General features: G+C 37.0%; 51 protein-coding genes, 1 tRNA gene and 2 pseudogenes (1 of these 54 running past the window's edge). 35 read left to right on the top strand and 19 right to left on the bottom strand.

Annotated features, from left to right (window positions below):
• The 4 genes and pseudogenes from arsJ to H6G44_RS20280 form a co-directional block, all read right to left on the bottom strand.
• Positions 1-1,205 carry the 5' portion of an organoarsenical effux MFS transporter ArsJ gene (gene arsJ, locus H6G44_RS10190; RefSeq protein WP_190386480.1) on the bottom strand. 58 nt of this gene lie to the left of the window's left edge, so the window shows 1,205 of its 1,263 coding nt (coding positions 1-1,205); the start codon lies at positions 1,203-1,205; its stop codon lies off the left edge, out of view.
• Between the two features lie 102 nt (positions 1,206-1,307).
• The gene (locus H6G44_RS10185) at positions 1,308-2,324 is read right to left on the bottom strand and encodes an ArsJ-associated glyceraldehyde-3-phosphate dehydrogenase (protein WP_190386481.1); all 1,017 of its coding nucleotides are present in this window, start codon (positions 2,322-2,324) and stop codon (positions 1,308-1,310) included.
• Positions 2,325-2,339: 15 nt separating this feature from the next.
• Positions 2,340-3,398, bottom strand: coding sequence for a PstS family phosphate ABC transporter substrate-binding protein (locus H6G44_RS10180; RefSeq protein WP_190386482.1), 1,059 nt, complete (start codon positions 3,396-3,398; stop codon positions 2,340-2,342).
• A gap of 282 nt (positions 3,399-3,680) precedes the next feature.
• Positions 3,681-3,860 (bottom strand): annotated as a pseudogene (locus tag H6G44_RS20280) (GTP-binding protein); the annotation flags it as partial.
• A gap of 314 nt (positions 3,861-4,174) precedes the next feature.
• On the opposite strand from H6G44_RS20280, the gene H6G44_RS10175 reads away from it, so the two are divergent.
• The 18 genes from H6G44_RS10175 to H6G44_RS10085 all read left to right on the top strand — a co-directional run bounded on the left by H6G44_RS10175 (position 4,175) and on the right by H6G44_RS10085 (position 24,071).
• A complete protein-coding gene (locus H6G44_RS10175) occupies positions 4,175-4,471 on the top strand; it encodes a hypothetical protein (protein ID WP_190386483.1) in 297 nt (98 codons plus the stop codon).
• Between the two features lie 302 nt (positions 4,472-4,773).
• On the top strand, positions 4,774-6,489 hold the full coding sequence (menD, locus tag H6G44_RS10170; RefSeq protein ID WP_190386484.1) for a 2-succinyl-5-enolpyruvyl-6-hydroxy-3-cyclohexene-1-carboxylic-acid synthase: 1,716 nt from the start codon (positions 4,774-4,776) through the stop codon (positions 6,487-6,489).
• Between the two features lie 185 nt (positions 6,490-6,674).
• Positions 6,675-8,255 (top strand): phosphoglycerate dehydrogenase, encoded by a 1,581-nt coding sequence (gene serA, locus H6G44_RS10165; RefSeq protein WP_190386485.1) that lies wholly within the window; start codon positions 6,675-6,677, stop codon positions 8,253-8,255.
• Positions 8,256-8,747: 492 nt separating this feature from the next.
• The gene (gene prmA / locus H6G44_RS10160; RefSeq protein WP_190386486.1) at positions 8,748-9,668 is read left to right on the top strand and encodes a 50S ribosomal protein L11 methyltransferase; all 921 of its coding nucleotides are present in this window, start codon (positions 8,748-8,750) and stop codon (positions 9,666-9,668) included.
• A 400-nt stretch (positions 9,669-10,068) separates the two neighbouring features.
• Positions 10,069-10,233, top strand: a complete 165-nt coding sequence (locus H6G44_RS10150) for a hypothetical protein (RefSeq protein WP_190386487.1) — start codon at positions 10,069-10,071, stop codon at positions 10,231-10,233.
• Positions 10,234-10,268: 35 nt separating this feature from the next.
• On the top strand, positions 10,269-11,630 hold the full coding sequence (locus H6G44_RS10145; RefSeq protein WP_190386488.1) for a helix-hairpin-helix domain-containing protein: 1,362 nt from the start codon (positions 10,269-10,271) through the stop codon (positions 11,628-11,630).
• A gap of 458 nt (positions 11,631-12,088) precedes the next feature.
• Positions 12,089-12,640: a methylmalonic aciduria and homocystinuria type D protein gene (locus H6G44_RS10140; protein WP_190386489.1), complete on the top strand. Its 552-nt coding sequence runs from the start codon at positions 12,089-12,091 to the stop codon at positions 12,638-12,640.
• A 153-nt stretch (positions 12,641-12,793) separates the two neighbouring features.
• The gene (locus H6G44_RS10135; protein ID WP_190386490.1) at positions 12,794-13,117 is read left to right on the top strand and encodes a phasin family protein; all 324 of its coding nucleotides are present in this window, start codon (positions 12,794-12,796) and stop codon (positions 13,115-13,117) included.
• Between the two features lie 78 nt (positions 13,118-13,195).
• Entirely contained in the window at positions 13,196-13,717 is a 522-nt protein-coding gene (locus H6G44_RS10130; protein WP_242031710.1) for an FKBP-type peptidyl-prolyl cis-trans isomerase, read from the top strand.
• A 100-nt stretch (positions 13,718-13,817) separates the two neighbouring features.
• Positions 13,818-14,825, top strand: coding sequence for a glycosyltransferase (locus H6G44_RS10125; RefSeq protein ID WP_190386491.1), 1,008 nt, complete (start codon positions 13,818-13,820; stop codon positions 14,823-14,825).
• Positions 14,826-14,833: 8 nt separating this feature from the next.
• Entirely contained in the window at positions 14,834-15,871 is a 1,038-nt protein-coding gene (rfbB, locus tag H6G44_RS10120; protein ID WP_190484312.1) for a dTDP-glucose 4,6-dehydratase, read from the top strand.
• A gap of 410 nt (positions 15,872-16,281) precedes the next feature.
• The gene (locus H6G44_RS10115; RefSeq protein WP_190386493.1) at positions 16,282-17,670 is read left to right on the top strand and encodes a GUN4 domain-containing protein; all 1,389 of its coding nucleotides are present in this window, start codon (positions 16,282-16,284) and stop codon (positions 17,668-17,670) included.
• Positions 17,671-17,847: 177 nt separating this feature from the next.
• On the top strand, positions 17,848-18,480 hold the full coding sequence (locus H6G44_RS10110; protein WP_190386494.1) for a hypothetical protein: 633 nt from the start codon (positions 17,848-17,850) through the stop codon (positions 18,478-18,480).
• Positions 18,481-19,000: 520 nt separating this feature from the next.
• The gene (locus H6G44_RS10105; RefSeq protein WP_190386525.1) at positions 19,001-20,053 is read left to right on the top strand and encodes a permease; all 1,053 of its coding nucleotides are present in this window, start codon (positions 19,001-19,003) and stop codon (positions 20,051-20,053) included.
• A gap of 207 nt (positions 20,054-20,260) precedes the next feature.
• The gene (locus H6G44_RS10100; protein ID WP_190386495.1) at positions 20,261-21,028 is read left to right on the top strand and encodes a TIGR03943 family putative permease subunit; all 768 of its coding nucleotides are present in this window, start codon (positions 20,261-20,263) and stop codon (positions 21,026-21,028) included.
• A 57-nt stretch (positions 21,029-21,085) separates the two neighbouring features.
• Positions 21,086-22,585 (top strand): Ig-like domain-containing protein, encoded by a 1,500-nt coding sequence (locus H6G44_RS10095; RefSeq protein WP_190386496.1) that lies wholly within the window; start codon positions 21,086-21,088, stop codon positions 22,583-22,585.
• Between the two features lie 115 nt (positions 22,586-22,700).
• The gene (locus H6G44_RS10090) at positions 22,701-22,871 is read left to right on the top strand and encodes a hypothetical protein (protein WP_190595365.1); all 171 of its coding nucleotides are present in this window, start codon (positions 22,701-22,703) and stop codon (positions 22,869-22,871) included.
• Between the two features lie 135 nt (positions 22,872-23,006).
• Positions 23,007-24,071, top strand: a complete 1,065-nt coding sequence (locus tag H6G44_RS10085; RefSeq protein WP_190595364.1) for a hypothetical protein — start codon at positions 23,007-23,009, stop codon at positions 24,069-24,071.
• Between the two features lie 333 nt (positions 24,072-24,404).
• Here H6G44_RS10085 and H6G44_RS10080 read toward each other — a convergent pair whose 3' ends face one another.
• From H6G44_RS10080 to H6G44_RS10055, 6 genes are all read right to left on the bottom strand, one after another.
• On the bottom strand, positions 24,405-25,490 hold the full coding sequence (locus H6G44_RS10080; RefSeq protein ID WP_190386498.1) for a tetratricopeptide repeat protein: 1,086 nt from the start codon (positions 25,488-25,490) through the stop codon (positions 24,405-24,407).
• A gap of 41 nt (positions 25,491-25,531) precedes the next feature.
• Positions 25,532-28,132 carry a serine protease gene (locus H6G44_RS10075; protein ID WP_190386499.1) on the bottom strand — a complete coding sequence of 867 codons (2,601 nt, stop codon included), beginning with the start codon at positions 28,130-28,132 and terminating at the stop codon, positions 25,532-25,534.
• Positions 28,133-28,300: 168 nt separating this feature from the next.
• Positions 28,301-28,831 (bottom strand): COP23 domain-containing protein, encoded by a 531-nt coding sequence (locus tag H6G44_RS10070; RefSeq protein ID WP_168651470.1) that lies wholly within the window; start codon positions 28,829-28,831, stop codon positions 28,301-28,303.
• A gap of 117 nt (positions 28,832-28,948) precedes the next feature.
• Positions 28,949-29,674: a S1C family serine protease gene (locus tag H6G44_RS10065; RefSeq protein ID WP_190386500.1), complete on the bottom strand. Its 726-nt coding sequence runs from the start codon at positions 29,672-29,674 to the stop codon at positions 28,949-28,951.
• Between the two features lie 383 nt (positions 29,675-30,057).
• A complete protein-coding gene (locus tag H6G44_RS10060) occupies positions 30,058-31,785 on the bottom strand; it encodes a succinate dehydrogenase/fumarate reductase flavoprotein subunit (protein ID WP_190386501.1) in 1,728 nt (575 codons plus the stop codon).
• A gap of 72 nt (positions 31,786-31,857) precedes the next feature.
• On the bottom strand, positions 31,858-32,172 hold the full coding sequence (locus H6G44_RS10055; RefSeq protein ID WP_190386502.1) for a hypothetical protein: 315 nt from the start codon (positions 32,170-32,172) through the stop codon (positions 31,858-31,860).
• A gap of 260 nt (positions 32,173-32,432) precedes the next feature.
• Here H6G44_RS10055 and H6G44_RS10050 point away from each other — a divergent pair, with 260 nt between their 5' ends.
• The 5 genes and pseudogenes from H6G44_RS10050 to H6G44_RS10030 all read left to right on the top strand — a co-directional run bounded on the left by H6G44_RS10050 (position 32,433) and on the right by H6G44_RS10030 (position 38,439).
• Positions 32,433-32,933: a hypothetical protein gene (locus H6G44_RS10050; protein ID WP_190386503.1), complete on the top strand. Its 501-nt coding sequence runs from the start codon at positions 32,433-32,435 to the stop codon at positions 32,931-32,933.
• A 299-nt stretch (positions 32,934-33,232) separates the two neighbouring features.
• Positions 33,233-34,564 (top strand): folate/biopterin family MFS transporter, encoded by a 1,332-nt coding sequence (locus tag H6G44_RS10045; protein WP_190386504.1) that lies wholly within the window; start codon positions 33,233-33,235, stop codon positions 34,562-34,564.
• Positions 34,565-34,588: 24 nt separating this feature from the next.
• On the top strand, positions 34,589-36,055 hold the full coding sequence (locus H6G44_RS10040; protein ID WP_190386505.1) for a carotenoid oxygenase family protein: 1,467 nt from the start codon (positions 34,589-34,591) through the stop codon (positions 36,053-36,055).
• Between the two features lie 301 nt (positions 36,056-36,356).
• Entirely contained in the window at positions 36,357-37,646 is a 1,290-nt protein-coding gene (locus tag H6G44_RS10035) for a Glu/Leu/Phe/Val family dehydrogenase (RefSeq protein WP_190386526.1), read from the top strand.
• Between the two features lie 289 nt (positions 37,647-37,935).
• Positions 37,936-38,439, top strand: a pseudogene (locus H6G44_RS10030) (sterol desaturase family protein).
• A 153-nt stretch (positions 38,440-38,592) separates the two neighbouring features.
• Here H6G44_RS10030 and H6G44_RS10025 read toward each other — a convergent pair.
• A tRNA-His gene (locus H6G44_RS10025) sits at positions 38,593-38,665 on the bottom strand.
• 125 nt (positions 38,666-38,790) lie between these two features.
• On the opposite strand from H6G44_RS10025, the gene H6G44_RS10020 reads away from it, so the two are divergent.
• Both H6G44_RS10020 and H6G44_RS10015 read left to right on the top strand, forming a co-directional pair.
• Positions 38,791-39,171: a DUF4359 domain-containing protein gene (locus H6G44_RS10020; protein ID WP_190386506.1), complete on the top strand. Its 381-nt coding sequence runs from the start codon at positions 38,791-38,793 to the stop codon at positions 39,169-39,171.
• 861 nt (positions 39,172-40,032) lie between these two features.
• Positions 40,033-41,148 (top strand): hypothetical protein, encoded by a 1,116-nt coding sequence (locus H6G44_RS10015; RefSeq protein WP_190386507.1) that lies wholly within the window; start codon positions 40,033-40,035, stop codon positions 41,146-41,148.
• Positions 41,149-41,307: 159 nt separating this feature from the next.
• On the opposite strand, the gene H6G44_RS20275 is transcribed toward H6G44_RS10015, so the two are convergent.
• Positions 41,308-41,502: a hypothetical protein gene (locus H6G44_RS20275; protein WP_242034452.1), complete on the bottom strand. Its 195-nt coding sequence runs from the start codon at positions 41,500-41,502 to the stop codon at positions 41,308-41,310.
• Positions 41,503-41,553: 51 nt separating this feature from the next.
• Between H6G44_RS20275 and H6G44_RS20270 the strand changes: the two genes are divergently transcribed.
• Both H6G44_RS20270 and H6G44_RS10005 read left to right on the top strand, forming a co-directional pair.
• The gene (locus H6G44_RS20270) at positions 41,554-41,817 is read left to right on the top strand and encodes a LysM peptidoglycan-binding domain-containing protein (RefSeq protein ID WP_313885303.1); all 264 of its coding nucleotides are present in this window, start codon (positions 41,554-41,556) and stop codon (positions 41,815-41,817) included.
• A gap of 112 nt (positions 41,818-41,929) precedes the next feature.
• Positions 41,930-42,079, top strand: coding sequence for a nicotinate phosphoribosyltransferase (locus H6G44_RS10005; protein ID WP_190386508.1), 150 nt, complete (start codon positions 41,930-41,932; stop codon positions 42,077-42,079).
• Positions 42,080-42,322: 243 nt separating this feature from the next.
• Here the strand turns inward: H6G44_RS10005 and H6G44_RS10000 are convergent, their stop codons facing one another.
• Together H6G44_RS10000 and H6G44_RS09995 are read right to left on the bottom strand one after the other, a co-directional pair.
• Positions 42,323-43,279, bottom strand: coding sequence for a PrsW family intramembrane metalloprotease (locus H6G44_RS10000; RefSeq protein ID WP_190386509.1), 957 nt, complete (start codon positions 43,277-43,279; stop codon positions 42,323-42,325).
• Positions 43,272-44,192 (bottom strand): class I SAM-dependent methyltransferase, encoded by a 921-nt coding sequence (locus H6G44_RS09995; protein ID WP_190386510.1) that lies wholly within the window; start codon positions 44,190-44,192, stop codon positions 43,272-43,274. Before H6G44_RS09995 ends, H6G44_RS10000 begins: the two co-directional genes overlap by 8 nt.
• Before the next feature lie 54 nt (positions 44,193-44,246).
• Here H6G44_RS09995 and H6G44_RS09990 point away from each other — a divergent pair, with 54 nt between their 5' ends.
• Complete coding sequence (locus tag H6G44_RS09990; protein ID WP_190386511.1) at positions 44,247-45,668, top strand: aldehyde dehydrogenase family protein; 1,422 nt, start codon at positions 44,247-44,249, stop codon at positions 45,666-45,668.
• 144 nt (positions 45,669-45,812) lie between these two features.
• On the opposite strand, the gene H6G44_RS09985 is transcribed toward H6G44_RS09990, so the two are convergent.
• From H6G44_RS09985 to H6G44_RS09970, 4 genes are all read right to left on the bottom strand, one after another.
• On the bottom strand, positions 45,813-46,304 hold the full coding sequence (locus tag H6G44_RS09985) for a GNAT family N-acetyltransferase (RefSeq protein ID WP_190386512.1): 492 nt from the start codon (positions 46,302-46,304) through the stop codon (positions 45,813-45,815).
• Positions 46,305-46,386: 82 nt separating this feature from the next.
• Positions 46,387-47,106: a class I SAM-dependent methyltransferase gene (locus H6G44_RS09980; RefSeq protein WP_190386513.1), complete on the bottom strand. Its 720-nt coding sequence runs from the start codon at positions 47,104-47,106 to the stop codon at positions 46,387-46,389.
• Between the two features lie 119 nt (positions 47,107-47,225).
• Entirely contained in the window at positions 47,226-48,869 is a 1,644-nt protein-coding gene (locus tag H6G44_RS09975; RefSeq protein WP_190386514.1) for a dipeptide ABC transporter ATP-binding protein, read from the bottom strand.
• A gap of 236 nt (positions 48,870-49,105) precedes the next feature.
• Positions 49,106-50,242, bottom strand: coding sequence for a cob(I)yrinic acid a,c-diamide adenosyltransferase (locus H6G44_RS09970; RefSeq protein WP_190386515.1), 1,137 nt, complete (start codon positions 50,240-50,242; stop codon positions 49,106-49,108).
• A 268-nt stretch (positions 50,243-50,510) separates the two neighbouring features.
• On the opposite strand from H6G44_RS09970, the gene fraC reads away from it, so the two are divergent.
• From fraC to H6G44_RS09945, 5 genes are all read left to right on the top strand, one after another.
• Positions 50,511-51,047 (top strand): filament integrity protein FraC, encoded by a 537-nt coding sequence (gene fraC / locus H6G44_RS09965; RefSeq protein ID WP_190386516.1) that lies wholly within the window; start codon positions 50,511-50,513, stop codon positions 51,045-51,047.
• Between the two features lie 29 nt (positions 51,048-51,076).
• A complete protein-coding gene (gene fraD, locus H6G44_RS09960) occupies positions 51,077-52,087 on the top strand; it encodes a septal junction protein FraD (RefSeq protein WP_190386517.1) in 1,011 nt (336 codons plus the stop codon).
• 20 nt (positions 52,088-52,107) lie between these two features.
• Entirely contained in the window at positions 52,108-52,887 is a 780-nt protein-coding gene (locus tag H6G44_RS09955; RefSeq protein ID WP_190386518.1) for an ABC transporter permease, read from the top strand.
• Positions 52,888-53,175: 288 nt separating this feature from the next.
• The gene (gene purN, locus H6G44_RS09950; RefSeq protein WP_190386519.1) at positions 53,176-53,826 is read left to right on the top strand and encodes a phosphoribosylglycinamide formyltransferase; all 651 of its coding nucleotides are present in this window, start codon (positions 53,176-53,178) and stop codon (positions 53,824-53,826) included.
• A gap of 79 nt (positions 53,827-53,905) precedes the next feature.
• Positions 53,906-55,348 (top strand): phosphoglucomutase/phosphomannomutase family protein, encoded by a 1,443-nt coding sequence (locus tag H6G44_RS09945; RefSeq protein ID WP_190386520.1) that lies wholly within the window; start codon positions 53,906-53,908, stop codon positions 55,346-55,348.
• Between the two features lie 85 nt (positions 55,349-55,433).
• Here the strand turns inward: H6G44_RS09945 and H6G44_RS09940 are convergent, their stop codons facing one another.
• Positions 55,434-56,618, bottom strand: coding sequence for a helix-turn-helix transcriptional regulator (locus tag H6G44_RS09940; protein WP_190386521.1), 1,185 nt, complete (start codon positions 56,616-56,618; stop codon positions 55,434-55,436).
• Between the two features lie 207 nt (positions 56,619-56,825).
• Between H6G44_RS09940 and csx18 the strand changes: the two genes are divergently transcribed.
• Together csx18 and H6G44_RS09930 are read left to right on the top strand one after the other, a co-directional pair.
• Positions 56,826-57,101, top strand: a complete 276-nt coding sequence (gene csx18 / locus H6G44_RS09935; RefSeq protein ID WP_190386522.1) for a CRISPR-associated protein Csx18 — start codon at positions 56,826-56,828, stop codon at positions 57,099-57,101.
• A 148-nt stretch (positions 57,102-57,249) separates the two neighbouring features.
• Positions 57,250-57,642 carry a CRISPR-associated endonuclease Cas1 gene (locus tag H6G44_RS09930; RefSeq protein WP_242031713.1) on the top strand — a complete coding sequence of 131 codons (393 nt, stop codon included), beginning with the start codon at positions 57,250-57,252 and terminating at the stop codon, positions 57,640-57,642.
• Positions 57,643-57,671 lie beyond the last annotated feature (29 nt).

Raw genomic sequence — 57,671 nt, 5'->3', positions numbered from 1 at the left:
TTCAGAGAAACTAAACCTGCTGCGAATACGAAAAACATTGATGTCCACAGACAACCAACTAAGCCAAATATTTGATAAACCAAACCGGATAAAACTGTACCCACAAGACGACCACCGGAGTTTGCCATATAGTAAAAACCCACATTTAAAGCGACCTTATCATCATCAGTAAATGCTAAAACCAGATAGGAATGGACAGCGGAATTGAAAGCAAATACCACACCAAAAACGAGAAGTCCAGCAATAATTACGATATTAGCAGGTAAACCTAATTGTAATGCCAGAGCGATCGCACCGGGAACAGCCGTTAATGTAAATGTCCAGAATCGAATAGTTTGAGATTGAGGTGGACGACCAGAACCAAATCGCCGCATGAGTGTTGGTGCTAAAAATTGAATAATCCCATAACCAATCACCCAACAAGCTAAAAATCCCCCTACCTGATAAAAAGACCAGCCCAAAGTCCCACGTAAAAACACTGGTAAAGCCACAACAAACCATACATCTCTAGATCCAAATAAAAAGAATCGCGCCGCCGAGAGAATATTTATTTCCGCGCTTTTAGAGAAAAGTTGGCTAAATTTAACCTTTTTCTTGATTTTACCCATGCCTTTGGGCAGCATTAACCCAGAAAACATAATTAAAGCCAGTCCCCCAGCCATAATCCACAGGGAATTAATAAAACCCACAGAACTGAGAAGGGCGCCACCAAGAAAGAATCCCACTCCTTTTAAAGCATTCTTAGAACCCGTTAGTACAGCCACCCACTTAAACAAAGAAGATTGAGCATCTTGAGGCACAACCAAGCGAATGGCGCTTTTAGAACTCATCTTGGTTAAGTCCTTAGCAATTCCCGAAAATGCCTGTGCAACCATCACATAAAGGACTGAAAGCCACTGCGCCCACCCTGGATTCAGAAAAGACAGCATAATTAAAGAAAACACCTGTAATCCAATCCCAGTATAAAGAGTTACTTTTAACCCAAACTGAGAACCAATCCAACCGCCGAGAAAGTTTGTAACAATTCCAAATACCTCGTAAAACAGGAACAGAGAGGCAATTTGAATAGGTGTATAACCAATTTTATTAAAATAGAGCAAAACCAACATTCGCAAAGCCCCATCAGTCAAAGTGAAGCCCCAGTATGCCAGTGTCACCAGAATATAATTCTTGAAATTAGAATTAGAAGCAGTAGTAGAAGCCATGATTAAAAATTCAAAATTGTAAATACAAACTAAAAACCCTCATTCTCTCTGCGTGCAAAAATCTTTATGGGGTAGGACCGAAAACCCACCCCTAGAAAACCATTATTTCTGCAAACTTAAAGCCACCTTTCGCGCTAATTCAGTCATGCGGTTAACATAACCCCATTCATTGTCATACCAAGCCAATATTTTCACCTGAGTTTCGTTGATAACCATTGTCGAAAGGGCATCAATAATTGCAGAACGAGGATCATCTTTATAATCAATAGAAACTAAAGGACGTTCTTCATAACCCAAAATTCCTATTAATGGTTTTTGTGCAGATGCAGTTTTTAATAAATTATTAACTTCGGCTATTGTGGTCGAACGTTCAACTTCAAATACACAATCTGTGAGAGAAGCATTTAACAAAGGTACACGCACAGCTAAACCATTTAATTTACCATTCAATTCTGGATAAATTAACCCAATAGCTGTGGCTGAACCTGTGCTAGTGGGAATTAATGACATACTTGTAGCCCTAGCCCGACGCAAATCTTTATGAGGTGCATCTACAATAGTTTGCGTATTAGTATTATCGTGAATTGTGGTAATTACTCCATGTTTAATTCCCAAGCCTTCATGAATTACTTTTACTACTGGGGCTAAACAATTAGTAGTACAAGAAGCTGCTGTTAATAAATGATGTTTTTCAGGTTCATAAAGATGATCATTCACTCCCATGACAATATTTAAAGCCTCTTCTTTAACAGGTGCAGCAACAATCACTTTTTGCACACCTCTTTTAAAATAAGGGTCAAGGGTAGCAGGTGTTCTAAACTTACCAGAACATTCCAAAACTATATCAACACCAAGGTCTTCCCAAGGAACTTCACCCGGTTGGGAATGTTCAGTAAAACTTAGGTATTTACCATCAATAATAACCTGGTTTTCTCCAGATTCTACTTCTGGTGTCCAACGCCCATGTACAGAATCAAATTTGAGTAAATGTGCTGCTGCTTTTGTTCCACCTTTGGTTTCATTAATGTGGACAAATTCTATTTCTGGCCAATTCCAAGCAGCACGAATGGATAATCTTCCCATGCGCCCAAATCCATTAATTCCTACTCTAATTTTCATGATTTTTATTAATCCTTAAAATTGCTTTTGTTTGCGTAATAATTGCCCAAGGGTGAGGTTAAATTCTGATTTACCACCAAATACTGTTCCGACTTTACCTTTGTACAAGTGAACATAATCAAGTTTGTAAGCTTCCTCTGATAAAGGAACATAGCCCACAGAATTAGCTGTTTTTGCGGCGTTTTTAATGTAGAAATCGGCAAAGTTATAAACCACAGTTTTATTTTTACTAGACCAAAGATTGACATATATAAATAAAGGTCGAGAAAGTGGTTGATATTTAGCTTTTTCTACTGTTTCTGGTGATGGTAAAATAGCACCTTTGCCACTATTAACTGCTACGACTTTTAACTTATCTCTGTTTTCTGCGTAGTAAGCATAACCAAAGTACCCTAAAGCTTCGGGATCTTTACTGATACCTGCCACTAAAACTTCATCATCTTCAGTAGCTATGTAATCTTTGCGACTGGATCTGGCTTTACCAACAATTGCTTCGGTAAAATAGTCAAAAGTCCCAGACTTATCACCAGCGCCGTATAATTTGATTGGACGGTCTGGCCAAGAAGCGCGTATTTGATTCCATTTTGTAATTTTTCCTTCAGCACTGGGTTTCCAGATTTTTTTTAATTCAGCTATTGTGATATCATTTGCCCAGGTGTTCTGGAGGTTAACAGCGATAGTTAAGGCATCAAAAGCTATGGGTAATTCCATATAGCTTATGCCATTTTTTTTACAATCTGCCATCTCCGACTGGTTAATTGGCCGCGAAGCATTATTGATGTCTATTTGGCCTTGACAAAATTTTTCAAAACCACCGCTAGTACCGGAAATACTGACTTTGACTTGATTATTATTTTTGTGGTCGGCTTGATATGCTTTGACTACAGCCTGGGTAATGGGGTATACGGTACTAGAACCATCTACTTTTATGAGTGTGTCATTGGTAGAGTTAGTAACTTTTGTCGCCTCAGTTGGTTTCTGAATATTATCGGCAAAATTTGAAGCAGTTTTACAACTGGTTGTTAATACTAATATTCCGAGGGTTAGGACTAATTTTTTTGCTTTTTTATTCACTGATTTCACCTGTATAATTAGTGGGCAGACTATTGTTCCTATGTAAATCTTGATATGTCAATACTTACTCTACCATCAGATATAAAAATTAACAAGAAAAATTGATGTATTGTTAAAGAAAAGTAGCACTAGTTACCCATACTCACAAAAAATTAAGTATGAGGAGTGGGTAATACAGGTTAAGTCCGGTATAACTATAGCAATACTACCCCAATCGTGAGAAAATACGCAGACAAAAATCCTTGTTTTATAAGCATTTGAGCCTTGTTGAACTCTCACGTATCATTTAGGATTGCTATATATTTTTTTTCTGAGTCTAACTTTAATCAGCAATTCATCTTTAATTCGGTTTAAAATCGAAGTCTCATCTAAAGTTGAGAGGATTTGACCAACTACTGCTTTTGGTCCATCTGGTCCCCAATTTGCACCATTTGCTAAATAAGCTTTAGTGACTTGTCCAATAAGTAATCAGACAAAATTAATTACATAGTTTTCTCCAAATTCTCTGAGGATTTTTTAGTTTAATTTTTGTTAAGTAATTAGAAAATTGTATCCAGACCATTTATAGTCGTAAGTATGAAACAAACAGTAAACACATAGACATCTTTTCTAGCAATTTAATAAATCTAGCACTTGCAGGCAGAATAAATAACGACTGTAGTCCCTGTTTGTAAGGCATAAAGAGTATAGAATAAAGGTAAAAATTCTGTTAGATTAAGATGATAAAGTATAAGCTTTATGTGTAAAATGTAAATGATCGTATTAGAGCTTACGTGATGTTTGACAATTTTACAATAGAAAAAAATCCGCTGGATAGTTCTTCTCTATTCCGTAACGCTAAAGATAGTGCAGTAATTGATGCCAATGAGTTGACTGATTTACGGACTATTGTTAGTAATGCAACTCTCTTTACCATGCAAGATTATGCTCGGGTTCTCTCGGACTATGTGGTTAATGGGAATGCTGTAAATCAGTGGTGGACAGGAGGAGGAACTACCCGGACTAGTTTAGGTAATCTGTATACGGGTAGCAGTGTATCCAAATGGAGAAACTTGTGGGTAAATGGTTCTTAGGAACTGACCGCTCTAATCTACGGACTGAGGGGATATTGCTAATCAGGGCAGTGGCTCTTATACTGGTACTAAGACTTATGGAGCGGTGAGTGGGTCTTTATTCTAGAATGGTATTGGTGCTGTATATCATATACTCAAATATCTATTCTCATTGGCGGATTTTATTAAATAATTTGCTGTACAGATGAATACTTTATCTGTACCGATTTTGTTCTGATAAGTAGGTTAGTGTTAAAAATTGTTGTTACAGCAAGATTGGCACGAATTCCTGTTAAATGAATACAGTCCATAATCTCTCGTCAATGCAGCTTACTTTTAATAATCTTAATCAAATTTGGTCCTATGTATTCACCGAAACCCTCAAACGCTTGGGTTTAAATTGTGCTGTCATTTGTCCTGGTTCTCGTTCTACACCCTTAACTGTGGCTTTTGTCCAACAAATACCCGTTATTGAAGTTATTCCCATTTTAGATGAACGTTCAGCGGCTTTTTTTGCTTTGGGACAAGCAAAAGCAACGGGAAAACCTGTGGTATTAGTTTGTACTTCTGGAACTGCGGGAGCAAATTTTTATCCAGCGGTAATTGAAGCTAGGGAAAGTCGCGTACCTTTATTAATATTAACCACCGACAGACCAGCAGAATTGCGAAATTGTCATTCTGGCCAAACTATTGACCAAGTAAAATTATACGGTAATTATCCCAATTGGCAAACGGAATTAGCTACACCCTCCCTAGATATGGGAATGTTAAGTTATCTCAGACAAACGGTAATTCACGCTTGGGAATGTTGTCAATTTCCCAATTCTGGCGCAGTACATCTAAATATACCCTTTCGTGACCCTCTCGCGCCCATTCCCGATGGTACAGATTTTACTTTAGATGTGGAAGATTTTTTTGGGGGTATAGTTTCCACCCCGTTACCAATTACCAATTACCAATTACCAATTACCAATTACCAAAAAGGCATTATTATTGCTGGTGTAGCTCAAGGACAAAACCCTGATCAGTATTGTAGAGCGATCGCTAATCTTTGTCAAACTCTTCAATGGCCTGTTTTAGCTGAAGGACTTTCTCCTGTCAGAAATTATGCAAATTTAAATCCCTATTTAATTTCTACCTATGATCTTATTCTCAGAAATCAGCAACTTGCCAAAGAATTAACCCCAGAAATAGTAATTCAAATTGGAGAAATGCCCACAAGTAAAGAATTACGTAATTGGTTAATTATTACTAATCCTCAACGTTGGCTTATTGATAAATGTGATCAAAATTTAGATCCAATACATGGAAAAACTACACATTTAAGAATATCAATAACAGAACTTGAAAATTTAAAATTTAAAAATTTAGAAGAAAATAAATATTTACAAAAATGGTGTAAAGTCGAAAAACAAGTTAGAACAAATATTGATGATTATTTTACAAATCTAAATGAATTAATTGAGAGTAAAGTCCCTTGGTTAATTTCCCAAATTCTGCCACCAGAAACACCAATTTTTATTGCTAATAGTATGCCAGTAAGAGATGTAGAATTTTTCTGGAAACCCAATAATTTAAGAATTAAACCTTATTTTAATCGGGGTGCAAATGGTATTGATGGTACACTTTCTACTGCTTTAGGAATAGCACATCATCAGCAAAGTAGTGTAATGTTAACAGGAGATTTATCTTTATTACATGATACCAATGGATTTTTAATCAGTAATAAATTTAGCGGACATCTGACAATTATCCTTATTAATAATAATGGGGGAGGAATTTTTGAAATGTTACCTATTTCTCAATTTAATCCACCTTTTGAAGAGTTTTTTGCTACTCCCCAAAATATTGATTTTTCCCAATTATGCGCTACTTATAATGTAGAATATCATTTAATTAGTGCTTGGGAAGAATTGCAAAATTATTTAAAGCAATTACCAAAAACAGGAATTAGGGTTTTGGAGGTAAGGACAAATAGAAAAAGAGATGTAATCTGGAGAAAGGAAAATTTAGTAAAGTTTGCTAACTATGATTTTTAAATGTCAAAATTTAACAAGATATTATGGAAGTTAAAATGAATAATCAAACGCAGATAAACGCAGATAAACGCAGATGCACAAGTGCTAATTTAATAGATTTCGTGATTCTGGGCTGCTTTACATGAAAATTGGTATAAACTAAAAATTCTTGTAGATCAAAATTTGTTAACTAAAATCAAGTTATTATGTCTAAGGTTCTTGTCTCCGATCCAATTGATCAGGTAGGGATTGATATTCTTTCTCAAGTGGCCACGGTTGATGTCAAAACTAGCTTGAAGCCAGAGGAACTCAAAGCTATCATTGGTGAATATGACGCGCTAATGATACGTTCAGGAACTCGCGTTACTCAGGAAATTATAGAAGCTGGCACAAAATTAAAAATTATTGGCCGTGCCGGTGTGGGGGTGGATAATGTTGATGTTGCCACAGCTACTCGCAAAGGAATAGTTGTTGTTAATTCCCCAGAGGGTAATACTATCGCTGCTGCTGAACACGCTTTAGCCATGATGTTATCCTTATCTCGTCATATTCCCGATGCTAACGCTTCTATAAAACGTGGTGAATGGGATAGGAAAAGTTATGTTGGTTCGGAAGTATACAAAAAAACCCTCGGCGTTATTGGTTTAGGAAAAATTGGTTCTCATGTTGCTAGTGTCGCTAAAGCTATGGGAATGAAACTCCTAGCTTATGACCCATTTATCTCTACAGAAAGGGCTGAACAACTAGGTTGTCAATTGGTGGAGTTAAATTTATTATTCCAGCAAGCTGATTATATCACTTTGCACATTCCCAAAACTGCGGAAACTGCCAATTTAATCAACGCTAAAACTTTGGCCTTAATGAAACCCACTACCAGGATTATTAACTGCGCCCGTGGTGGTATTATTGATGAAGCGGCTTTAGCTGTAGCAATAAGAGATGGTGTAATTGCTGGGGCTGCGTTAGATGTATTTGATTCCGAACCATTGGGCGACTCCGAATTGCGATCGCTGGAAAAAGGTATAATTCTCACACCTCACCTCGGTGCTTCTACCGCTGAGGCTCAGGTTAACGTAGCCATAGACGTGGCTGAACAAATTCGAGATGTGTTATTAGGACTACCTGCCCGTTCCGCTGTGAATATTCCTGGACTAGGACCTGATATCCTAGAAGAACTCAAGCCCTACATGGAATTAGCGGAAACCTTGGGGAATTTAGTTGGTCAACTCACCGGCGGTAGAGTCGAAACACTTAATGTTACACTACAAGGAGACCTGGCAACTAATAAAAGTCAACCTTTAGTGATAGCTGCCCTAAAAGGACTACTTTATCAAGCTCTGCGGGAACGAGTGAATTATGTCAACGCCACTATAGAAGCTAAAGAACGCGGTATTCGAGTTATTGAAACACGGGACGCTTCTGCACGGGATTATGCTGGTTCATTACATCTGGAGGCCACAGGGACTTTAGGTACACACTCTGTTACAGGGGCTTTGTTGGGTGACAGGGAAATTCACTTAACAGATGTTGACGGTTTTCCCATTAACGTTCCCCCCAACAAATATATGCTATTTACCCTTCACCGCGATATGCCGGGTATTATTGGTAAACTTGGTTCTCTACTCGGCAGTTTTAATGTTAATATTGCTAGTATGCAGGTAGGTCGGAAAATCGTTCGTGGTGATGCTGTTATGGCTTTGAGCATTGATGATCCTTTGCCCGATGGAATTTTAACGGAAATTAAAAAAGTAGATGGCATTCGGGACGCTTATACCGTCACACTTTAGTTCTAGACTGTGATTTTTGTGATTGATTTGATGAAAATCGTTAAGTGTCTTTAACTAAAGGTCAATAACTCAGGACTAAAGCCACTGAGCTTGTAGGAGAGTTGAATCATAACACTCTTGTGGTGCGGGCATCTTGCCCGCTAGATATGTACCTCATAACACCGGGAATTGCTGTATCTTGTTAATAATATTGCTTCGGGTAAAACATCTTAACTGTCTTGAGCAAGGAGACTAAACAGGTTTGCTAGTTCCTGGGATTATATCCATTTAAAAACTAGCTTAATTCTCACGGTGGTTAAAATCACTTCTGTTGCTTCTCTTTTAAAGACTAAAACTGCTGATTTTTTCACTTAACGGATATCGTGATCAATGATCTTTGATAATCATCACAATCATAGTTTAATTTAATATTTAATATAAATACAAATTATCCTGATCATAAAAAATCATAATTTGTTTTGAATCTGTTACCAATCTAAAATCTAAAACTATATGACAAACACTTGGTGGGAACTCAATATTTTATCTGAACCAGACTTAGAAGATACTATATTTTGGCGGTTAGAAAAATTTGGCTGTCGTGGTACATCAGTAGAAATCAAGGGTAATGTTTCCTTAGTCAAAGCTTATTTACCGAGCTTTAAAGTAGACTTACTAGATTTATCTGCCTTATCCCTATGGCTACGTCAAGATGCCCTCTGTGTAGGACTCCCCGCACCAACCCTAAATTGGGGTTTAATCAACGAAGAAGACTGGTCTAGTAGCTGGAAACAACACTGGAAACCTGAAGAAATAGGCGATCGCTTTCTGATTAATCCCGCTTGGTTACCTCTACCCCAATCCTCTGATCGGTTAGTAATTCGTCTTGATCCAGGTGTAGCCTTTGGTACGGGTAATCATGCCACGACTCAACTATGTTTAGAATCCCTAGAAATGCGCTTTGCTGAAGTTCCCCAATCTTTCACGGTTACGAAAGAAAAAGGAGAACCGTTAATCATTGCTGATATTGGTTGTGGTTCCGGTATTCTAGGCATTGGAGCTATATTACTAGGTGCTGGTAAAGTCTATGCTGTTGATAACGACCCTTTAGCTGTCAGATCCACTTTTAGTAATCGAAACCTGAATGATATTCGTCCAGATTCTTTAGTTCCTCTTGAAGGTAGTGTAGACATGATAAAGAAAATAATTAGTCAACCAGTGGATGGTATTGTTTGCAATATTTTAGCTGATGTAATTATTGAACTAATGCCAGAAATGACCGCCATTACTAAATCTAGCAGTTGGGGTATATTTAGTGGTATTTTATTAGAACAATCCAAAGGTGTTATTGATGCTTTAGAACAGAATGGTTGGATTGTTGCTACTCTTTGGAAAAGAAAAGAATGGTGTTGTTTAAATGTCCGTCGTCGTTAAGAGGGTGTTTGAAAAGTTTTGAGGGGTAAGATTTTCTGCTAATCGTCTCACGATGGACCAGATCATGGCAAGGTAAATAAAAGTCTCTGATATTTCCGGTAATAACTCATAATCTCTGACCAATTGACGACACTCCATCAGCCCGCCGAAAGTGCATTCTAAGACGAAGACAAACCCCTTAGTTTGCTCTGGTCGCAGCACCCCTGCACAATCCAAAAACAAATGTCTATGACCCAGCTCATCAAGGCTGGACTATTAAACCCACCATCAGTCCAGTCGTCAAGCGAGAAACCTGTTAGGTTAGAGAAATCCGTCATGTCAAGATAGGAGATTGTGCCTCAGCAATAATTACTCCTGAATAACTTGTAAAATTTAAACAGCCAAAAATTCCTCCATGCTCATGAACGAACAACCCCAAACCAAAAAAGACAATTTACGAGAAAACACTAATGTGGAAATAAGTCAAGAAACAAAACCAGAAAAAGTTTTATGTCCCCATTGTCAACGCACCGCCACAAATGGTATTAAATGTAAAGGTATTTGTGTGGCTGACAATAACTATTAAATTCTAAATAAACAAATTGAGAAAAACTAAATAATATGGTTAAAATAGTTTCTCGTACTTATGTAGGTCAAGCCAATGTTTATGATATTGGTGTAGAAAATGATCATAATTTTGTGATTAAAAATGGTTTTATCGCTTCCAATTGTTTCAATAAATCTCACTCCACTGCTTACGCTTATGTCACCTATCAAACATCATATTTAAAAGCAAATTATCCATTGGAATATATGTCCGCACTGTTAACTGCTAACAGTGGTGATACTGACAAAATACGGAAATATCTTGATAATTGCTCTAATATGGGTATTGTTATTGATCCACCTGATGTTAATCGCTCTGGTTTAGATTTTACACCCATAGATGACAAAATTTTATTCGGATTTTCAGCGGTGCGAAATGTGGGACAAAATGCGATCGCTTCTATTTTAGAAGCAAGAGAAGAATCAGGAGAATTAATCCCATTTAAATCACTCGCGGATTTTTGCAGTCGTGTTGATTTACGTACTATGAACCGACGCACTTTAGAATCATTAATTAACTGCGGTGCTTTTGATAAAATTCAACCTAATCGCAACCAATTAATTCATGATTCCGAATTAGTTTATGAGTGGGCTCAATCCCGTGCTAGAGATAAAGCTAGTGGACAGGGAAACATCTTTGATCTATTAGGAGGTGGATTTGCAGGTAATAATAATCAATCTCAAAATCATGGTTTTGAATCTGCACCAAAAGCTCCTCCAGTGAATGATTTACCACCTCAAGAAAAACTCCGCATGGAAAAAGAATTATTAGGATTTTACCTTTCAGATCATCCTCTTAAATCTATTAGACAATCATCCTCAGTCCTTGCACCCATCAACCTCGCACAATTGGGAGAACAAAAAGATGATTCTATTCTTTGTGCAGTGATAATGTTAAATAATGTCAAAAAAGTTGTCACCAAAAAAGGTGACTCTATGGCAATTTTGCAAGTTGAAGATCTATCTACTACCTCGGAAGTTGTTGTTTTTCCAAAAACCTATGAACGCATTAGTCACCTACTTCAAATTGATGCTAGATTGATTATTTGGGGTAAAGTAGATCGTCGTGATGATCAAACTCAATTTATCCTAGAAGATGCTGAAACTGTAGAAACAGTAAAAATGATTTTAGTGGAACTAAGTCCACAACAAGCAGGGACCATTGAAGAACAACATCGTCTAAATACAATTCTCAAAGCACAAGCAGGAGATAAAGATAAATCAAGAATACCTGTGATTGGTATTGTTCAATCTGGAAATTACCGGGAAATTGTCCGCTTTGGAAGACAGTTTTGGGTACAAGATTCGACAACAACAGTCCAAGCATTACAAAATGGCAAATTTCACGCTAAGATCAAACAACTAACCAGCAGTTAACCTATTATATATTACCTAGGTAGACCCGCAGTTTCTTTGTTAGAGATTATAGTATGAGTTACTATAGTTCTGTTCTTCAGATTCATTTATTAATGAATTTAAATTCTCTGTGACTGGGCGCGTTAATCTAATTCATTAGAATTCCGATTTTCCCTTTTGCTAACGCAATTATTATGAATCTATAATTAAGAACAAACTACATTTAAGTAATATCAGGAATATCAGGGAATATATCTGGGATAATTTGCAAAACCGAGAGGATGACCAACAAAATCCCCACAATACTTTAAAATAGCAGAAAATCCTAATTAATGTCCGATTTTCATCAGCTACATACAGCAATAAATAATTGTCCTCATCTAAATTATTTGCAAAATTAGATGATTTATTTGTAGATTTAAGAGTTATTATTTTTAGCAAAGATAAAATTAAAAACTTTCATAAACCGAATTAATGTAGTGTATTATCCCCAAACTTGTATTTCCGCTCCTAGCTGTCCTATTCATTTAATTGGCAAAACAGGACAAGCTATAGAGATTTCTATTCATACTCCCAGTCCATATATCTGTGCCAATTGCGAACAGATCTTACCAGATTGGAAACAGCAGCAGTTTTTGTGGGTGGTGATTATCTTGCAGCAATCACAATATCCTCTAGAAGAAATGACCACCGAAACTGAAAAAGAAAAAGAAAAACTACGGGAAAAATTTATGCGTTTTGGTTGCGATGTAGCATTTAATTTGCGCGATCGCGGATATTTAACAGACCTGATAGATCCCCGTACAGGTTATCCATTATTATCTCATTCCGGGTTAGTTCCCCATGATGATACAGCCGTAGCCCAGGCATTACTTAAGTATCCCGCAATTGAAAATAAATGCCATGTTCTTGTGCACCCTCAATGGGGAACTGCTGTTTATCCCAGTGTCATGCTTTCGGAAGCACCTCCAGAGATAATTGAGTTGGTAACAAAAGCGATCGCACCCATGCACGGATGGATAGAGGTATAAAAAAGACAAAGAAAAATATATTGACAATAACAACGGACAACTGACAACTAACAACTGACAACTAACAACTGACAAATTGCTGAATTTGCCAAAATAAATGTGTAGGCTAGAATTGCGAAGCTTTTAGTTAGCAACAAATCAGAGGAAAGAAGTATGAATAGTAACAATTGGTTGCAACAACTAATGATGTTGGGTATTGGCACAACTTCTTTAGTTGCAGACAAACTCAAAGAAGTGAGTGATGAACTGGTAAAAGATGGTAAACTCAATCCTGAGCAAGCTAAGGCAGTCATGGATGATCTTGTAAATCAGTTGCAGTCAGAACAAGGCAATTGGGACGAGCAAATGCAGCGACAAATGCGAAACATGATGCAGGATTTGGGAGTAGCCCGTCAGTCAGAAGTAGACGAATTACGGGGGAGAATAGACCGTTTAGAGCGTCAAGTTCGGGATTTAGAAAATAAACTGTGGCGCTAAAAGGTCATTTCTGATTTAAACTAATTTGTGTTCCATCAGGAATCTGATCACCAGTAATTAAAACAGAGAGAGTTGATTTTGAAAGGAATTTTTCTCAGCGTGGTGTTAATGCTGGTATGTGTTGGCGTTTTAGTATTTACTCAAATTAGCGGTCAAAAAAATACTGCAATAAGTAATCAATCGCCCCAAACACAACCAACCACCACTGTCACTCAAGAAAACAATACGCCAATAAAGAGCAATACTATGTCTGAAGCAAATGCTGTTACTACCTCCTCTGGATTAAAATATGTTGAAATAATAGAGGGAACAGGTGCAACTCCCCAAGCTGGACAAACCGTTGAAGTTCACTACATCGGGACATTACAAGATGGGACTAAATTTGATAGTTCACGCGATCGCAATACACCCTTCACATTTAAAATTGCTACAGGACAAGTAATTAAAGGTTGGGACGAAGGAGTAATCACCATGAAAGTAGGTGGCCGTCGTCAACTAATTATTCCCTCAGAACTAGGTTATGGTGCCCGTGGTGCTGGTGGGGTTATTCCTCCAAATGCTACTTTAATTTTTGACGTAGAACTGTTAGGCGTTAAATAGTAATTGGGAATTGGGGATGAGGTGATTGGGAAAATTAGTTAGCACAAGGTGCAGCCCCAGCGCCCTGATTTATCAAGTTAAAATTTACATATTTAGTATCATGAAAAAGCTGTACTTTTTAGTCCCAGGAACAGATGGTAAATTTGCTTGTGGTGGTCTTTGGGCAGAGTTGAAAACAGTTGCTTTAGCGCAACAGATTTGTGATACTCAAGTAGTTACTTATCGTCAACGGGAAGCAGATAAATTATTTTTAGATGATTTATTAAAAGAAAAAAAATCAGATTTAGATAATATTATCTTTGTGATTAGTTGGGGATTTGATATTGGCAAACTAGCATCTAAATTGCAAAAATATCATCTAATTTATCATGCTCACAGTGCAGGTTATAAGATTAATTTACCTGCTAATATTCCTATAATTACAGTTAGCAAAAATACCTTAGGTTATTGGGGACAAAAATCACCACATTCTCCAATTTATTACCTACCAAATCAAATTAGCGAAGAATTTACTAATTTACATCAAAATCGAGATATTGATGTTTTAGTGCAAACGCGGAAGTCTTCAGAGTATTTAATTAAATCCTTAATTCCAGCATTAGCAAAAAAGTGTAAAGTGTTGGTTATTGATAGTTATGTAGAAAATTTACCAGCTTTATTTAACCGTGCTAAAGTTTACCTTTATGATTCAGCAGAATACTGGAAATTACAAGGAGTCAGCGAAGGATTTGGTTTACAACCAATGGAAGCATTAGCTTGTGGTTGTCAAGTTTTTTCTAGTGTTAATGGGGGATTATCAGATTATTTAGATCCAGGATTTAATTGTCATAAAATCGCTGGTTATGCTTTAGAATATGATGTGGAAAGAATTTTGAAAGTTCTAGAGTCTTCTCCCATACTGACCTTATCAGAAAATGTCCTAATAGAGTATAGAACCGAGAATATTATTCACCGATTAGGATTAATTTTAGCAGAAATAAATGATTTCTTTGATCATCAAAATCATTACTCAACTAAAATTCCCGATTTTACAAAAATCCGGTTAGCAAAATTGTTAATACAAAGAATCTTTGCTAAAATTAAAAATAAATATTTACATTTTAATTAGGATATCTCATGAATAGACGATTATTAGTGACAGGGGGTGCTGGGTTTATTGGTGCGAATTTCGTCCACCATTGGTGTCAAGCTTATCCCAATGATAGATTAGTAGTATTAGATGCTCTTACCTATGCTGGAAATCGCCATAATTTAGCCTCAGTTGAAACCAGAGAGAATTTCCGATTTGTGCAAGGGGATATATGCGATCGCTCTTTAGTTGATAAAATACTTTTAGAAGAAAATATAGATACTATAGCCCATTTTGCTGCCGAATCTCACGTTGATCGTTCAATCACTGAACCCGCTGCATTTGTGCAAACTAATGTAGTGGGAACTTTTACACTTTTAGAAGCTTTTCGTCAACATTGGAACACAAAAACACAACCTAGTAATTATTTATTTCTTCATGTTTCTACAGATGAAGTTTATGGTAGTCTCACCCCAAATGAACCAGCATTTTCAGAAACTACAGCTTATAGTCCTAATAGTCCCTATTCAGCCTCAAAAGCCGGAAGTGATCATTTAGTTCGAGCTTATTATCATACTTACAAATTACCGACAATTATCACTAATTGCTCCAATAATTATGGTGCTTTTCAATTTCCAGAAAAGCTAATTCCACTGATATGTATTAACATTTTAACAGGTAAAGAATTACCTATTTATGGTGATGGGAAAAATGTCAGAGATTGGCTATATGTAATTGATCACTGTCGGGCTTTAGATGTAGTAATACATCAAGGAAAACCAGGAGAAAATTATAATATTGGTGGTAATAACGAAGTTGAAAATATTAGTTTGGTAAAAAATTTATGTGAAATCATGAATGAATTAGTCCCAGATTTACCAATATATCCAGCAGAAAAATTAATTACTTTTGTCAAGGATAGACCTGGACATGATCGAAGATATGCTATTAATGCCAATAAGTTAAAAACAGAACTTGCTTGGACACCATCCGTAACAATTACTGAAGGGTTACGTTTAACTGTAGAATGGTATCTCCATAATCATGATTGGTGGAAACCTTTGCTTGCTATAAGAAATTCCTAATTACAGTGTTTTCCGCACTGATGAGGTACAAAATTAAATCATGAAACTCTATGTGGTGCGGGCATCTTGCCCGCCAAGTATTTACCTCATAACAACGGGAAGTGCTGTATAAATTTAATACCTTAATGAGTACAAAATTAAATCATGAAACTCTATGTGGTGCGGGCATCTTGCCCGCCAAGTATTTACCTCATAACAACGGGAAGTGCTGTATAAATTTAATACCTTGATATTGATAAATTGATAAATTACTACCTAATCCTCCCATTTATCCAAGAACCTATGAGCTTGTACTAGACCACGGTTGTAAAGTAAAGTGTAGACAGAGAGTGAATTCCCTGTCTAAACCTATTGATTCTAGCAACCAAGTGTGATACCATAGTACACAAGTAAGTTATCTATGTGTGAATATGAATCTACCTAACCAAATACTGAAAAATAATTCTTCTATTTTCTCAGTTATGGTGTCCATATTTGTATTTCTTGTGACATCAATACCCGCACAAGCCGGAAAAATTGAGGACACCATCGAACAAACTACAGTGCAAATTAATAGTCTAGGTAATGGATCTCCCGGAGGCTCAGGTGTAATTATTGATAAGCGAGGAAAAATTTACACCGTTTTAACAGCTAATCATGTTGTCTGTGAGGCCATAGAGGGACGCAAACCAGTTACCTGCGCCACAGATGTTACTTACACAATTCGTACTCACAATGGCAAAGATTATCCCATTAAAGACCGTCAAATATTACAGAAAAATCCAAAAGACCCAGATTTAGCCATAGTTACCTTTGAAGCCCAGGAAAATTATCCTATCGCTCCTTTAGGAAATTCTAATGATGTAAAAAGGTTGGCGGAAATTACAATTGCCGGATTTCCCACTATTTTTGGCAATAAAGGCAAAGATAGAACATATACCGTCACACCCGGTAAAGTAGTCACTTTCAATGATAAAGGAGTTAACGGTTACAGCTTAGTGTACAATGCTACTACTTATATTGGTAATAGTGGTGGTCCTGTATTTGATAGTTATGGTAGAGTTGTCGGTATTCACGGACTAGCAGATGCAGGTGGTGGGGATGACAATACCTCCCAGTCAGAAACAAGAGGAAAAAGAAAACTACCTATACCAGTGACAAATCCGGGAACTGAACAACAGAGAACAAGAGAAAAAGTAACCCCAACAAAGGGAAAAACTGGACAACAGGAAACGGGAACATCTACAGAGCAAAAAACAGGATTTAATGCAGCAATTCCCATTAATATCTTTTACTCTCTCACCGGTCGGAAACCCCCTACCGGGTCTCCTATTCTGCCAAAAGAAGAAAAACAAAAATTAGCAACCAGAGGTAATACTGTAGATTTCTCTTTTGCTGCCAAATTGGAAAAATTATTATCTAAAGGTGATTGGAAAGGGGCTGATGAAGAAACAAAATCTCTAATGTTGGAGATTAGCCAAGCTTCTGGATCACTTAATGATAAGGCAATTTCCCGATTATCTTGCGGAAATTTAATCGCCATTAATCAACTTTGGGAAAATCAAAGCCAAGGTCGCTTTGGTTTTTCTGCACAAACACAAAAATGGAAGAGTTTATTTGGCAATAAATTTGAGCCAAATAATGAGAATTTTGACAATTTTGCCAATGATTTAGGCTGGCTTTATCGAGGTAGATATTTGTCCAAGGATCAGCTTAAATACTCCTTAGATGCGCCCAAAGGATACTTCCCTAGAGCATTTTTAGATGGACCTGTTTGGGGGAATTTTATTGCCCGTTTGGATAGTTGTAATATAAAATAAGTGTATACCTATAGAAATCTTACCTATAGATTGCCGTGGGTATATATGTCTATAAATTCAGCGAATTTTGCTTCCATTTCAAAAATTGAACTTAACAATTAAAGTTGATATCCTTTCTTAACGGAAGCTTATTGACTAAATAGTCTACAAATTCTTGACTCTATAAGAGGTGAAAAAATGTCAAAAAGAGTTTGCTCTATATCCTATTTGATCAAGATTATTGCATTGTCCACTCCATTAGTATTCATCCAATCCTTGCCAAGTTGGGGACAATCTGCTCCTAATGCACCTGAGATTGGTTTTGAAGTTCAGGGAAAATCAGAACTTAATCAAATAGTTTTGCCCTTGTATAAGTATGTAGGTGAATGTCCTAGCCCTGGTATTTATATAGGCACCACTAAAGCCTGGTTCACATCCTCAAGCGAACCACCAAAAAAGGGCAGAAGAGTAATTATCAGAAATATTTCCCGGGGAATGTCTCCCGACAATTTTCCACATACTAATCGGGATTATAGCAAAGGCAGATCCTCGGAGTTCACTAAAATAACTACTGGGACTGAGCATAGGGATAGTGCATTTGTTGTGAGGCCAAATTACAAAAATGAATTTGAATACGAGATTAGACAAGATAATTCAGTAGTTGAGAGGGGACAATTTTCAGCAAACGTTCAAAGAAGTTCCAATGTGTTAGAAATTCCTAGAGAAAAAGAGGAGGTTGATAAAGGATACTGTGCAGAAAAAGGCGGTTTTTTGGGTTTATCTTGTAAAAAATGGGTATCTAATAACGTCAAAGAGTGCCCAAAAGACTAAGTTTATATTGAACTAATCGGGGATAACGGAATCAACCTAAAACCCTCTTGTAGAGATGTTCCATGGAACGTCTCTATGTTTCTTTGCGGATATGTCTAATAAATTATGGCTCTTGAGTGTATCCTAAGCAAAATCTGAACACAAAAATCTCATAAAGCTAGTTATGTATCAGAAATCAGCCTTGTGTTTGAATATTATAGCAAAATCTTCAATATTCCCCTGTTTCCTGTTCCTTTCTCTCTACTTCTCGGTTTAGTATAACAAGTAGCCAAGAGCCTAAATTATTGAGCGGTTCTAAGTTGTAAATTTACTATTGAAAGGGAAAAGACAAGGAATTTTTTCACAAATTCTTGGGGACTGCTATAATTTCCTCATTATAATGGGGTTTAATTTTGGCAGCTTAATCAATGATCCCCATAAGGATTTAGTATAGATTGGTGTTAGCCATATTCCAGCTACGCTATCAAAGATGATAACACAAAACCCTAAAACTTAGAACCGCTGTTGACTGCAACGCATGATGAATCAACTGAATAATGGTTTTACAATATTTCTCAGTCTGTTAGTTGAGGCGATGCCTTTTTTACTACTGGGTGTATTTTTCTCCAGCGCGCTATTATCCTTTGTCAATGAAAGTAAATTAGTCAAGGTTATGCCTAAAAATCCCCTGTTGGGGGCTTTATTTGGCAGCTTGATGGGGCTTTTTTTCCCAGTCTGTGAATGCGGTAATGTGCCAGTGGCAAGACGGTTATTGATGCAGGGAGTGCCCACACCAGTAGCAATTGGCTTTTTATTAGCAGCCCCGACCATTAACCCCATTGTCATTTGGTCAACTTGGACGGCATTCCGCGATCAACCAGAGATTGTAGTGTTAAGAGTGGTATTTTCTCTAGCCATTGCTACCATTATTGGTGTGATCTTCAGTTTCCAACCAGACTTGATTCCCTTTCTGCAACCAGCGATCGCTCGTTATCTTAAATTTAACCCTCCCACCGCACCAAAAATAACCGCTAAAGCAAGACAATCTCAACTACAACCCCAAATCAGTGAGCTTGGGTTATTGCAATCAGGAACATATATTTTGGGCGGGACAACGGGAGCATCAAAACGCATAGATAATAATTATGGTGAAGCTGCTGTAATTCCTAACTTTAGTAAACCCTTGCCAGAGAAACTCCGTTCCTTGCTAGATAATATTGTGCAAGAATTGCGGGAATTAGGAGGAGTAATGGTACTAGGAAGCGCGATAGCCGCCGCTATTCAAGTATTAGCCCCCCGTGAACTGATTATTGGTCTTGGGGCAGGACCTGTTAGCTCTATTTTGGCTATGTTAGTATTAGCAGGGGTCGTATCAATATGTTCTACGGTTGATTCGTTTTTTGCCCTATCTTTTGCCTCTACCTTTACCAGCGGTTCATTATTAGCTTTTTTAGTATTTGGACCAATGATTGATATTAAAAGCATTGGCTTGATGTTATCAATTTTCAAGCCAAAAGCCCTCATCTATCTGTTTATCTTAGCTGGACAATTGACACTTTTATTCACCTTATTTCTGAATTTGCAGGTGATTTGATGTACTTGCTGTAGCATTTGTACTGAAATGCGGTCTGGACTTCCTTGGACTCTATTACACCGACAATTCTCTTTTAGGGGCAAATGTGGGGTCTGAGGTATAGGTCCTAAATCCTGAGCTAGTGCAAATATAGTAATTGGAGATAAAACTCTTGTTAGCTAAGGAAGAATTAACAACTGACCACTGACCATTAACCATATAACTTTAATGCTGAATTCCCAAACTAAAGCCCCAAATAAACTCATACCTTGGTTAGATGTGGTAGCTATTACAGCTTGGGGTATTTTAATGTTGAAATACTGGCTGACGGGCAAACTGTATTTATTAATTCATCCTGATTACTTTTGGTTGGCCATCTCCGGTGGCACGGGTTTGTTGATAGTGGGGTTTTTTAAAGGGTTACAACTATGGAAACACCGTCACCTTCCCGAAATACCTAATACTCCACATATTAGTTTATTTCCGCCTGGCTGGGGTAGCTTCCTACTACTAACAGCCGCAATTTTAGGATTAATGATCACACCCCGCGCCTTTGCTAGTCAAACAGCACTAGATCGGGGTGTGACTGAATCAATTGGTGGAAGTCGCGCTCAACCCCAAGCATTTCGGCCTACATCTCGCTCAGAAGAGCGATCGCTTGTAGACTGGGTGAGGACACTTAATGTCTATCCTGAACCAGACAAATACACGGGACAAAAGGTTAAGGTTCAGGGATTCGTGATTCATCAACCTAATGTCGGTGAGGAATATATATTTTTAGCCCGGTTTGTTCTTACTTGCTGTGCTGCAGATGCTTACCCAGTGGGATTACCTGTGCAAATATCAACTTCTTCCCGTCAACAGTACCCACCTGATACATGGTTAGAGGTGGAAGGGGAAATGACAACTCAAACTATTGCCCAAAAACGCCAATTAACTATCAAGGCTAACTCCCTCAAAAAAATTCCTCAACCTCAAAATCCTTATAGTTATTAGTTAGTTGTCAGTTGTTAGTTGTCTGTTGTTCCTTAATCTAAAATCCAAAATTGTGAGATGAGCAAATCCTATAAACTTATTCAACCATTAGACGGAATTGCGATCGCAGTCATGCTTTTGCTAAGTGTGTTGATTGGGTTAATCATTTGGAAAGGTGATGTAGTCAAACCTAGTGTCCGCAACTTTACCTGGGAAAACCAACAAATTGGAGCAGATAATCTCTCTTTCTCCCTCACTTTTAGTCGACCAATGGACTCCAAAAGCATTGAGGAGAATTTTAAAATAGATCCACCTCTAGCAGGTAAAATCAGTTGGGCGGGAAGAAGAATGGTGTATACACTCCTCACACCAGCCCCCTACGGTACAAATTACCAAGTCAAATTAGAAAAAGGTAAAGATAAATATTCTCAAGCAGAAGGTAAAAACCGCGTCATGCAGCCTTTTACAGGTAGTTTTACCACTCGTAACCGGGCCATCCTTTATATTGGGGCTGCTCCAGAAATCCAAGGACAATTGGTGCTTTATAATTTAACCCAGGAACAAAAAAAGGTTCTTACCCCTAAAGACTTAATTGTTATGGATTTTGAGCCTTTCCCCAATGGTGATAAAATTCTCTTTTCTGCCCGTTCTTCTAAAAATCCCGATCTACTTTCTGCCCAACTTTATACTGTCACCACGGGTATTTCTGGTCAAGTTGGTAAAGAAACAGAAGCCCCAGGTAAAGTTGACTTAATTTTAGATAACAAAGAATATCAAAACCTGAAATTTGACCTCTCAGCAGATGGACAAGTCGTTGTGATTCAACGAGGTAAACGAAATAATCCCGGTGATTTTGCTCTCTGGTATTTATCAACCAAAAATGACAATTATGGCGAAACACCTACCCCAAAACGCTTAGAAGGGCAACCTGGTGGAGATTTTCTGATTTCAAAAGACAGCAAGGCAGTGGCAGTTTCCCAGGGAGAAGGAACAGCAATTGTATCTTTAGAAGGTGACAGCGATAAACCCTTGGATTTTCTTCCTCAATTTGGTTTAGTACAGGCTTTTTCTAACGATGGCTCTCAAGCAGCAATGGTGAAATTTAATACTGACTACACGCGAGATTTGTTTTTAGTTACCAACCAAGGTATACAAAAACAATTGTTAAAAACTACAGGTTCAATTCTTAGTTGTCAGTTTGACCCTGCTTCCCCTAGCCTTTACTGCTTAGTTACACAACTTATTTCTAAGGAACAATACGTAGAACAACCGTATTTAGTATCTATTGATTTGAAAACAGGAAAACAAAAACCTCTGATGCTTTTACCTCCGGCTCAACGTAATATTCAAACTAGTTTGTCACCCGACGGTTTAGGATTCTTGTTTGATCAAGTTGTGCCTATTACTAATAACACTACACAATTACCCGCAAACACTTTAAAAACTGATGATGGTGAACCGATTGCTAGTAGTAGTCTTTGGTTGATGCCCTTGCTACCTATTGCTGATAATCAGAATGTAAAAATTAAACCAGAGCAACTACCTCTAGTAGGGTTTCATCCTCGTTGGTTGCCTTAATTAATTGACATTTGACGACTGATAATTAACAATTGTCAATTATCAACTGTCAATTTTTCTGAATGTAAATAACTGACAACGGCTGCGTATTTGTGGATAAAAATTATATGACTATATGACTGTGACACATTCGCCTATTATCAAGCTAAAACCACGCTATCAGCCAACTACAGATTGTCAATGTGAAAACGTAGTTATGGAAAAATTGGAAGAGAGTAACCAACAAGACTGGATTGCAGAACCTAATATTAATCAACAAGCACAGGTGAACTTAGAATTCCAGTAATTACTGAATTTAAATACAGAATTAACTAGAGCTAATAATCATTTATACGCTCAGGTAGAGGAGTTAAAAACCGAATTAGCAGAAGCAGAAAAGATTTTGCAGTGGCAAAAAACACGCTCTAGCGTGACGGAATCTATGTTCAACCAACAAAATCAAGAACTTTCCGCTGGTCAAAAGCAAATTCGCTCTCTGTATCAGCAGCTAGAATCTGCTGTGCAAACTGTTCAACAACAAGAAATTTCTATTGAAAATTATAAGGCTAAGTTGCAAGTTAGCCAAGAACGGTTAGCACATTTGGAAAGGGAATGTTCTGTTCTGCAAACTAACTACAGTCGAGAGTCTCAGCAGCTATTACATTCGGAAAATACTTGTCGTGAATTGCGGGCTAGGCTCATGCGGCAACAACGTCAGACTATGCAGTTTAAATCGGCTTTGGAAAAATGTTTAGATTCTACAATTCCTAGCCATGAAAATTTAGAGGATCATATTCATCATCCATACAATGTTATCCATAAACAAACTAGATTTTCTCGAAAGGCTCGATCTTTTTTTCCCAATGCTCAACCTATTCGGCCTTGGTCTGGTATTGTAGATTCTGTGAATAATTCTTGGGTTAAGTCTACAGTTACAAGTTCTGAAAATTATGAACAGCATTCAGAACCAGTAATTTTTAATTCTACAGAAGTTAATGAACCAATTATTCCTGCAAAAAATGGAGATGATTCTCAATTACTATCTACAGAACAAGATATAGAAGGATTAATTCATCAGTTTCTGATTACAGCATTATCTGAAGAATCTTCTCAGGTGACGGAAACCAATGTCAATATTGATGAAGCTGATGTTTCTATTTTAGAATCTTTTGTGTCTACTCCAGAAAGTCATGAACAACCAGAAATAATCATTAAACAGGATTTTGCTACTACTGAAGATTCTGGAGGTGAAGATTTTTCAATATTTATTACTAATGCTTTAAGTCATCAGATAAATACTGGAGAAACGGAGGATTATTGCTTAGATGTTTCCTCAGCAACAGGATTAAATTTACCAGATAATGAGGTTTTATCGGGGTTATTGGATGATAATATTATATCTGGCAATAAATCGCCTTCACCTTTGATTTATCCCCGACGACCACCGAAGGGACGCAAATCTTTAGCATCTGTAGAATTGCCGAATTTTCAACCTAAGCATAAGTAGCTTTTTTGGTGATAACCCACCTTTCGCACCCTAAACTGTCACACAAGGAAAATTGGTCGTTGGGAAATTCGGGACTAGCGAAATGCTTACAGCAGCACTTCGCTATAGCTATTTGAAATTTTCACATTTTTGTATAAAAATCATCCTTTTAAATTATTGAAGAATCCGAAATTACCTATTGTGATACTAAGAGGGTGTTTGAAAAGTTATGGTTAATGTATCAAATATTTTTTACCCCACCCTAACCCTCCCCTTGTAAAGGGGGGTAGCAATGTGATGAAAATTACGGAATACCACTTTTCAAACATCCTCTAAGGGTGCGGAAGGTGGGTTCTAAATCAAACCTTTAATCTTGGGATTGTTCAAAAACTCCTGACTATCTTTTATCAACTTGTCACCCCAATTATTCTCTTTTAGAAACTCTATCTTCCCAAAACGTTTATCTAATTTTAATGCCGTTTCTCCCGATTTCAAACCCGCTTCTTTATCGCCTTTAGCATACAAAGCTACACCTAAAGCTAGATGTGCTTCTGCAACATTGCTATTGATTTTTATCGCATTTCGCCAATAATTAATTGCTGTTTCTACTTCTCCCATTTCATAGGAAACTATGCCTAAATTAGTGTATGCTTCAGGAAATTCAGGTTTGATTTTAATGGCTTGATTCCAATCACTTATTGCTTGTTGGTAATCTTTGAATTTATAGTTTGCAAAACCTCTACTGTAGTAGTAATCAGCATTTTTCGGGTCAAGTTTAATAGCTTGAGTGTAATCATTAATTGCTTGTTTGTAGTCTTTTAATTGCAAATAAGCATTACCCATTGCTGAATAAGCAAGAGTCAAATCAGGCTTAAATTTAATGGCTTGAGAGTAATCATCAATCGCTTGTTTATAGTCTTTCAATTGAAAGTAAGCATCACCCCTAGCACTATAGTATGTTGCATTTTCAGGGTCAATTTTAATGACTTGATTCCAATCATTAATTGCTTGTTTGTAGTCTTTTAATTGAGAGTAAGCAAAACCCCTACCACCATAGTATGTTGCATTTTTAGGATCAAGTTGAATGGCTTGAGTATAATCAGCTATGGCTTGTTTGTAGTCTTTTAATTGAAGGTAAGTCGTACCCCTAAGATGATAGTATGTTGCCTTTTTAGGGTCAATTTTAATGGCTTGAGTTAAATCATCAATCGCCTGTTTGTATTCTTTCAGGAAAGAGTAAATACCACCACGAAAAGCATAATACTCGGCATTTTGAGAATCAATTTTAATGGCTTGAGTGTAATCATCAATTGCCAGTTTGTATTCTTTTAATTCATAGTAAGTAACACCCCTAGTTGCGTAAGCTTTACTCATTAAGCCAGTGTAACCACTAAGCAAGTCTTTATTATCTTTAAATTCAGAGTATCTGAGACCTTGCATAGTGTATGGTGCATTTTTAGGGTCACGACGAATAGTTTCTGTTAAAGAATAGTTTCTGTTAAATCAGATATAGCTTGTTTATAGTCTTTTAATTCTGAGTAAATACTACCCCGCAAGGAGTAGTAGATTGCATCTTTAGGGTCAAGTTGAATGGCTTGAGTAAAATCAGCTATAGCTTGTTTATAATCTTTTAAGTTTATGTAAACACCACCCCTCATACCATAGTATGTTGCCTTTTTAGGGTCAATTTTAATGGCTTGAGTTAAATCAGCTATGGCTTGTTTATAGTTTTTTAAGTGTCCATAAGCACTACCCCTTGTTAGGTAGTAGTCGGCATCCTTAGAGTCAAGTCGAATGGCTTGAGTTGAATCAGCTATGCTTTGTTTGTAGTCTTTCAACATCAAGTAAGCATTACCTCTGCTAATGTAGTAGAAAGCATCATTAGGGTCAATTTTAATGGCTTGAGTTGAATCAGCTATGCTTTGCTTGTATTCTTCTAATTGTCCGTAATACAAACCCCTTAGATTGTAATAGCCAGCGTCTTTAGGGTCAAGTTGAATGAACTGAGTAAAATCAGCTATGCCTTGTCGATATTTTTTTAACTCTCCATAGGACAAACCACGCCCAGAATAAGCCAATTTAAACAGAGGATCAATTTTAATAGCTTGATTATAAGCCTCAATTGCTTCAGGAAACCGCTTTAAGTAACGAAGCGTGAAACCTCGCAGGAAGTAAAGAGCAAATTGATTAGGACTTAGAGCAATGGCTTTGTCAAAAGATGTTAAGGCTTCGGAGTATTTATCTAATCTAAGCAGCACTCTACCCCGCTGTTTCCAAGCTTGAGCAAAGTTGGGATTAATTTCCAAAGCTTTATCAAAAGCAGCAATAGATTCTGGATATTTTTCCTCTCTACGAAATATCATCCCCTTGAAATACCAAGCTTGATAAAAATCCGGTTTTTTCCCAATCGCTTTATCAACAGCTTTTCTCGCTTCTGCATATTTTTGAGAACGCCATAGTTGATTGGCATAATTTAGCCATGATATTTCATCATCGCTATTTTTAGGAACTTCATCCAATGGTAATAAATATTCACTAATTACATCCTCTTCCGATTTTTTCAGTGTAGCTGGTGCAGTAGTTTCAACTTTTAAATCTGAATCTATTCCTACCTGTTGAAGCAAATTTAAAAATGTCCTAATGGGAATACCAGAACTACTACCTAAATTGATTTCACCATCAAAATCGAGTGATGTTTCACCTTCCACTCTGCCATGAATACCAATTAATCTTCCTTGGGTATCTAAAACCGCACCGCCACTCATTCCTCCCTTAGTAATATTACTATAAAGTAGATCATAACCATCACTTAAAACAGTTTGTATTCGCACAGGTATCAGAGAACTTTGATTATTAAAACTTAGATAAGTAGTCAACTTGATTAATTCTTGTTCACTCAAAACTCCCGCTGTTAAAATCCGGTGAGGTTTGTTTTTATTTTGTTGTTTATTACCAGGAAAACCAGAAACAAACACTTTTTGATCTTTAGTATTTAAACTATAATTTGCTAAAGTTGCAACTTGATATTTTTGATTACTGGTAAATTGAACAACGGCTAAATCAACTCCAGGCATTCTTTTCGCATTGTTGATATTTATAGCATATCTTTGATTATCTGGTGCGACTATTTCTAACTTATCTTTTAATTTTTTTTCATCACGATTCCAGATAACATGATCCGCAGTCAACACATAATAAATATTACCTTTCTGGGCAATAATTACCCCAGAACCGATATCTGTGGGGTTAGCATTAGGAATTAACACCGTAATTTCTTGGGCAATTTTATCAATATCATTAATCAAACCTTTTTTCGCTATCAAACCAGAATCATCAATCTTTTTAGGAGATTTAGCAATAACTTCATTGACTACTTTAGCGACACTATAAATCGGTACACCCCAACTATATTGACGCATTTGCTGACGTTCCGCTGCACTGGGTTTGCTATTGTCAATATAAGTATATATTTTATCAGAAATAGGATAGGCATGAACGGCATTAATACCAATAACTTCACCTTGATAATTTAATATGGGTCCGCCACTCATTCCCGGTTGAATTTTGTTATTATAACCAATGTGATAACCTCCTTGAAAACTTTTATCTGGTAATAGAGAAATTTGTCCTTCGGTGAAAACTAATTGAGCACTATCACTAACAAATCCAGCCGCGACAATTTTTTGTTCTACTGCTATAGGCGCAGAAATTCCTAAAGTAGCTATCGTATATTCTGCTGTTGATTGAAACTGGAATAAAGCTACATCTTGATTTTTTAAAGATGGTGGTTTTTCTTTAATGACAGTAGCAGGATATATTTTTCCATCTGGTGTTTGAATGCGATAAGATTCACCTGTATTCATCACATGATCATTAGTTAAAATAGTGTAATTATTACCATTTTTAGCAATTAAAGTTCCCGAAGCACTGCCATTTTTAGTTAATATTTTTACAGTGATAGATTTGGCTAAAGCTTGTAATTGTGCTGAGGTTAATAGTTTTTTGTAGGTTCTTGTGCGGTAACTGGTTGAGTAGAAATCAATAACAATTGCTGAGGAATAGTTAATAAAGCAGTTGTGCAAATGAGGGTAAAAAATAGGTGTTTCATGATCTTTTTTTGTTTGAGTAAATCAGGAGATGAATATAAGTAGGTTGGGTTGAGGAACGAAACCCAACACTTCTTGACAACTTCTTTAAATTAGTTGGGTTTCACTTCGTTCTACCCAACCTACAATTTTTGAGAATCTTCTTTATTGCATTTTATTCGCTGGTGGTGTATTGAGGAATTGGCGAATATCAATGTAAAATTTATCTTCTCCAGAACTTTGTGCAATAGGTACTGTCGTAGCACTGCCAAACCAGAGTTTGTTTAACTGTTTGAGAACATCCCTAGACTTGTCCTGATGTCGCAATGTAAATAATACAGTATCACAACCACCATCAATTGAACTCACAGAACAAATTACTTTGCTCCCATTTTGAACACCATTGGTAACGTAATTAAGACTGCCGTTATTAAAAGCTGTTTGGAAGTTATCAGAAACTTTTTGACAACGTTGTTGTGGTTTAACTCCTCCTAAAACAGATGTCCAAGTCACCATTGCTTTTTGGAAATTTGGTGTCCAAAGAAAAGTGGTAGGAACAGACTTTCCATTTTCGGAGTAACGACTTGTAGAACAGATAAAGCGAATTTGATTATTAGCGTCTTCTTGAGCAAAAACAGGAGTAGATGCTAATGTGGTGGTTAAGAACAGTGTGGTTAATAATGTTAATTTCATCATTTCTTAAATCTCCTAATTTGGGAAAGGGACATTTAATTTCTGTGGGGTGGGCATCCTGCCTGTCCAGATAGACAAACTAGCTAGAAACTGATACCAATCTAAATTCTCAACAGACTATTAGCGCCGTAAACGGGAAATATTTCCCTGACGAATTGCCGTTAAGAAAGGTTGTATTTTATTTACCAGGATGGCAATACTAATACCACTATTGCTGCCATTTCTATCAAGTTGAATAGCAGTATTTACGCCAATAACTTGGGCTTGGGAATTGAGAAGTGGACCACCAGAATTACCAGGATCAATTCTAGCATTATGTTTAATTATACCATATTGCTCGTCAAGATTGCTCAAAACACTGGCAGTAAAATTATTTTGATTGTCATAGCCAAAGGGACTACCAATAGCATATACAGACTGTCCCACTTGGGCCGATTTTGCTAAAGATAATGTGGGTAAATTCTTCTGATTACGAATTTTAATGGCTGCTAAATCTACTCCATTTTTAGCAAAGCCAATCACGTTAGCAGGAAGCCGTTTCCCGTCTTCTAAAACTACAGTAACGGTTGCGGGTGCATCTTGCAAAACGTGAGCATTGGTAATAATTAACCCGTCAGAACTAACAATAAAGCCACTACCGCTTGATTTACCTGTGTTGATATAAACTACGGCTGGACTGGCTTTTTGATTCACTCGAATTCGCGTTTGTTCCTCCGAGTTTTGGGCTATGACAGAGTTGGAATGGTGATTTGGTTGGGGAAATGCCAAGCCATTTGGTGATGCTATAGCCTGTACGGATAAGACAGCAAGCCCTGTAACTGCTATCAAATATGGTTTTCTGTTCATTGGTGAACTTGGTATAGACTAAGGTAGCTATGACACTGTATTTAGAAGATTATACGGGATAAATGACAAAATTCAACTGTTGTTACGATTTTTGTAACAGCCTCTTTTATGGTGATTGAGGATTGATTATAACAAAACCCTTGCGGGACAAGGATTCTGAATAATTATTCCCATATTTTCAATGAAATGCCCACACAATAAGGCTGCCATTGATTTTGAACCAGGTTTTCCACAAAAAGAACCGAATAACCGCATATTTTAGAAAATTAAATATTATTAGTAAATCTGGTTATGGGACAGTTGTTAGTGTGATGTTATCTCTGATCTAGAATTATAATAGCCAGAAAGGGCGCAGACCCTGCGCCCCTACGGAGTGATTTTAATTAATATTTTCGCTCTTTTGGTGCAAACATTGTGATTGTGACGGGACGATATTGAATATCAATTCCTGTTGAGGAATAATAAGCCATTGTATGTTGTAAAAACTTATTATCGTCCCTTTCGGAAAAGTCTTCTCTAAAATGTGCGCCGCGACTTTCTTGACGGTTGAGGGCGGAAGTTAAAATGGTTTGTCCCACTACCATTAAACTTTGCAATTCTAAGGCTTCAACTAATTCTGTATTCCAGATTTTTCCTTTGTCATCTAAATATATTTGTGAATATTTTTTTTGTAATTGGGCAATTTTCTCTAATCCCTGACGCATTACTTCATCAGTGCGGAAAACGCCACAATTTTCAGTCATATTATCTTGAAAAGCTTGACGAATTTGATTAATTCTGTACTGTCCTGGTTGGTCTATTAAGAGTTGTATTTGTTGTTTGGCTTCCTGAATATATCTGGCTTCATCTATTGATGGTAATTGCCGATTTTGGACATAATTAGCGATCGCCGCCCCAGTCCTTTTACCATAAACTACACATTCCAATAAAGAGTTACTACCGAGACGATTTGCACCGTGAACCGACACGCAAGCAGTTTCCCCAGCCGCAAAAAAGCCTTCAACAAAACTATCATTATTACTTCTAACTTGCCCATCAGTGTTGACAGGAATACCACCCATACAATAATGATTAGTAGGACGAACCGGCATAGGTTGCGTAACAGCATCTACACCAACCAAACGATGGGCCTCCTCCCAACAAAAAGGAACACGACTCATGATTTTTTCCTTACCCAAATGGCGCAAATCCAGGTAGACAAAAGGACCACCCGCACTACCATCAGTATTCACTCCACGACCAGCCCGGATTTCATAAGTGATCGCCCGTGAGGTAATATCACGAGGGGCTAATTCCATGCGACTGGGGGCGTAATTGGCCATAAAGCGATCGCCTTGGGAATTAATTAAATATGCCCCTTCTCCGCGCACAGCCTCGGAAATCAGCACGCCTACAGGATACAAACCCGTAGGATGAAATTGGACAAATTCCATATCCGCCAGAGGTAAACCAGCGATCGCCGTCATTGCCAAACCGTCACCAGTGGAGGCATAATCATTAGAAGTCGTATTATAAACGCGACCATAGCCACCCGTAGCGAACATTACAGCCTTTGCTCGTAATACCTGAACATCTCCATCCAAAAGATGAAACATGACCACACCCTTAGCCTGGCCGTCCTCTAAAATCAGACGCATTACATACCATTCTTCATAAATTTGGACACCATAACGGCGTAAATTATTTACCAATTCATGTAAAATCGCATGACCAGTTTTATCAGCAGCATAACAAGTGCGGTTGTGTGAATGGCCACCAAAAGCCCGTTGAGCAATGCGACCATCAGGTAAACGAGAGAACAACACCCCCAGATGTTCTAAATCAATCACCACATCTGGAGCTTCCTGAGTTAAAATTGCGACCGCATCTTGATCTGCTAAATAATCAGAACCCTTGACAGTATCAAAAGCGTGAGCTTCCCAAGAATCTTGATCATCAACATTCTTTAAAGATGCGGCCATACCGCCCTGAGCAGCCACAGAATGAGAGCGAATGGGGTGAGTCTTAGCAACTACCGCTACCTTTAAATTAGGGTCAATGCGGGCGATTTCCAGCGCAGCCCGACATCCAGCCAAACCACCGCCAACAATAATTACATCATGTTCGAGCATTGTCAATCACCAATTACAAAAAAAATTCCCTGTCTTATAGAACAGGGTAATGGGTAAATGGTAAAATCCCCTTTAGTTAGTTATTTGGGCAGGTTTTTGTGAAATATTAGCTGGTGTTGATTCTGCGTTTGTTGTCGGTTCTACAGCATTTAGTTCGATATTATTTAATAAAGTCGTCACAAACGCAAAAAGTAAAAAAGGCAGAGACAATAGGACAACAAGACCCACCGTAGCCAAAGCGTAAACTGGACGTTTCGCGCCCATTAGTGCTAAAGCTGAGGCTAGACTAATGGTAATCGTAATTAACCAAGCAATAATTTGACCGTAGATATCACCAAAGGTCAAAGTGCAAGCAAACCGATAGTTTTGAAGATTATTTTTGTTCATTTTATAAATTGCCCTTAATTCTCTTCTATAGCTTCTACCTTAAATCTATGTTTGCCTAAAGAACAATTTCTCAATATTTTTCCAAGGTTTGTAATATTACTTTACAAAGATCAATAACTTGGGCAAAATCCTCATGAAGATTTTAATGGCTGTTAGTCCTGTATTTGGTAAATTTACGAAGATATTAAAATATGGTAAATTTGTAGTCAGTACATTGTATCTTAGGTAAATTGTCAAAATTATTACCCTGGAAAATTACCATGAATAAATTCCATAAGTCACTAATGACTACCACAGCTATAGGGTTATTTATTGCACTTCCCCTGAGTGAAACAAAGGTTAAAGCTCAGGAATCGGCAGTTATTCAATGTGTCAAAGAATACACTAAATTGAATATTTCACCTGATGCTGCATTAGCACAGTGTCAAAAAAACAGTGTTGGTAGCTGTGTTAAAGAGTTAATGGGTAAAAAATATGTAGCTAAATCAGTTTCTGAATCTAGTGGACGTTACTTAGTTGATTTAGGTGACAGTGATACAAGATGGTTAGAGGGTAAGGGCTGGAACGACAAAGGATGTAGTGCTAACACACAAGGCCCATATAAAAGACAAAGTGATCAGAACATAACTTTTTGGAGCAAGCAGCGTTCTTATGAGTGGTTTAGACAGGGTTTCTGCACACAATCACAGATAGAATTAGAGCAAAATTACTCCCTTGAGGAAGCAAAAACGCTTTGTGAATTAGGTTTACAGCCAAAATGATAAAAGCTGCCCCTCTTCCCTTATAAGCAAGGGTTTACATAGTATAGATCCTTAGCCAGAAAGAGTTTTCGTCGATTATTGAAAATCTAGTTCCCCTCCTCCTTGCGGGGGGGAAACAAGGGTAGTTTTATGACAACCAAAAGGTAAAAGAAGGGGTAGGAAAAAGGCTTTTGGTAAAGTTTATAACATTAAAACTATTCTTTGAGATTTGTGGAATGTAATTAAGGTAAATTTAGACAATATTTTGAAAATCCCGGTATGATATAAAAATAAATGAAAACTAAAAAGTATTGATCTCAATGTTAAATGAATCTGCCAAATTGCCAAAAGTTAAAGATTCACTAATCGAGCAAATTCTTTTAGGAAATAAACTTACTCCTGAGTTAATTGCAATTCTGACCATATATTTTGTCCAAGGGATATTAATGTTATCCCGGTTAGCTGTTAGCTTTTTTCTCAAAGATGAATTGTTATTAAGTCCAGCACAAATGTCAGCCATTATCGGTATTAGTACCATACCTTGGATGATTAAGCCGTTATATGGTTTTATTGCTGATATTTTACCATTATTTGGCTACCACAGAAAAACTTATATATTTCTATCGGGAATTATCGGAAGTGCAGCTTGGGTAGGTTTAGGAACAATAGTTCATAGTAGCTCAATTGCAACAATGATGATTCTCCTTTGTTCTCTTTCCGTTGCTCTTAGTGATGTAATAGTTGATTCCATAGTAGTTGAAAGAGCCAGATCAGAATCAGCAGAAAAATTAGGTTCTTTACAATCTCTTTGTTGGGGTATTGCAGCTATTGGTGGCTTATGTACAGCTTACCTTAGCGGCTTACTTTTAGAATATTTTACCACGCGTACAGTATTTTTAATAACAGCATTATTTCCCATAATCACCTCATTTGTCGCTTGGTTAATTACAGAAAAACCCATAAATAAAGATGAGAAAAAAAGCGATGATATTAAATATCAATTAGTACAAATACGGCAAGCAATCACACAAAAAGCAATTTGGCTACCAACAGTATTTATATTTGTTTGGCACGCTACACCAAATGCCGAATCAGCATTTTTCTATTTTACAACTAATGAACTACAATTTCAACCAGAATTTTTAGGACGAGTTAGATTAGTAACAAGTTTCGCTTCCTTAATTGGGATTTGGGCTTTTCAGCGTTACTTTAAAACTATCCCCTTTAGAACTATGTTTACTTGGGGTATTTTTATATCTACTGCTTTAGGAATGACAACCTTATTATTAGTAACACATACCAACAGACTTTTAGGAATAGATGATCATTGGTTTAGTTTGGGTGATAATTTAATTATTACCGTAATTGGACAAATTGTATTTATGCCTGTATTGGTATTAGCAACAAAACTTTGTCCTCCCGGTATAGAGGCCACATTTTTTGCTTTAATAATGTCTGTATTTAATTTAGGAGGAACAGTTTCCTATTGGTTAGGATCTATCATGATGAAATGGTTAGGAATCACAGAACATCAATTTGATTCACTATGGTTATTAATCATCATTACTAACTGTAGTTCTCTAATTCCCATATTTTTTATTAAATGGCTACCAAATGGTACAATAGATATTGATGATAGTTCATCAATATAGTCTTTCAGGATAGTCAACAAAAAAATGCAAATATTAGAACCCCAAGACAGTCGAGTTTTAGAGAAATCCTATACCCTCAAAGATTGGCAAGGAGGATATGAATCTCTGACCCAAGAATATGACTATTGGATTGATGATATAGAAGGAGAAATACCTCCAGAATTAGCGGGAACATTATTTAGAAATGGAGCAGGTTTATTAGATATAAATGGAGAAAGATTACATCATCCTTTTGATGGTGACGGGATGATCAGCCGCATTACATTTATCAATGGCCGCGCCCATTTTCGTAACCGATTTGTACAAACACCGGGTTATTTAGCAGAACAAAAAGCAGGTAAAATTCTTTATCGTGGTGTTTTTGGTACACAAAAATCTGGTGGTTGGTTAGCTAATATTTTCGATTTTAAACTGAAAAATATTGCTAACACAAATGTAATTTATTGGGGTAAAAAACTCTTAGCATTATGGGAAGCGGCCGAACCTTATTTACTGAATCCTCAAACCTTAGAAACATTAGGAAATGAATATTTTAACGGTGTTTTATCTAAAGGAGAAGCATTTAGCGCCCACCCAAGAATTGATCCAAATGGTACATTAGTCAACTTTGCTATTAAACCCGGACTATCAACCACAATTACCATTTTTGAATTGAATAAAAACGGAGAAATTACCAGCAAAAAAAATCATAACGTTCCTGGTTTTTGCTTTATTCATGATTTTGTAATTACAGAAAATTACTGTATCTTTTTCCAAAATCCCGTTAATTTTAACCCCATACCCTTCGCTTTAGGAATATGTGGTGCAGCCGAATGTATTAAAATTCAAAAAAATCAACCCACAAAAATCATCATTATTCCTCGCAAAACACAAACTGAAAATGTCAAAGTTTTAGAAACCAAAGCCGGTTTTATTTTCCATCATGTTAACGCTTTTGAACTAGAAAATGAAATTATTGTTGATTCTATTTGTTATGAATCATTAACAGAAGTCGAACCCAATAGCGACTATCGAAAAACTGATTTTGAGAAAAATTCACCTCCCCAACTATGGCGATTTAATCTGAATCTGTCAAACAATAAAGTGCAAAATCAGTTAATAGATCCTCGTCCCACCGAATTTCCCACAATTCACCCGAATTACATGGGTAAATCATATCGTTATTTATACAGTGCTGCGGCTCATCAATCAACAGTAAATGCACCATTACAAGCCATTTTTAAGGTAGATTTAGAATCAGGAACAAAACAATTGTGGAGTGCAGCACCGCGAGGATTTGTAGGAGAACCAATTTTTGTTCCCCGCGCAAATTCTCAACAAGAAGATGATGGTTGGATCATATTTGTAGTTTACAATGCAGAAAATCATCGTTCAGAGATAGTGATTTTAGATGGTCAGAATTTGGAAAAAGGTAGAATTGCAAAACTACATCTAAAACATCATATTCCCTACGGTTTACATGGGAGTTTTACACCAGAAATATTCATTTGATAGTTGACAGGAGACAGGGGACAGACAAGAGATACAGAGATTTATTTTGTTTTCTCAAATGTGCAATTAATTTTGCCCAGATACTTATTCATTTAACGTAGGTTGGGTTGACGAAACCCAACAACATCATATTTATGTCTGTTTCCTGTTTCCTGTTCCCCGGTATAGTAACCGTTTCCTATCATATAAATAAAAATATAATTGTAACAAAAACTACAAAATTCATATATTTCTCAAAAAACAGAGTAAACTAACCTTATGAATCCAGTTTATAAACGAACTGTACTGAGGACTAAGTATGATGATGACAACCTCTCTCCCACTTATAGAAAATCATTCTCCCGCTCATATTTGCCCTTATGATCAAGCTTGTAGCTATTTAGAATGGGCTGCTAAAGAATTAAAATTAGATCAAGGTATCGTAGAAATACTCAGTCATCCTCGAAAAGTTATTACAGTTTCCATTCCCATAAAAATGGATACTGGAGAAATACGGGTTTTTGCAGGACACCGCGTACAACATTCGGATATTTTAGGACCATATAAAGGTGGTATTCGCTACCATGAAGCAGTGACATTGCGGGAAGTATCAGCCCTAGCCATGCTCATGACTTGGAAATGTGCATTATTAGGTATCCCCTATGGTGGTGGGAAAGGGGGAATTCCCATAGACCCCAAAAAGTTCAGTGTGGGGGAATTAGAACGGATTAGTCGCCGTTATATCAGTGAATTAATTAAAGACATTGGACCATCCGTAGATATACCCGCTCCAGACATGGGAACATCAGCGCGGGAAATGGCCTGGATGATGGATACTTACTCTGTTAATGTGGGTCATTCTGTACCAGGAATAGTCACAGGCAAACCTCTATCTATTGGTGGTTCATTAGGACGAGAAATGGCCACCGGACGCGGTGTAATGATTATTGTCCGTGAATCCCTGGCAGATCATGGTAAATCCCTGACTGGATCGCGGGTAGTGATTCAAGGTTTCGGTAATGTGGGCGGTGCTGCGGCAGAATTACTACATAAAGCAGGAGCAAAAATTATCGCTGTTTCCAGTGGTGCTGGAGGTATATTTTCTGAATCTGGTCTTGATATTCCTGCTGTTAAAGCTTATGCTGCTCAAAACCGCCGCAGTGTAGTGGGATTTCCCCAAAGTACACCTATTAGTAATGAAGATTTGCTAACTTTATCTTGTGATGTACTAATTCCCGCTGCATTAGAAAACCAAATCACTCAAGAGAATGTTGATCAAATCAAAGCGCAATTTATCGCAGAAGCTGCTAATGGTCCTGTAACTTTAGACGCTAACCAAGTTCTAGAAGCCCGTGGTGTTACCGTATTACCGGATATTTTAGCCAATGCCGGGGGTGTAGTGGTAAGTTATTTAGAATGGGTACAAGGTCTTTCTTACCTGTTCTGGGACGAAGAACGAGTCAATAAAGAAATGGAACATTTAATGGTTCAGGCCTACCGTAAAGTGATTCATGAGTCAAAAGTCAGGGGAGTAAATCTGCGGTTAGCTGCTTATACTTTGGGTGTAGGTAGAGTCGCGCAAGCTTTAACCGATAGAGGTTTATATCCTTAGCTGATGTTTTTACTACTACCCCATCTTCAGGGGATTCTCACTTATTAGGAGTTGAAAATATACAGCAGTTTTCAGTATTATTAAGTACATCTACTAATGATCAAACTTTTGTGGTGCGGGCATTTTGCCCGCCAATAGATGCAATCTACTCTACCCTAATTTAACTGAAATTTGTACTTTTCTTAACTTAATTTTTACTTATGAGTAATGTATTAATTAGACAATTATGAGGGTAAAATTCAAAACACATAATGTATCTATCGGATTATAGATGTATACAGGATTCCAAATGCTTGAAGCTATTGCTGTTGCTTGGCTGTTACTGATTCTTGGTGATTTCCTTTCTACCTTCTTCTATCATGTCCCTGAACACGTTTTTGGTAGTCTTCACCTGACAACTCATCACTCATGGAAACAGAATTTCCGCCATTATGCAATTTTAACATTTAATCCCCAAGTGCTTTTAGATGGAATTTTGGGCGCATTACCATATCTGCTGGTAGCATTCTGGTTATAGGATTTATCTCCCATTGGTGTCATTTGTGGTTTATTCTTTGGTCAGTTTCATGTATGGTGGAGACACGTAATTTCTTTGGGTTGGCAAACACCTCAGGCTGTGACAATTTTGTGTCAATTTCTATTTATTACTACACCAGAACAGCATTAGTTACATCACCAAAAAACTAACTTTGGTTTTGGTGATATTTTTACGTTTTTTGACCAACCTGCAAAAGTTTGGATGCGTTGGTTACGGTTACAGAGAGTTTATTGGCGTTTAAAAGTTAGAATCTGATAACAATGATAACACATTTCCTAAGCTCCATACATTCTATGGATATTATAAGTCTGTTAGTTCTCTCATTTACTGGACAAAAAAGATAGAACTGATAGTGGTTATTAGTGCCACCATAATTAAACGAAATTATAAATAATTAAAACAAAACAGGGCGAACGATGGGACTCGAACCCACGAATGGTGGTACCACAAACCACTGCCTTAACCACTTGGCTACGCTCGCCACTTAATTTACTACTGTAAATATAGCATGACTTCCAAAAAATGATCAAGCTTTTTTGTCAGAAATTTTAGATAATTTTTTTGTAGTCTTTTAAAGACTAACAACTACACTAAATAGGGCTAGAAATGAAACCTTTAACTATGATGACATGGGTAGGAGCAGCGGGCGTGGCTATTTTAGGGGTAATGATGGTGAAAACTAACCCCAGTCAGGGTGAATATGAAAAGTATGCAGTCCAAAAACTGACAACATACTTAGAGTCAGATGTATGTAAGAAAACACCAAGTTTCTTAGAAAAATTAATCAAAGTTGATTGTCAACAAATGCTTGAGTCTGCTATACCGCATATAAAGGAGCTGATTACCACTACAACTAACCGACAAGATTATATGATTCTTAGTATTTACCGGACGGAAATCAAATTGGATTCCCGGATACCAGGGTACAAATTGGAAACCTTGGGAGTATTAAATCAATTTTATACTTATACTGCTGAACAAAAATAAGTTACTCTAAGAGGGTGTTTGAAAAGTCGGTGAGTGAGTAAAAGCTCTCCCAGTGTAAGCTGTTAATAGAGAAAACACAGCACTGAGAGAGTGATATGTAAAGTTAATTTGACTCATGCCCAATATGAATTGTTGAGTGACATGATTCCAGAAGCCAAAAAAGCTGGCCGCTTAACTTGGCATTTTATTTAATAGTTTAGCATAACAAATACCGAATATCCCTAGATTTAAAAGAACAAATACTCCTCAACTTTTCACTACGTTTAATCAAGACATAATTGATACTATAAATTCAATCTTAGAACAACATAATATCCGCCCCATAGATGGGGTTTATCGCACTCAGTAAACCCCATTGTAGAGTTTTATTTTATTAGTGCAGTTATCTTATTTGCATAGAAGCGATTGTCATATTTATACAGAATAGTAATCATATGAGATAAACTGGAGAAGTGCGTTAGCGTAGCTTACTGAAGGTATTGCCCTTACAATCATTAATACTAACCTAAAACCTATTCTCACTCGCCTTAAAAAATAACTTACTAACCTGTATGGCGAACTGACAAATCAGTGCTTACGCTATCGCCTATAACACCTGATCCTCTTTAGTTCTCAATCTCTTGGTGATGCAAAACTGGGATCAGATATAGATGTGTTGATGATGCTGAAGCCTCCTTTTAACCCGGGAGAAGAAATCAAACGCACAGGTAAAGCGATCGCTGATCTTTCCCTAGATTATAATTTAGAAGAGCGATAGCAGCACTTTACAAAGCTCCTAAAATTAAAATTTTTGTCAAAAACTTTAATATACTGTAAATTGATAAAATACTAATTTCTGTCAATCCATAAGTTCTATAACCGATGAATGAACAAGATCAGAAAAAAGACAATTCTATTAAAGATCCAGATGACAAATTACCAACTTGGGCGGTTATTATTCGGCTAATTATAGAAATGGCAGATAAAGTGATCTGGTTAGTTGTACTCTCCATTATTGCAGCAATTATCGGAACTTTTGTTATTTCACAAAGTCCTAAAAGAGTAGTTAGTCCTCCTCCAGTGATTATTCAGTCCCTAGATTGGCGTAAAGTTGATTCAGCGATTCGATCTGATTTAGAAAATGCCCATAAAATAGCTGAACAATTTGCATCTAATAAATTAGATGGGTGGGTAGACGAGCTAATGATCAAAGTAGATAACAGTTTTCTTCCTTGGTATTTTGGATACTGGAACCAGCAACTTTTGGGGATTCGATCCTTGTCCCAAACCGCTTATCATTGGATTAATGGTAACGCTCCCACCGCCGAAGAAAAATTAAATCAAATAGTTGAGGGAGAATTCACTAACCGGGTATTGCAGCCCCAAATCGCTCAACTTGAGATAGAAACTTTAACCAATGAAACTCGTAATGTCTACATTAATACTCTGGAAAATAAACTTAATATTACTCAGCAAAGTCTGAAAATTTCCCAACCAAGATGGCAAAGACACCTTGAAGATATTACACTAATAACACGCTCATCCGAAAGTAATAGAGGAACTTCATTGGCCTTGAAATCAATAGGGAGTACATCCGTAGCTGGGGGAGTAGTTGTTGAAAGAGTTCTAGCAAAAACAAGTGCTAAGACTTTTAGTAAATTCACCGGAAAAACTGTTAGTAAGTTTACGGGAAAGACCGTAGCAAAAGTGCTAGGAAAAGCTGGAGGAGTTGCCAGTGAGGCTGTAGGAGAAGCAGTCGCCGTTGCCACTGCACCAATTGTAGGTCCAATACTAGGAATAGGAATTGTTGCTTGGGACTTGATAGATCACTATCAAACTCGTAAAGTAAATGAGCCAATTCTGAGAGGGGAGATCAAGGAATATCTCACAAAAATGGAAGCCAATGTTCTTAATGACAATAATACGGGCATCATGTCTGCGGTTTATCATTTAGAATTACAAGTTTTAAAATCGCTTTCTACTTCGGAAAATACATAAGTGTGATCACCATGACTGTAAAATTAAATTTTACCAACCTGATAATAAACTATCTGTTGTGTTTACATGGGAGAGATGTAGAGAGAGAAACGCAAGGGCTGACTTGTGAGTTTCTGTAAGTTAAACTAGAAAGGCAGGAATGACCTAGTAATAGTATAATCACGGGACTGAGACAATGAACACTAAAACCAAAATTGACTGTCCTGTTTGCGGATATCCAGGAATCGAGGGTAATACCTGTCCTAATTGTGACACGGATATTTCCTTAATTCGCTCCTTGGAAGAACTACCCCAAAGTCCAACTTCTTGGAGAACAGGAATCGCTATCTTAATGCTAGTGATAGGCATTACCATCGGTACAGGAGGTAGTTTTTTGCACTGCAAACAGTTATCTATACCGCAACTGTGCCTAAGCCTAAAGTTTATAGTGATCCCATTCCACCAAAAATTACTCCTATGGTGGCCAAACCAGCCCCATTATTAGCTACTTATACTGTTAAATCCGGGGATACTCTCAGTAGTATTGCTGGTAAGATTTGCAGTAAACCCACTGATTGGCAATTAATCGTTGCTGCTAACCCTGAATTACAAAAACGGGAAAATCAATTAGACATAGATCAGGTGTTAAAAATTCCTAGTAGCTGTCACAAGAAAAGCTCAATTAATTGATAATTTTAGTTTTTTAGTATAGATATATGAAGAATATGGCCAAATAGATAATAACAACATTAGACTACAGATATCACCAATTAAAAGATTGAAAAAAAGGGGCTATAGTATTATGACTATCTCCAGAATGTTTGCGAATATGGTTCAGTTCCTTTCTGAAGCCTTTATGCGGATTTTTACCCCTGCTAATGATGCCTATCCTGTGATTGGAGTGCAGCCTTTTACAGGTAGTTTTTATAAAAAAGGTAAAGCAACTTGGTAGCTTTTGACTTGGGGAATACCAAAAAATAAATTACCCGAAAATTAAAAATCCCAGGGTGGGTTAGCGCGGTCTGACCCACCACACCATAGTATTTGCGGCAAGGCTACGTATAAATTCTTTGGAATTGTGAAGCAATCCACACCCGATACAGCAGTTTTCAATATTATGAGGTACAGATATTAATGATAAATATCTTGTGGTGTTCTTGCCCTCTAGAAGTGTACTTTGTCCAGAGGTGGATGATCATTTAAAAAAATGCCGCCGACGGGCTAAACTGCGTAAATAGCGATAAATTAACCAAGCTAAAAATCCTAACCCAAAATTGAATAATATTTCCTGAAATATAAACCAGAAAATTGTCGGCTCAAGCCAAAGTTTCCAACCCAAAGGACTAAGTTTTCTAGCTAGAATCAATAATCCAAATAGAGCATTTCCACCCAATACTAGTATTATTAATACTAAACCCTTTTGCCTAGTTCGCGCGGAGGATGTGTAACCAGAAATTAATAATAAAGGGTCTTTACCTTGGAGTTTTCCTAGCAGTTGTTCTAATCGCCAAAACATCCACAATAACAAAGATAAACATAATGGTTGGGTAAATCCTCTAGAAATAGATAAAACATTAACTAAAGCATGAGAAAAAACAGAATTTAACCAAGCTGTAAAAATCAAATTCCGATTCTGGTTAAACCTTCCACGGACAGAAATAGATATTGCTAAAGCGTATCCCCAAGGGGCAGAAAACATCCCATGGACTGGAGTACCAATACTGCGTTCTAGAATTGAAGATGTGCCATGAGATAGATAAATCCAGCTTTCTTCGGCTGTGAACCCTAAAGCTACCGCTATGGTAAACAGAAAAACTGTAGTAGCTCGTAGATGATAATGACGTTGTAAATAACACAGGGGAAGAATCACAGCTAGGAATTTACAACCTTCTTCAATGGGAGCTATCGCTAATATTTGCCGAAAAACGATACCAGAAAAATGACGCTGTATCTGTTGCCAGTCTAAAACCCGGTTAGCAATAGTTTCCATAACCGATTCTAGGCCAAGAGCCAAAAAACCAGATATAGCGCCAATAATGAACAAAACTAGTAAATTTAACAGGGGTGGGGCAGCAGGGGTTCTGCGGTAGTAAAACCACAAAAACAGGAGGGGGGGAATAACTGCCCACAGGACTAGAGATAAATTAGACACTCACCTGAGCAATGATAGTACGATGGCGGGGACTATTGCTAGTAATAGTAGGAGTTAGGAAACCTGCGCCAATTAAGGCCTGTTCAATATCCAAACTAAAATATTCATCTAAATAAGGTTCGGTGCTTTTGAGCAGCGTCAACATATAAGTTGGCAGTTTTGCGTAAATTTCTGATTTGGGATTCATATCCATAATTGCTAGGTGGCCACCGGGGCGCAAAATACGTCTAACTTCAGCAAAAATCCTGTGAGTGGCTGATTGGGGTAATTCATGAAACATCAGAAAAATGGAAACTAAATCAAAGGAAGTATCTGCTAGTCCTGTAGATTCCCCTTGACCATGTACCCAGTGAATTTCGGCTTGATGTTGTTGACTACGATAATTAGCTACAGCTAAGAAATAGGCAGATAAGTCTAAACCGGTGATTTTGGCTTGGGGATAAACTGCTTGCAAGGCAAAGGTACTTAATCCCACAGCACACCCTAAGTCTAGTATATTTTGTGGTTGAGGAGCAATTTTGGCAGTTAAAATATTGTGATAACTTTGACGTAGTTTAGCATCACCTTGGGCTGCTGGTTGACCCCAAATACTGGCATGGACAGACTGAGCAGCTACTTCTAACTCAAAAGCCGCTTGCCAACTTAAATTTCCCCCGTCGTAGGCATGAAATGGCCGCAAATAGTATTCTGGATAATTAATCTGGGGATTTTCTACTGTAGCCAAATCATTTGTCCAATCACGCTCTTGCAGTTGCTCAATTTCCTCTGTCCAGGATACACCTATATTGTGGGCGCGTTTAATTATCATCTTTCTGGCTTGATTTTTGGCAAGATTGGCTAGGGGTTTAATAGCCAAGATCCCATTGACGAAACGGGAGGCCAAATCTGGCGTAGTCTTGATGGTGGTCGTCATAAATCAATTTTCTTTTTGACACTCCTTTTAAGTTTACATTTAAATTCATCACAAATGAGCAAACCAATTGAAGTTCGCAATCCCCGCACGGGTAAATTTGATTATGTTATTGTTCCTCCCCCACCAAAATTACTTTCTCAGCAATGTCACCGTCTGCGGAGGGGGCAAACTATCTGGCAAAAATTAGCTATTGAGGAGAGAATTGCCGCTTTAAAGGCATGGAAACAAGCTATATTATCGGACCGAACCCAATTAACAGAAGCTTTGGTTAGTGATACGGGTAGATTATCAACATCAGTTTTAGAAATAGATTCATTTCTGGCTAATATTGATAAATGGTGTAATATTGTTCCCCACTTATTACAAAATACTGCTAAAAATACATCTATTCCTTTTATTTCTTTACAACAAACTGCTGTTCCTTATGGTCTTGTTGGGATAATTAGTCCTTGGAATTTTCCTCTATCTTTGTCTACAGTTGATACAATTCCTGCTTTATTAGCTGGTTGTGCGGTGATAGTTAAACCCAGTGAAATTACTCCTCGGTTTGTTGCTCCTTTAATGATGACTCTGAATACTATTCCGCAATTACGAGATGTGTTAAATTTTGTGGAAGGAGCAGGACAAACAGGTGCAGCTTTAATTGAAGATGTAGATTTAATTTGTTTTACAGGGAGTCTAGAAACTGGGCGTTTAGTAGCTGAAAATGCGGCAATTAATTTTATTCCCGCTTTTTTAGAATTGGGTGGAAAAGACCCAGCTATTGTTTTGGAATCAGCAGATTTAGATTTAGCAACTTCAGCAATTTTGTATGCCTCTGTAGCTAATACAGGACAGTCATGTTCAGCAATTGAAAGAATTTATGTTGCTGAATCTATTTTTGAAGAGTTTTATCATCAATTGATTACTAAAGCTCATCAATTAAGTCTAGCATACCCAACTATTGAAAGTGGTGAAATTGGTCCGATTATTTCTGAAAAACAAGCTGCTATTATTAATGATCATTTACAAGATGCTATTTCTAAAGGGGCAGTAATTCACTGTGGTGGTAAAGTGGAAGAATTAGGTGGAGGTTGGTGGTGTCGTCCTACGGTTATGACTGAAGTTAACCATTCTATGAAAATCATGTCTGAAGAAACCTTTGGACCAATTATGCCTGTGATGTCTTTTGCTAATATTGAGGAAGCTATCAATTTAGCTAATGATTCTATTTATGGACTTAGTGCGGCTGTATTTGCGGAATCAGAAGAACTAGCTATGGAAGTTGCTAATAAAATAGAGGTTGGTGTGATTAATATTAATGACGCAGGATTAACTTCATTAATTAATGAGGGAGATAGAAATGCTTTTAAATTTTCTGGACTGGGAGGTTCACGTATTGGTACAATAGGTTTAAATCGCTTCTTACGAAAAAAAGCATTTTTGACAAAAACTAACTCTCATAAAGACCCTTGGTGGTTTAGTAATTTAGAATAGTTATTAAAAATTTACTTTATCAGGGATAAAGTTTAACTAAACTTTAATTAAATATACAATTAAAAAAGCGATCGCTTTTTTGTGCAACTCTATGGTATAATTAGGAAAAATGGCTTTCCACATTCCCTATTTCTGATTTCTTCCCTACACCACACGCAAACCTAAAATCATTAAATCCCTTTCCACTCCGTCCAAATCAGCAATTTTTGGTAAGTTTCCCCAAACTTGAAAACCAAACCAAGCAAATAACTTTAAACTAGGTTGATTATGGGCGAAAATGAAACCAACTAACGACTTTAAACCTAAGTTTGGACTTTCCTCAATGGCTTTTTCTAAAAGTTGTTTTCCTAAACCCTGTCCTTGAAATTTTGGGGAAATGTAAATACTGATTTCCGCTGTAGAATAGTAAGCTGGTCTACCATAGAATGATTGAAAACTCAACCATCCAGCAATTACCCTGTCCGTTTCAATTACCCATAGGGGACGTTGGGAGGGGACTCGTCCTTTAAACCAAGCGAGACGACTTTCCACAGATACGGGTTCTAAATCAGCGGTGGCCATACGACTAGGAACAGCAGCATTGTAAATAGCGACAATAGCGGGTAGGTCGCTTTCTGTAGCGTGACGGATAATCATTGCTGATATTGGGTACCAAGTTTTTGATAAAATAATACTTCCAAATAATACAGCTTTAAGAGGTCACTGGCCGATAATTTTTTTAAAACCGGACCCGGTACAATTCAAATAATTCTCCTAATTGCTGTTTAACAATTTTAGCACCTCCAGCTTTAATTATTTTTTCCCATTTTGAAATCGGTTCAAGAAACACCTCCGCACCTAAATAAGTTTCCAGTACAGCCCAATCTTCTGCTAAAGGTTGTTCTGAATTGAGAATATCAAAAACAAAATGTCCTCCTGGTTTTAATACTCGTTTGACTTCTAATAAAACAGCATTCCAATATTCTAGAGGAAAATAGCAACTAAATCCTGTAGCAATTACTAAATCAAATTGATCTTCTGGATATTTTAAATGGTGAGATGGTCCTAATTCTACACCTTTAAACAGTTTGGAATTTAATTGTGAACCACGGGAATTAAGAGTATCTTTAGCTATATTACTAATTTCTTGTCCATAAAAGAATGCTTGCCAATCTCTCCAAGGATAGATTAAAAAGCTAAAACCGCAACCAATATCTAAACAATGTTGATTTTTTTGAGGTTGAGCAATTTCCCAAAATGGTGAAACTATTCTATCATTTAATCTACCATTAATCCATTCCCGAAATATTGGCATTGCTTCTATTTCTTCGGGGACTGAAAATTTTTGATTTTGATATTGGTGGTTAAAACGATATGCTATTTGTGCTATTCTTTCTTGCCATTTATCTGAAGAATAGTTGTTTGTTTGATAAGTATTAACAGGGGAATTTTTAGACATTTATTACTTTGGTAATGGGTAATTGGTGATTGGTAATGGGTGATTGGTAATGGGTAATTAGTAAAAATATCTACCCTGGTATAATTCAGTTAGTGGGTATGAAATGAGATTCATAAGTGTTAGGCTTTTGCTAATAAAGGTGCAGCAGCTAGGAGGGTTTGGGTATAAGGGTGTTGAGGATGGTCAAAAATTTGTTTAGTCTCTCCTATTTCCACTATTTTACCACTATTCATAACCGCAATGCGATCGCATAAAAACCGTGCTAACCATAAATCATGGGTAATAAACAAGTAGGTTAAATCAAATTCTGCTTTTAATTGTAACATCAAATCCAGGACTTGTGTTTGTACACTCGCATCTAACATACTCACCGGTTCATCACATATTATCAGTTTTGGACGAGTTATTAAAGCGCGGGCTATAGCTACCCGTTGTTGTTGTCCTCCAGATAAATCAGCAGGATAACGATGATAATATGATTCTGCTGGAGTTAAACCAACTTTTTCTAACATCCATAAAACCCGTTCTTTGGCTTTTTCAGCATTAGCTAAATTATGAATTAATAAAGGATCTGTGATACTTTGTCCTACGGTCATAGCTGGATTTAAACAAGCATGAGGATCTTGAAATATCATTTGAATTTGTCTGCGCGAAGAACGGATTTCTTGACGGGATAAACTAGTTAATTCCTGTCCTAAAAATTCCACTTTTCCTGATGTGGGACTGATCAATTGTAAGATAGTTCTCGAAAGTGTACTTTTCCCACAACCAGACTCTCCTACTAATCCCAAAATCTCCCCAGAATACAATTCTAAATTAATGTCATCTACGGCTTTAACTATTTGACATTCTTCTTTAAATATTCTTTCAATAAAATTCGGTTCTATAGTATAATACTGTTTGAGTTCTGTAATTTTGAGAATGGGATTTACCTTTTCTATTCTCTGTTCTTCGTTCTCCGTTTCCTCTTGTTGTTGAATATGTAAAGCTGCTTTTAATAACGATTGAGTATATTCATGTTGAGGGTGAGCAAATACAGTTTCCGTTTTCCCCATTTCTACCATTTTACCCTGATACATTACCCCAATGCGATCGCAATATTCCCCCACTAAGGCTAAATCATGGGAAATTAACAATAATCCCATATTTTCTTCCCCACATAATCGGGTTAATTCTTGAAGAATTTGAGCAGAAACAGTTACATCTAAACTAGTTGTTGGTTCGTCCGCAATAATTAATTTAGGACTCAATAACAAAGCTAACGCAATAGCTACCCGTTGACGCATTCCTCCGCTAAATTCGTGGGGATACTGATGCCAACGAGTAGAGGGAATTTTTACCTTGTCTAAAGTTGCTAAAGCTATTTTCTTCGCTTCCTGCTTAGATAACCCTGAAATATGGGCTTGTAAAGTTTCAATACAATGATTGCCAATAGTCATCAATGGGTCAAGGCGCGTCATGGGATCTTGAAAAATCAAAGCTACCTCTTCACCACGAAACTTTTGCATTTGAGATTTTGTGAGATCTAATACAGGTTGTCCCTGAAAATTCACCAATCCTTCAACGCGACTAGAGGTAGGTAATAAACGCATTATCGCCCTACCAATGGTTGATTTACCACAACCAGATTCTCCTACCAATCCCATTCTTTCACCAGACTGGAGAATAAAAGATACATCATCAACAGCCCAGTTTTCTCCTTCCCCACTGCGTTGAGGATAAGCTATACGGAGATTTTCAACGCTAAATAAAGTTTTATTCATAAATAGTTAAATAAGTTATTTTATAAAGTTGCTAATTGTAACATAATTTCTGTGGTGATTTTCAGGTTATACCCAAAATGGTTATAGACTTTTGTAACGTTACGAAAAACCTAGACTTTTAGGGGTTTATTAGCAGTGCTAAACTCTTACCCGCAGAATCAAATAATTAAACCATTCTGAGTATAACACAGATTAAGAATCAGATTCCCGACTTCTCATCGGGGATCTGAAAGACATTAAAAATCAACTCCGCGTTTCAATTCCACACCTTGATTTGCGTAATGTTTATGACAATAAACCTCAGAGTGAATACTAGCTAAATCAAAATAGGCAGGTTGATTTTGACAGCGGCCTGTAATAATAACTTCCGTATCACGAGGTTTGCGTAACAAGGCTTGGACAATGGGATCAACAGGTAACAATTCTAAATCAACCGTAGGATTGAGTTCATCGAGAATAATAGTTTTATACACACCAGAAGCAATGGCAATTTTGGCAATTTCCCAACCTCTTTCCGCTTCTATATAGTCTAGGTCTTGACGAGAATTTCGCCAAACAATAGCATCACGTCCACAACGTTGATGATCTACCACTTCAGGATAAGACTGCTGCAAAGCGGCTATGGCTGCATCTTCAGTATAACCACTGCCACCTTTGAGCCACTGCATAATTAATACACGAGTTGACCCAGGATGATTAATACCTCTACCGATAGCTTGCAAAGCTTTACCCAGAGCGCTAGTAGATTTACCCTTACCAGCACCTGTATAAATTTCAATCCCTTCAATGAACAGTGCTGCGGCCGTGGGGTGGTGGTGGGGCTTCATTTCCGAATGCAAATCCGCAATATCCAATAGTTGTGGCGGTGCGGCGCGTCCAGTCGTGATGATTTCTAATTCTTGAGGTTTAGATTTTAAAGTGTTTATGACTTCATCTACGGATAGCAAACCTAAATCCAAAACCGGGTTAATTTCGTCCAAAACCACTACTGAGTATAACCCGGAAGCGATCGCACCTTTGGCTACATCCCAACCCCTCGCAGCTTCTGTTCTGTCAAAAGGTGTAATTTGATCATGGCCAAAAAATTCGGCTCTCCCGGTGCGAACTTGATCAATTAAATGGGGAAACCCGCGCTGTAAAGCCGTTATTGCTCCATCTTCATCATAATCTCGTTCTGGACCTTTCAAAAACCGCAGTAATAAAACGCGGTTAGAATCACTGGGGGTATTAATTCCCAACCCAATCGAGCGCAAAACCACCCCTAAAGCCGCTTGGGACTTACCTTTCCCAAGACCATCATAGACGTGAATTTGACCCGTAAGCCGCTCAGACCGCACTTGCGCTGTACGAATACCGATACCGTTCCTTGTCATCTTTTGAAAAGCTATAAAGTGGCAATTCCTTATGTTAACTAAAGTAGAGCCTAGTATGTGCGATTTTTGCCTACGTATTTAAGTTTAAAAGATGTATCAATAAAATTAATCTAAATATCCGGTTACACTCAGAGTATAAATGTCAGAAAAATGAGATAATTAGCGATGATCCGTATTCTTTCAGTTATACTTTGTTCAACTGGGTCGAAAAAACTTAATCACAAGAAACCAGTGGTCTAACTTCTAAAATCTTCTTGTTGTCACCATTATGTCTGATGAATTATCACTACCCATAATTTTGCCCGTTGGGGCGATATTTTTTGAGATATTATTCTTACTAGCTGCTATTCCCATAGAAGCTTGTGTGCTAAATAGATGGCTAAAGTTTGATAAAAGAACCAGCATTTTTTATGCTATTAGCTTAAATGTTTTTTCTAGTGTCCTTGGTTGGATTGTATTTTTCACAGTCGAACCAATGTTACCTATGAATATCAAATCCCCATTGATGAACTATGTATTTTTTAATAAACAAGATCCCAGTATTAATACAGTGATAATTTCATTATCATTTGTTATTTTCATGACGGCTTTTTTAGTCAAATTTCTGTTGATGAAAATACTAATCATGTTTATGAATGAGGGAGGAAAAAGACCTGAAACAGAAATAATTTCTTCACAGAAAAGAGCCAGTTATATTAATATGTCTAAGTTGCAAAATACCAATTTAATAGCCGCAACCTTAATTGCCAATTCATTTAGTTACAGTTTCATAACATTCATCATACTAATTCGCAATTGGCGGTAAAATGATCAACATTCATCAGAGGTAATCAAATGGAATTCTTATTTAAAGAAGTATTAGGCATATTTAAATATATTCGAGAGCTATTTGCTGAAGTGCAAAAATTTCTGACACCAGCTAAAGCATTCTCCTGGCAAACATTGATTTACTTGAGTATTTTCTCTTGGGTAACATCATATTTTGCCCTCGGATATATTAAAGATATTATTGCCTTTTGTGGTTGGCTATTTTTGTTAGCAGGAACAGCTTGGTATACTACTGATGATCCTTTAAGAGTTCCAGGAACTTTTATGCCAGTGGGAGCATTAATAACGGGTTTTTTAATTAGCGTCTTTGCTTTTGGATATCAGAAAAGTCTATTAACATCGAAAATGATAGTTATTTGGCCAACAATAGCTGCTGTAGTTACAGCCATACCTAACTTTTTTGAAGGCACAGGTAGAAAATTAGCAAAAGCCAAACTTCCTAAATTGCAAGACCGCCAAAAAGTTATAATTCTGTTAGCTTGGTGTATGTTAATTAGTTGTTGGCTTCAGTTTTACTTTGTCATAGATAAATGGTTAAAGGAATATCCGAGTTTAAGGGCTGATAAATTTGATAAAAGCGCTTTTGTCATTCAAGTAGAACCGCGAAGGAAACAGCCGAAAACTGGTGATTTAATTCTCAAAAAATTGCAACCTTTAGTTAATCAACAAATTGCCAATAAACCTTGGTCAGAAGTAGAAAAATGGTTACTGGAAGCTAATCAGCAACTAGGCAATTTGGGACAGAAAACTATTAATAGTAATTTAGGTAGTTCTTTGGAAAAGCCATTATGGCGAGTTGAGCCCCGTGTAGTTAATATAAAATCTGGATATAGGCTAGATATTTTGACAATTTGGGGCGGACCAAGTGCTAATTCTAAAGGATATTACTGGCAAAAATCTTGTTTGATTGAACCATCTAACTCTGGTAATCAAACAGATAATAAAAACACCGTTGCTCGTATTACTTGTGATCGCACTAGTAAATTTAAAAATGGTTCTCCACCACCACAACAATAAGGAAAGAATTAAACATTATTATGAATGTAATTAGAACCGTTGTCATGTCCAAAAATGTGCTTCAGGAAGTGATCCGCGATCGCATTCTGTACATTATTGGTTTTTATGCAATTATTCTGGCTATTGCCTCCCGTATCATTCCCAAATTTGCCAGCGTTGCCACCGATAAAATATTTTTAGATTTTGGTTTGGCAACCATGAACGTCCTTGGTTTAATTGTGGTTATATTCATCGGTACGGGATTAGTTAATAAAGAAATCGAAAAACGTACCATTTTAGTATTAATCGCTAAACCTATCAGCCGTAGTGAATTTATTGCTAGTAAATATTTAGGATTATCAGCAGTAAGCTTTATCCTCATCACTACAATGACAATCATCTATGTAGGACTTTTGCAAATTGGACAGGCATCTTATCAATTTTCCAGTATTTTTCTAGCGGCCTTATTCATATTTTTTCAATTATGTTTAATGGCTGCCGTAGCTATTACTTTAGGCGTTTTTACTAGTTCCCTCATCGCCACATCCCTAACATTTGCAGTGTATTTAATGGGGAATATTACTCAAGATATAGTGGCATTAGGTAAATTAAGTCATAACCCTGGTATAGAACGCATTACCCAAATTTTATATCTGTTATTGCCAGATTTATCCAGATTAGATCTCAAAAATGATGCCGTTTACGGTTTACAAGCACTACCTGATCCAATCACATTAATTACCAATGCGGGATATGGCTTACTTTACAGTTTTATGTTGTTAGCGATCGCTATTCTAATCTTCTTAAGACGGGAATTTTAAGTAAGGCACTTCCAATTAAAAAAATACAAATTTCTTGTGGTGCGGGACGAAAAGCCCGCTAATCATCAGGGACAAGATGCCCATCCCACAAGAGTTTGATTCAACTTTGTACCTCAAAGGACGGGCAAGATGCCCATCCCACAAAATTGGGTAATTTATTTTTTGGTTTTCCCTAATATCAGAACTATGATTTAACAACAAACCAAGAACAAGATTCTCAACTTATCTAAGAAGTCGGGAATCTGAAATTCTAGACCTTTAAAAATTTTCTTAAAATAAACATTGTTTATGATTGACGATTCCTTAATAAATACTACAGCTAGTCTCATTTCTCCTCAGATTTATCATCAGCAAATTTCAGATGTTCAGCCTTTGAAATTGGGAATTATGGCTTCTGGAAATGGTAGTAATTTTGAAGTGATTGCCCAGGCTATTGCCACAGGTGAAATTAATGCCCAAATTCAAGTTTTAATTTACAATAATCCTGATGCAAAGGCAGCAGTTAGGGCTGAAAAATGGGGCGTAAAGTCTGTATTATTAAATCATCGAGACTATAAAAATCGACAAAAATTTGATCACAAAATTGTCCAAACATTACAGCAGTATGATGTCAAATTCGTAGTTATGGCGGGATGGATGCGATTAGTAACACAAGTTTTAATTGACGCTTTTCCTAATCGCATGATTAATATTCACCCCAGTTTATTACCGAGTTTTAAAGGAGTGCAAGCTGTAGAACAGGCTTTAGTTGCTAAAGTCAAAATTACTGGTTGTACTGTACATCTTGTTTCTTTAGAAGTTGACAGTGGCGAAATTTTAATCCAAGCGGCCGTTCCTGTCCTACCAGATGATACATCAGAAACACTACACGCGAGAATTCAAGTACAAGAACATCGAATTTTACCAATGGCAATTTCTCTCTTGAGTCAAAGGGAATAGACAACCAACAATTGACAATTGACAACTGACAATTGACAACTGACAATTGACCAATCAGTGAGAAATTTAGGATATTTTTATGTCAGTTGTAACTAACCCAATCAAGTTTGGTACAGATGGTTGGAGGGGTGTGATAGGTGAGGAGTTTACCTTTGAACGCCTGTCCTTAGTAGCAACCGTAGCAGCCCAAGTTTTACATAATACTTACTTTTCTGAGGTAGGTAGCCAGACGATTATTGTCGGTTATGACCGCCGATTTATGGCCGAAGAATTTGCCCGTGTGGTGGCTAATGCTGTGACCGCTGTTGGGTTTAATGTTCTATTTAGCGAAACTTTTGCCCCCACTCCAGCTTATAGTTGGGCAGCTAAAGAACTCAAGGCATTAGGGGCATTAGTGGTGACAGCTAGTCATAATCCTGGGACATATTTAGGATTAAAGGTTAAAAGCGCTTTTGGAGGTTCAGTACCACCGGAAGTTACACAAGAAATAGAGGCTTTATTATCAGCAAAAGTTACCCCAGCAGCCATTCCCGGTCAAGAAGAAACCTTTAATCCTTGGCCGAGTTATTGTCAAGCATTGGCGGCTAAAGTTGATATTAACAAAATTAAGGAAGCGATCGCTACTAATAAGTTAACAATATTTGTGGATGTCATGCACGGTGCTGCGGCTGGAGGACTAGCACGATTATTAGGAGAACAAGTTAAGGAAATTAATAGCGAACGTGATCCTTTATTTGAAGGTGGTGCACCTGAACCTTTACCAAAGTATCTTTCCCGGCTATTTACAGTCATGAAAAACCATAGGGAAATTAATAAACCTGGTTTAACTGTGGGTTTAGTATTTGATGGAGATTGCGATCGCATTGCCGCAGTCGATCAAGATGCTAATTTCCTTAGTTCTCAAATCTTAATTCCCATCTTAATTGACCATTTAACCCTACGGCGGAACTTTCAGGGCGAAATCGTCAAAACTGTAAGTGGATCGGACTTAATGCCCCGTGTAGCCGCATTACATAACCTTTCTATTCATGAAACGGCAGTAGGTTATAAATACATTGCTGATCGAATGTTAGCAACTCAGGTATTACTAGGTGGTGAAGAATCCGGGGGGATTGGTTATGGTAGTCATATTCCCGAACGGGATGCTTTATTATCGGCACTTTATGTATTAGAAGCTGTGGTAGAATCTGGTTTGGATTTAGGTGAATATTATCGCTATTTACAACAACAAACTGGTTTTTCCTCTAGCTATGATCGCATTGATTTACCTTTAGCAAATATGCAAGTTAGAGGGCGACTATTAGACCTTTTACAATCCCAACCTTTAACAGAAATTGCGGGTAAAAGTGTAATTAGTTGTCAAACAATTGATGGTTATAAATTTCGTCTGGTTGATCAAAGTTGGTTAATGATTAGATTCAGCGGTACTGAACCAGTTTTACGTCTTTATTGTGAAGCGTCTACACCAGAGGAAGTTCATAAAACTCTAGCTTGGGCGAAAATTTGGGCTGAATCAAATTAATACAGCACATTTAGCTGGAATAATGTACACATTATGCGGGTAATATGCCCGCACTAGGTTAATTATTCAAATTTGGACTTCTTTTTCAATTCTTATGAGAATAGCGGTCACATAAAGCTTGTGCAGAATTACGGTGTTGTTCTACTAATTGAAGCGGAGATAATATCTCTGCTTTATCCATATAACGATTAACCCAGTAACTAAATTCATTTAAAGACCGAGGAGGTAAATCTACAGCATATTCTATACAAGTATATTGCCCATTTTTATCAATAAATCCAGTGGTAATTTTTTGATGAGGATGACGACGTTCTCCTTCTAAAATAAATGCTGATACCGGTGGAAAAAACCGCACTTTAATAGGAATAAATTCCATATTTCCTTCTATTTCTAATTTTTGAGATTCTGGATCTCCTAAATTTAAACCCCAGCCATTTTCGATGAGTTTATATGCTGTAATTAAACTTTCTGTTTGTTTTTCTAAACCCCGTGAAGGCATTTTTAGAAATTTACAATGCTTGTTAAACCGATTTAATCTTCCTATAACAAAATGTCCATTTTCACAACACTCATAGAGTAAATACCAAGCAATATCATGATAAATTAATTGCAGTGGAAAAATTCTAATTAGTCCAATCCGATTAAAGCTATAAAGGTCTTTAGTTCGGTAAATTTCAATAGCTTCTCCCTTACTAATAGCTTTTTCAACTAATGGTAATTCATGAAATAGTGTATCACGATTTTCTCCATGAATTGCCATTTCTTCCGGGTCTGTATGAATAATAGCACGGTTAAGATGTTGACGAATAGGATAAAAAAATTCTCCTTTGAGGGACTTATCTAAACCACGTAATCTTTTACTGAGTTTTTGACAAATACGCCTAGCTTGAGCGTCACCTTGATATTGTGCTTGAGATGCTAGGGCATTAAATGCTACCTTTAATTCTGTAATAGAAAGCGCACCTGTTCCTAAGTAATATCCCCAGCGATACATTTGTCGGTCAAGAATAGCATAACGTCTGAGGGTTTCTAAATCTTTGCGGAGGGTGGGAAGGGCTGGATATTCTGGGGGTAATTCTATATTTAATTCTGCTGCTAACTTTTGCAGATGTTCTTTAACGGAACTAATTGCATCATGATTTTCATTGTTGCTGGAGTCGAGAAAATCAGGACTACCGACACCGGGATATTTTAATAATGTAGCAATTAACAGGAGCAAACGTTCAAAGGCCAAACGTTCTGTATAGGAATGGGTAGCTTTTTTAGACATAGTAAATCACTGGCGGAAATTTATAGTACATTAATCTCAATGCAAAAAGAAAATATTTGAACTATTGGTAAAAATTAGCTGTAACTATTGTCAATATTGCTTTAGGTAAGATGACTATCATAATTTAGTTTATAGTCTTTTTCTGGCTTTTTACTAATTCTCCGGTTATGGTAATCAACAGGATCTTGAAGTTAACCTTTTTACACTATGTATATTTCTCGACGTTCTGCTACTTTCAGAAATGTTTCTATATCTACTGTGAATGGTGGTATTACTTTAATAATTTTGTTAATTGCACCTTTGGGTTTAGCGGCAGTTATTATTAATACTTTATTGGTAGCGGTATCTACTTATATAGTAGCTAGTGCAGCAGATAGGGTAATTTTGTGGTTAGAACCGGAACAAAATGGAGAATTAACCTCTTCTGGAGAGGGTGAATATCGTTCTCGAAAAAAATCTTATTTACAACGTTGGTGGCGTTAATAAAAAATTAAATCATGTCCGCCCAATCACTTACAATATAGTTCATAATTGTATTGCCTTTTTCCAATTACCAATTACCCATTACCAGCCTCAACAAATATGATAAATGTTCAACCGGACATGATATTAAATCATTTTTGATAATTCCATGCAGACTCTTTATGTTTCTGAACAGAATTGCTATGTCTGTTTACAGAAAGAAACTTTGTTAGTTAAACAAGGGGATACTGTTTATATTGAAGTCCAGTTACCTTTGTTAGAACAAATTTTGATTTTTGGTCAATCGCAAATCACAACCCAAGTGATTCGTGCTTGTTTATGGCGAGATATTCCCATTGCTTATTTATCAAGAATGGGTTACTGCTATGGCAGAATTTTACCCATTTCTAGGGGATATCGACAATTATCCCGTTATCAACAACAATTATCCCCCATAGACAGGTTAATTACTGCGAGGGCAGAAATGTTGAATGTCGTTACAAAACTTTACATATTTAAGTATACTAGTATTATCAAGGGTAAAAATGTCAACATTTCATAATATCTTCCATCCAATGAACATAACTGATT

The sequence above is a fragment of the Aphanizomenon flos-aquae FACHB-1287 genome, assembly GCF_014698755.1.
GTDB lineage: Bacteria > Cyanobacteriota > Cyanobacteriia > Cyanobacteriales > Nostocaceae > Dolichospermum > Dolichospermum flosaquae.
This window is presented reverse-complemented; position numbering and strand designations above follow the sequence as displayed.

Excerpts from the sequence above, each read along its gene's own strand:
- H6G44_RS10185 (WP_190386481.1), bottom strand. The coding sequence starts at position 2,324 with ATGAAAATTAGAGTAGGAATTAATGGATTTGGGCGCATGGGAAGATTA.
- H6G44_RS10175 (WP_190386483.1), top strand. The coding sequence starts at position 4,175 with ATGTTTGACAATTTTACAATAGAAAAAAATCCGCTGGATAGTTCTTCT.
- menD (WP_190386484.1), top strand. The coding sequence starts at position 4,774 with ATGCAGCTTACTTTTAATAATCTTAATCAAATTTGGTCCTATGTATTC.
- serA (WP_190386485.1), top strand. The coding sequence starts at position 6,675 with ATGTCTAAGGTTCTTGTCTCCGATCCAATTGATCAGGTAGGGATTGAT.
- prmA (WP_190386486.1), top strand. The coding sequence starts at position 8,748 with ATGACAAACACTTGGTGGGAACTCAATATTTTATCTGAACCAGACTTA.
- H6G44_RS10150 (WP_190386487.1), top strand. The coding sequence starts at position 10,069 with ATGAACGAACAACCCCAAACCAAAAAAGACAATTTACGAGAAAACACT.
- H6G44_RS10145 (WP_190386488.1), top strand. The coding sequence starts at position 10,269 with ATGGTTAAAATAGTTTCTCGTACTTATGTAGGTCAAGCCAATGTTTAT.
- H6G44_RS10135 (WP_190386490.1), top strand. The coding sequence starts at position 12,794 with ATGAATAGTAACAATTGGTTGCAACAACTAATGATGTTGGGTATTGGC.
- H6G44_RS10125 (WP_190386491.1), top strand. The coding sequence starts at position 13,818 with ATGAAAAAGCTGTACTTTTTAGTCCCAGGAACAGATGGTAAATTTGCT.
- rfbB (WP_190484312.1), top strand. The coding sequence starts at position 14,834 with ATGAATAGACGATTATTAGTGACAGGGGGTGCTGGGTTTATTGGTGCG.
- H6G44_RS10115 (WP_190386493.1), top strand. The coding sequence starts at position 16,282 with ATGAATCTACCTAACCAAATACTGAAAAATAATTCTTCTATTTTCTCA.
- H6G44_RS10110 (WP_190386494.1), top strand. The coding sequence starts at position 17,848 with ATGTCAAAAAGAGTTTGCTCTATATCCTATTTGATCAAGATTATTGCA.
- H6G44_RS10105 (WP_190386525.1), top strand. The coding sequence starts at position 19,001 with ATGAATCAACTGAATAATGGTTTTACAATATTTCTCAGTCTGTTAGTT.
- H6G44_RS10100 (WP_190386495.1), top strand. The coding sequence starts at position 20,261 with ATGCTGAATTCCCAAACTAAAGCCCCAAATAAACTCATACCTTGGTTA.
- H6G44_RS10095 (WP_190386496.1), top strand. The coding sequence starts at position 21,086 with ATGAGCAAATCCTATAAACTTATTCAACCATTAGACGGAATTGCGATC.
- H6G44_RS10090 (WP_190595365.1), top strand. The coding sequence starts at position 22,701 with ATGACTGTGACACATTCGCCTATTATCAAGCTAAAACCACGCTATCAG.
- H6G44_RS10085 (WP_190595364.1), top strand. The coding sequence starts at position 23,007 with ATGTTCAACCAACAAAATCAAGAACTTTCCGCTGGTCAAAAGCAAATT.
- H6G44_RS10080 (WP_190386498.1), bottom strand. The coding sequence starts at position 25,490 with ATGCAAGGTCTCAGATACTCTGAATTTAAAGATAATAAAGACTTGCTT.
- H6G44_RS10070 (WP_168651470.1), bottom strand. The coding sequence starts at position 28,831 with ATGATGAAATTAACATTATTAACCACACTGTTCTTAACCACCACATTA.
- H6G44_RS10065 (WP_190386500.1), bottom strand. The coding sequence starts at position 29,674 with ATGAACAGAAAACCATATTTGATAGCAGTTACAGGGCTTGCTGTCTTA.
- H6G44_RS10060 (WP_190386501.1), bottom strand. The coding sequence starts at position 31,785 with ATGCTCGAACATGATGTAATTATTGTTGGCGGTGGTTTGGCTGGATGT.
- H6G44_RS10055 (WP_190386502.1), bottom strand. The coding sequence starts at position 32,172 with ATGAACAAAAATAATCTTCAAAACTATCGGTTTGCTTGCACTTTGACC.
- H6G44_RS10050 (WP_190386503.1), top strand. The coding sequence starts at position 32,433 with ATGAATAAATTCCATAAGTCACTAATGACTACCACAGCTATAGGGTTA.
- H6G44_RS10045 (WP_190386504.1), top strand. The coding sequence starts at position 33,233 with ATGTTAAATGAATCTGCCAAATTGCCAAAAGTTAAAGATTCACTAATC.
- H6G44_RS10040 (WP_190386505.1), top strand. The coding sequence starts at position 34,589 with ATGCAAATATTAGAACCCCAAGACAGTCGAGTTTTAGAGAAATCCTAT.
- H6G44_RS10035 (WP_190386526.1), top strand. The coding sequence starts at position 36,357 with ATGATGACAACCTCTCTCCCACTTATAGAAAATCATTCTCCCGCTCAT.
- H6G44_RS10020 (WP_190386506.1), top strand. The coding sequence starts at position 38,791 with ATGAAACCTTTAACTATGATGACATGGGTAGGAGCAGCGGGCGTGGCT.
- H6G44_RS10015 (WP_190386507.1), top strand. The coding sequence starts at position 40,033 with ATGAATGAACAAGATCAGAAAAAAGACAATTCTATTAAAGATCCAGAT.
- H6G44_RS20275 (WP_242034452.1), bottom strand. The coding sequence starts at position 41,502 with ATGGTAATGCCTATCACTAGCATTAAGATAGCGATTCCTGTTCTCCAA.
- H6G44_RS10005 (WP_190386508.1), top strand. The coding sequence starts at position 41,930 with ATGACTATCTCCAGAATGTTTGCGAATATGGTTCAGTTCCTTTCTGAA.
- H6G44_RS09995 (WP_190386510.1), bottom strand. The coding sequence starts at position 44,192 with ATGACGACCACCATCAAGACTACGCCAGATTTGGCCTCCCGTTTCGTC.
- H6G44_RS09990 (WP_190386511.1), top strand. The coding sequence starts at position 44,247 with ATGAGCAAACCAATTGAAGTTCGCAATCCCCGCACGGGTAAATTTGAT.
- H6G44_RS09985 (WP_190386512.1), bottom strand. The coding sequence starts at position 46,304 with ATGATTATCCGTCACGCTACAGAAAGCGACCTACCCGCTATTGTCGCT.
- H6G44_RS09980 (WP_190386513.1), bottom strand. The coding sequence starts at position 47,106 with ATGTCTAAAAATTCCCCTGTTAATACTTATCAAACAAACAACTATTCT.
- H6G44_RS09975 (WP_190386514.1), bottom strand. The coding sequence starts at position 48,869 with ATGAATAAAACTTTATTTAGCGTTGAAAATCTCCGTATAGCTTATCCT.
- H6G44_RS09970 (WP_190386515.1), bottom strand. The coding sequence starts at position 50,242 with ATGACAAGGAACGGTATCGGTATTCGTACAGCGCAAGTGCGGTCTGAG.
- fraC (WP_190386516.1), top strand. The coding sequence starts at position 50,511 with ATGTCTGATGAATTATCACTACCCATAATTTTGCCCGTTGGGGCGATA.
- fraD (WP_190386517.1), top strand. The coding sequence starts at position 51,077 with ATGGAATTCTTATTTAAAGAAGTATTAGGCATATTTAAATATATTCGA.
- H6G44_RS09955 (WP_190386518.1), top strand. The coding sequence starts at position 52,108 with ATGAATGTAATTAGAACCGTTGTCATGTCCAAAAATGTGCTTCAGGAA.
- purN (WP_190386519.1), top strand. The coding sequence starts at position 53,176 with ATGATTGACGATTCCTTAATAAATACTACAGCTAGTCTCATTTCTCCT.
- H6G44_RS09945 (WP_190386520.1), top strand. The coding sequence starts at position 53,906 with ATGTCAGTTGTAACTAACCCAATCAAGTTTGGTACAGATGGTTGGAGG.
- H6G44_RS09940 (WP_190386521.1), bottom strand. The coding sequence starts at position 56,618 with ATGTCTAAAAAAGCTACCCATTCCTATACAGAACGTTTGGCCTTTGAA.
- csx18 (WP_190386522.1), top strand. The coding sequence starts at position 56,826 with ATGTATATTTCTCGACGTTCTGCTACTTTCAGAAATGTTTCTATATCT.
- H6G44_RS09930 (WP_242031713.1), top strand. The coding sequence starts at position 57,250 with ATGCAGACTCTTTATGTTTCTGAACAGAATTGCTATGTCTGTTTACAG.